The organism is Catenuloplanes niger (genome assembly GCF_031458255.1).
GTDB lineage: Bacteria > Actinomycetota > Actinomycetes > Mycobacteriales > Micromonosporaceae > Catenuloplanes > Catenuloplanes niger.
The window spans coordinates 3,043,503-3,099,361 of the sequence record NZ_JAVDYC010000001.1 but is presented as its reverse complement, the minus strand read 5'-3'; the positions used below and the strand labels follow the sequence as shown (position 1 = coordinate 3,099,361).

54 protein-coding genes, 1 tRNA gene and 1 pseudogene (2 of these 56 cut by a window edge) are annotated in these 55,859 nt (G+C 72.2%); 33 read left to right on the top strand and 23 right to left on the bottom strand.

Translation table 11 applies throughout. The features are described 5' to 3' along the window. Positions 1-96 carry the beginning of a hypothetical protein gene (locus J2S44_RS13395; RefSeq protein ID WP_310412837.1) on the bottom strand. The gene continues 153 nt to the left of window position 1, outside the view, so only the first 96 of its 249 coding nucleotides appear in the window; it begins with the start codon at positions 94-96; its stop codon lies off the left edge, out of view. Positions 97-230: 134 nt separating this feature from the next. On the opposite strand from J2S44_RS13395, the gene J2S44_RS13390 reads away from it, so the two are divergent. Continuing rightward, entirely contained in the window at positions 231-959 is a 729-nt protein-coding gene (locus J2S44_RS13390; protein ID WP_310412834.1) for an XRE family transcriptional regulator, read from the top strand. On the opposite strand, the gene J2S44_RS13385 is transcribed toward J2S44_RS13390, so the two are convergent. After that, positions 956-1,231, bottom strand: coding sequence for a hypothetical protein (locus J2S44_RS13385; RefSeq protein ID WP_310412831.1), 276 nt, complete (start codon positions 1,229-1,231; stop codon positions 956-958). The genes J2S44_RS13390 and J2S44_RS13385 overlap by 4 nt on opposite strands. A 99-nt stretch (positions 1,232-1,330) precedes the next feature. Between J2S44_RS13385 and J2S44_RS13380 the strand changes: the two genes are divergently transcribed. From J2S44_RS13380 to J2S44_RS13370, 3 genes are all read left to right on the top strand, one after another. Further along, positions 1,331-2,611, top strand: a complete 1,281-nt coding sequence (locus J2S44_RS13380; RefSeq protein WP_310407910.1) for an IS256 family transposase — start codon at positions 1,331-1,333, stop codon at positions 2,609-2,611. A 583-nt stretch (positions 2,612-3,194) separates the two neighbouring features. Further along, on the top strand, positions 3,195-4,808 hold the full coding sequence (locus J2S44_RS13375; protein WP_310412828.1) for an ATP-dependent nuclease: 1,614 nt from the start codon (positions 3,195-3,197) through the stop codon (positions 4,806-4,808). Positions 4,809-4,814: 6 nt separating this feature from the next. Then, the gene (locus tag J2S44_RS13370; protein WP_310412826.1) at positions 4,815-6,545 is read left to right on the top strand and encodes a UvrD-helicase domain-containing protein; all 1,731 of its coding nucleotides are present in this window, start codon (positions 4,815-4,817) and stop codon (positions 6,543-6,545) included. A gap of 304 nt (positions 6,546-6,849) precedes the next feature. Here the strand turns inward: J2S44_RS13370 and J2S44_RS13365 are convergent, their stop codons facing one another. Next, entirely contained in the window at positions 6,850-7,335 is a 486-nt protein-coding gene (locus J2S44_RS13365) for a MarR family winged helix-turn-helix transcriptional regulator (protein WP_310412823.1), read from the bottom strand. A gap of 77 nt (positions 7,336-7,412) precedes the next feature. Between J2S44_RS13365 and J2S44_RS13360 the strand changes: the two genes are divergently transcribed. Beyond that, on the top strand, positions 7,413-8,594 hold the full coding sequence (locus tag J2S44_RS13360; RefSeq protein WP_310412820.1) for an FAD-dependent monooxygenase: 1,182 nt from the start codon (positions 7,413-7,415) through the stop codon (positions 8,592-8,594). A 132-nt stretch (positions 8,595-8,726) separates the two neighbouring features. After that, on the top strand, positions 8,727-10,253 hold the full coding sequence (locus tag J2S44_RS13355; RefSeq protein ID WP_310412817.1) for an amidohydrolase family protein: 1,527 nt from the start codon (positions 8,727-8,729) through the stop codon (positions 10,251-10,253). Between the two features lie 186 nt (positions 10,254-10,439). Here the strand turns inward: J2S44_RS13355 and J2S44_RS13350 are convergent, their stop codons facing one another. From J2S44_RS13350 to J2S44_RS13340, 3 genes are all read right to left on the bottom strand, one after another. Further along, the gene (locus J2S44_RS13350) at positions 10,440-11,087 is read right to left on the bottom strand and encodes a hypothetical protein (RefSeq protein ID WP_310412814.1); all 648 of its coding nucleotides are present in this window, start codon (positions 11,085-11,087) and stop codon (positions 10,440-10,442) included. Between the two features lie 10 nt (positions 11,088-11,097). Then, complete coding sequence (locus J2S44_RS13345) at positions 11,098-11,478, bottom strand: hypothetical protein (protein ID WP_310412811.1); 381 nt, start codon at positions 11,476-11,478, stop codon at positions 11,098-11,100. Between the two features lie 346 nt (positions 11,479-11,824). Continuing rightward, positions 11,825-14,461, bottom strand: coding sequence for an ATP-binding protein (locus J2S44_RS13340; RefSeq protein WP_310412808.1), 2,637 nt, complete (start codon positions 14,459-14,461; stop codon positions 11,825-11,827). Between the two features lie 97 nt (positions 14,462-14,558). On the opposite strand from J2S44_RS13340, the gene J2S44_RS13335 reads away from it, so the two are divergent. Further along, positions 14,559-15,065: a GNAT family N-acetyltransferase gene (locus tag J2S44_RS13335; protein ID WP_310412804.1), complete on the top strand. Its 507-nt coding sequence runs from the start codon at positions 14,559-14,561 to the stop codon at positions 15,063-15,065. A 206-nt stretch (positions 15,066-15,271) separates the two neighbouring features. On the opposite strand, the gene J2S44_RS13330 is transcribed toward J2S44_RS13335, so the two are convergent. Together J2S44_RS13330 and J2S44_RS13325 are read right to left on the bottom strand one after the other, a co-directional pair. Further along, positions 15,272-15,889, bottom strand: a complete 618-nt coding sequence (locus tag J2S44_RS13330; RefSeq protein WP_310412802.1) for a class I SAM-dependent methyltransferase — start codon at positions 15,887-15,889, stop codon at positions 15,272-15,274. Positions 15,890-15,990: 101 nt separating this feature from the next. Beyond that, complete coding sequence (locus J2S44_RS13325; protein WP_310412798.1) at positions 15,991-16,590, bottom strand: class I SAM-dependent methyltransferase; 600 nt, start codon at positions 16,588-16,590, stop codon at positions 15,991-15,993. Between the two features lie 199 nt (positions 16,591-16,789). On the opposite strand from J2S44_RS13325, the gene J2S44_RS13320 reads away from it, so the two are divergent. Further along, a complete protein-coding gene (locus J2S44_RS13320; protein WP_310412796.1) occupies positions 16,790-17,488 on the top strand; it encodes a DUF6928 family protein in 699 nt (232 codons plus the stop codon). Between the two features lie 204 nt (positions 17,489-17,692). Then, entirely contained in the window at positions 17,693-18,139 is a 447-nt protein-coding gene (locus J2S44_RS13315; protein ID WP_310412793.1) for a hypothetical protein, read from the top strand. A 221-nt stretch (positions 18,140-18,360) separates the two neighbouring features. On the opposite strand, the gene J2S44_RS13310 is transcribed toward J2S44_RS13315, so the two are convergent. Beyond that, positions 18,361-19,215 (bottom strand): Rieske (2Fe-2S) protein, encoded by an 855-nt coding sequence (locus J2S44_RS13310; RefSeq protein WP_310412790.1) that lies wholly within the window; start codon positions 19,213-19,215, stop codon positions 18,361-18,363. A 47-nt stretch (positions 19,216-19,262) separates the two neighbouring features. Between J2S44_RS13310 and J2S44_RS13305 the strand changes: the two genes are divergently transcribed. Together J2S44_RS13305 and J2S44_RS13300 are read left to right on the top strand one after the other, a co-directional pair. Further along, on the top strand, positions 19,263-19,757 hold the full coding sequence (locus J2S44_RS13305) for a metallophosphoesterase family protein (protein WP_310412787.1): 495 nt from the start codon (positions 19,263-19,265) through the stop codon (positions 19,755-19,757). Positions 19,758-19,786: 29 nt separating this feature from the next. Continuing rightward, complete coding sequence (locus J2S44_RS13300; RefSeq protein WP_310412785.1) at positions 19,787-20,629, top strand: NAD(P)-binding domain-containing protein; 843 nt, start codon at positions 19,787-19,789, stop codon at positions 20,627-20,629. On the opposite strand, the gene J2S44_RS13295 is transcribed toward J2S44_RS13300, so the two are convergent. Then, on the bottom strand, positions 20,613-21,185 hold the full coding sequence (locus tag J2S44_RS13295) for a TetR/AcrR family transcriptional regulator (RefSeq protein ID WP_310412782.1): 573 nt from the start codon (positions 21,183-21,185) through the stop codon (positions 20,613-20,615). The genes J2S44_RS13300 and J2S44_RS13295 overlap by 17 nt on opposite strands. A gap of 66 nt (positions 21,186-21,251) precedes the next feature. Here J2S44_RS13295 and J2S44_RS13290 point away from each other — a divergent pair, with 66 nt between their 5' ends. Together J2S44_RS13290 and J2S44_RS13285 are read left to right on the top strand one after the other, a co-directional pair. Then, a complete protein-coding gene (locus J2S44_RS13290; RefSeq protein ID WP_310412779.1) occupies positions 21,252-22,205 on the top strand; it encodes an alpha/beta fold hydrolase in 954 nt (317 codons plus the stop codon). Between the two features lie 41 nt (positions 22,206-22,246). Then, a complete protein-coding gene (locus J2S44_RS13285; RefSeq protein WP_310412776.1) occupies positions 22,247-23,389 on the top strand; it encodes an FAD-dependent oxidoreductase in 1,143 nt (380 codons plus the stop codon). A gap of 33 nt (positions 23,390-23,422) precedes the next feature. Here J2S44_RS13285 and J2S44_RS13280 read toward each other — a convergent pair whose 3' ends face one another. Beyond that, complete coding sequence (locus J2S44_RS13280) at positions 23,423-23,968, bottom strand: CGNR zinc finger domain-containing protein (RefSeq protein ID WP_310412774.1); 546 nt, start codon at positions 23,966-23,968, stop codon at positions 23,423-23,425. A 49-nt stretch (positions 23,969-24,017) separates the two neighbouring features. On the opposite strand from J2S44_RS13280, the gene J2S44_RS13275 reads away from it, so the two are divergent. Further along, a complete protein-coding gene (locus J2S44_RS13275) occupies positions 24,018-24,557 on the top strand; it encodes a GNAT family N-acetyltransferase (RefSeq protein WP_310412771.1) in 540 nt (179 codons plus the stop codon). Positions 24,558-24,737: 180 nt separating this feature from the next. On the opposite strand, the gene J2S44_RS13270 is transcribed toward J2S44_RS13275, so the two are convergent. Next, positions 24,738-25,364: a TetR/AcrR family transcriptional regulator gene (locus J2S44_RS13270; protein WP_310412768.1), complete on the bottom strand. Its 627-nt coding sequence runs from the start codon at positions 25,362-25,364 to the stop codon at positions 24,738-24,740. Positions 25,365-25,449: 85 nt separating this feature from the next. Between J2S44_RS13270 and J2S44_RS13265 the strand changes: the two genes are divergently transcribed. Continuing rightward, positions 25,450-25,902: an ester cyclase gene (locus J2S44_RS13265; RefSeq protein WP_310412764.1), complete on the top strand. Its 453-nt coding sequence runs from the start codon at positions 25,450-25,452 to the stop codon at positions 25,900-25,902. Positions 25,903-25,996: 94 nt separating this feature from the next. Here J2S44_RS13265 and J2S44_RS13260 read toward each other — a convergent pair whose 3' ends face one another. Beyond that, positions 25,997-26,863: a helix-turn-helix transcriptional regulator gene (locus J2S44_RS13260; protein WP_310412761.1), complete on the bottom strand. Its 867-nt coding sequence runs from the start codon at positions 26,861-26,863 to the stop codon at positions 25,997-25,999. A gap of 44 nt (positions 26,864-26,907) precedes the next feature. Between J2S44_RS13260 and J2S44_RS13255 the strand changes: the two genes are divergently transcribed. The 4 genes from J2S44_RS13255 to J2S44_RS13240 all read left to right on the top strand — a co-directional run bounded on the left by J2S44_RS13255 (position 26,908) and on the right by J2S44_RS13240 (position 29,368). Beyond that, positions 26,908-27,600, top strand: a complete 693-nt coding sequence (locus J2S44_RS13255; protein ID WP_310412758.1) for an SDR family NAD(P)-dependent oxidoreductase — start codon at positions 26,908-26,910, stop codon at positions 27,598-27,600. 164 nt (positions 27,601-27,764) lie between these two features. Beyond that, the gene (locus tag J2S44_RS13250; protein ID WP_310412755.1) at positions 27,765-28,256 is read left to right on the top strand and encodes an NADPH-dependent FMN reductase; all 492 of its coding nucleotides are present in this window, start codon (positions 27,765-27,767) and stop codon (positions 28,254-28,256) included. Beyond that, positions 28,253-28,777: a flavin reductase family protein gene (locus J2S44_RS13245; protein WP_310412752.1), complete on the top strand. Its 525-nt coding sequence runs from the start codon at positions 28,253-28,255 to the stop codon at positions 28,775-28,777. The genes J2S44_RS13250 and J2S44_RS13245 overlap by 4 nt, the downstream gene beginning before the upstream one ends. A 126-nt stretch (positions 28,778-28,903) precedes the next feature. After that, positions 28,904-29,368, top strand: coding sequence for a hemerythrin domain-containing protein (locus tag J2S44_RS13240; protein WP_310412749.1), 465 nt, complete (start codon positions 28,904-28,906; stop codon positions 29,366-29,368). 2 nt (positions 29,369-29,370) lie between these two features. Here J2S44_RS13240 and J2S44_RS13235 read toward each other — a convergent pair whose 3' ends face one another. Then, positions 29,371-30,321, bottom strand: coding sequence for a hypothetical protein (locus J2S44_RS13235; RefSeq protein WP_310412746.1), 951 nt, complete (start codon positions 30,319-30,321; stop codon positions 29,371-29,373). A gap of 396 nt (positions 30,322-30,717) precedes the next feature. On the opposite strand from J2S44_RS13235, the gene J2S44_RS13230 reads away from it, so the two are divergent. The 6 genes from J2S44_RS13230 (at position 30,718) to J2S44_RS13205 (ending at position 34,574) form a co-directional block, all read left to right on the top strand. Then, the gene (locus tag J2S44_RS13230) at positions 30,718-31,272 is read left to right on the top strand and encodes a YqgE/AlgH family protein (RefSeq protein WP_310412743.1); all 555 of its coding nucleotides are present in this window, start codon (positions 30,718-30,720) and stop codon (positions 31,270-31,272) included. Between the two features lie 128 nt (positions 31,273-31,400). Beyond that, positions 31,401-31,473: transfer RNA gene (locus J2S44_RS13225), tRNA-Ala, on the top strand. 234 nt (positions 31,474-31,707) lie between these two features. Continuing rightward, entirely contained in the window at positions 31,708-32,604 is an 897-nt protein-coding gene (locus J2S44_RS13220) for a LysR family transcriptional regulator (RefSeq protein WP_310412740.1), read from the top strand. Between the two features lie 118 nt (positions 32,605-32,722). Further along, positions 32,723-33,385: a hemerythrin domain-containing protein gene (locus tag J2S44_RS13215; protein ID WP_310412738.1), complete on the top strand. Its 663-nt coding sequence runs from the start codon at positions 32,723-32,725 to the stop codon at positions 33,383-33,385. A gap of 49 nt (positions 33,386-33,434) precedes the next feature. Continuing rightward, positions 33,435-34,028, top strand: a complete 594-nt coding sequence (gene aroQ / locus J2S44_RS13210) for a gamma subclass chorismate mutase AroQ (RefSeq protein ID WP_310412735.1) — start codon at positions 33,435-33,437, stop codon at positions 34,026-34,028. Between the two features lie 27 nt (positions 34,029-34,055). Then, on the top strand, positions 34,056-34,574 hold the full coding sequence (locus J2S44_RS13205; protein ID WP_310412733.1) for an SDR family NAD(P)-dependent oxidoreductase: 519 nt from the start codon (positions 34,056-34,058) through the stop codon (positions 34,572-34,574). Positions 34,575-34,599: 25 nt separating this feature from the next. On the opposite strand, the gene J2S44_RS13200 is transcribed toward J2S44_RS13205, so the two are convergent. The 3 genes from J2S44_RS13200 to J2S44_RS13190 all read right to left on the bottom strand — a co-directional run bounded on the left by J2S44_RS13200 (position 34,600) and on the right by J2S44_RS13190 (position 37,433). After that, positions 34,600-35,235 carry a TetR/AcrR family transcriptional regulator gene (locus J2S44_RS13200; RefSeq protein ID WP_310412730.1) on the bottom strand — a complete coding sequence of 212 codons (636 nt, stop codon included), beginning with the start codon at positions 35,233-35,235 and terminating at the stop codon, positions 34,600-34,602. A gap of 69 nt (positions 35,236-35,304) precedes the next feature. Beyond that, on the bottom strand, positions 35,305-36,729 hold the full coding sequence (locus J2S44_RS13195; RefSeq protein ID WP_310412727.1) for a HAMP domain-containing sensor histidine kinase: 1,425 nt from the start codon (positions 36,727-36,729) through the stop codon (positions 35,305-35,307). After that, positions 36,726-37,433 carry a response regulator transcription factor gene (locus tag J2S44_RS13190; RefSeq protein ID WP_310412724.1) on the bottom strand — a complete coding sequence of 236 codons (708 nt, stop codon included), beginning with the start codon at positions 37,431-37,433 and terminating at the stop codon, positions 36,726-36,728. Before J2S44_RS13190 ends, J2S44_RS13195 begins: the two co-directional genes overlap by 4 nt. A gap of 196 nt (positions 37,434-37,629) precedes the next feature. On the opposite strand from J2S44_RS13190, the gene J2S44_RS13185 reads away from it, so the two are divergent. The 5 genes from J2S44_RS13185 (at position 37,630) to J2S44_RS13165 (ending at position 44,315) form a co-directional block, all read left to right on the top strand. Next, the gene (locus J2S44_RS13185) at positions 37,630-40,479 is read left to right on the top strand and encodes an MMPL family transporter (RefSeq protein WP_310412721.1); all 2,850 of its coding nucleotides are present in this window, start codon (positions 37,630-37,632) and stop codon (positions 40,477-40,479) included. Beyond that, a complete protein-coding gene (locus J2S44_RS13180; protein WP_310412718.1) occupies positions 40,476-42,623 on the top strand; it encodes a hypothetical protein in 2,148 nt (715 codons plus the stop codon). Before J2S44_RS13185 ends, J2S44_RS13180 begins: the two co-directional genes overlap by 4 nt. Positions 42,624-42,709: 86 nt before the next feature. Beyond that, positions 42,710-43,435, top strand: coding sequence for a tyrosine-protein phosphatase (locus J2S44_RS13175; protein WP_310412715.1), 726 nt, complete (start codon positions 42,710-42,712; stop codon positions 43,433-43,435). A 214-nt stretch (positions 43,436-43,649) separates the two neighbouring features. Further along, entirely contained in the window at positions 43,650-43,949 is a 300-nt protein-coding gene (locus J2S44_RS13170; protein ID WP_310412711.1) for a hypothetical protein, read from the top strand. A 12-nt stretch (positions 43,950-43,961) separates the two neighbouring features. Then, positions 43,962-44,315 carry a hypothetical protein gene (locus tag J2S44_RS13165; RefSeq protein ID WP_310412709.1) on the top strand — a complete coding sequence of 118 codons (354 nt, stop codon included), beginning with the start codon at positions 43,962-43,964 and terminating at the stop codon, positions 44,313-44,315. Positions 44,316-44,351: 36 nt separating this feature from the next. Here the strand turns inward: J2S44_RS13165 and J2S44_RS13160 are convergent, their stop codons facing one another. After that, positions 44,352-45,848: a ricin-type beta-trefoil lectin domain protein gene (locus tag J2S44_RS13160; protein ID WP_310412706.1), complete on the bottom strand. Its 1,497-nt coding sequence runs from the start codon at positions 45,846-45,848 to the stop codon at positions 44,352-44,354. A 233-nt stretch (positions 45,849-46,081) separates the two neighbouring features. Between J2S44_RS13160 and J2S44_RS13155 the strand changes: the two genes are divergently transcribed. From J2S44_RS13155 to J2S44_RS13145, 3 genes and pseudogenes are all read left to right on the top strand, one after another. Further along, positions 46,082-47,992, top strand: coding sequence for an ATP-binding cassette domain-containing protein (locus tag J2S44_RS13155; RefSeq protein WP_310412703.1), 1,911 nt, complete (start codon positions 46,082-46,084; stop codon positions 47,990-47,992). Further along, positions 47,989-48,531, top strand: a complete 543-nt coding sequence (locus J2S44_RS13150; RefSeq protein ID WP_310412700.1) for an ECF transporter S component — start codon at positions 47,989-47,991, stop codon at positions 48,529-48,531. The genes J2S44_RS13155 and J2S44_RS13150 overlap by 4 nt, the downstream gene beginning before the upstream one ends. A 46-nt stretch (positions 48,532-48,577) precedes the next feature. Beyond that, positions 48,578-49,389, top strand: a pseudogene (locus J2S44_RS13145) (siderophore-interacting protein). 51 nt (positions 49,390-49,440) lie between these two features. Here J2S44_RS13145 and J2S44_RS13140 read toward each other — a convergent pair. The 5 genes from J2S44_RS13140 to J2S44_RS13120 form a co-directional block, all read right to left on the bottom strand. Beyond that, positions 49,441-49,803, bottom strand: a complete 363-nt coding sequence (locus J2S44_RS13140) for an Hsp20/alpha crystallin family protein (RefSeq protein ID WP_310429638.1) — start codon at positions 49,801-49,803, stop codon at positions 49,441-49,443. Between the two features lie 245 nt (positions 49,804-50,048). Further along, entirely contained in the window at positions 50,049-51,617 is a 1,569-nt protein-coding gene (locus J2S44_RS13135; RefSeq protein WP_310412696.1) for a hypothetical protein, read from the bottom strand. Between the two features lie 123 nt (positions 51,618-51,740). Then, entirely contained in the window at positions 51,741-53,102 is a 1,362-nt protein-coding gene (locus J2S44_RS13130) for a GTPase domain-containing protein (protein ID WP_310412693.1), read from the bottom strand. Next, positions 53,099-54,886: a dynamin family protein gene (locus J2S44_RS13125; RefSeq protein ID WP_310412689.1), complete on the bottom strand. Its 1,788-nt coding sequence runs from the start codon at positions 54,884-54,886 to the stop codon at positions 53,099-53,101. Before J2S44_RS13125 ends, J2S44_RS13130 begins: the two co-directional genes overlap by 4 nt. A gap of 125 nt (positions 54,887-55,011) precedes the next feature. Then, on the bottom strand, positions 55,012-55,859 hold the 3' portion of the coding sequence (locus tag J2S44_RS13120) for an IniB N-terminal domain-containing protein (protein WP_310412687.1). 49 nt of this gene lie beyond the right edge of the window; the window shows 848 of its 897 coding nt (coding positions 50-897); the start codon falls outside the window, past its right edge; it ends in the stop codon at positions 55,012-55,014.

The following is a 55,859-nucleotide window of genomic DNA, read 5'->3' as shown; positions in this document are numbered from 1 at the left end:
GAAGCCTGCCTCTTCAAGTGAGGTGGCGAGCCGATCCGTCGCCTGCGCCGCCGCTTCCTTCGACGGATCCGCACTCCATTTGTACTGGTCACTCATCCCGTTCTCCCTGCCGTCGATCTCGTGTTAAGCCGAGCCTTCCGCCGGTGCCCCGAAAGCCGTACCTCAGCGTGAGGGACGTCTTGGGACTTCTTGGCCTAGGATTCAGGTCAGTCGACGTAAGGGGGCCTGGAATGAGGCATCCGCTCGCCCGCGCGCTCCACGGCATCGGCATGGACATGACCGATGTGGCCGCGCGCCTGGAGGTCGATCCCAAGACCGTCGCCCGCTGGATCGACGGCCGCGTGCCCTATCCCCGGCACCGCGCGGCCCTCGTCCGTCTGACCGGCTGGACCGAACGGGACCTGTGGCCCGCCGCCGCGCCACCGGAGCCCACGGACGTCGCTTCCGAGGTACGGGTTACCTACCCGCACCGCTCATCCGTTCCGGCTGACGTCTGGCACCGCTTCTTCACTCGCGCTGATGCAGAGATTGGGGTGCTTGCCTACAGTGCCCTCTTTCTCGCCGAAGACGCCGCCGTGCTCGCCCTCCTACGGAAGAAGGCCGAAGCCGGCACCCGCGTCCGCCTCCTCCTGGGCGACCCGGACGGCATATTCGTCGCCGCCCGCGGTGCGGAGGAAGGCGTCGGAGACCTGATGACGGCCCGCATCCACAACGCCCTCCTCCTCTTCCGCCACCGAACAACCTTCAACCCCGTCGACATCCGACTGCATGACACAACGCTCTACGCCTCGATTTTCCGCGCCGACGACGAGCTGATGATCAACCCGCACGTCTACGGCAAGCCGGCCTCCCACGCCGCCGTCCTCCACCTCCGACGACGCCCGAGCGGAGAGGGAATGGCGCAGACCTACCTCGAATCCTTCGAACGCATCTGGCGAGAGGCCCGCCGTCTTACCTAGCCGGCCTTCACCGACTCCGCCCGATCCGTTCTCCTCCTGCGCTGATCCAGCCCACCGTTGTCGCTGGCCTGATCCGCGTACCGACTCTGCAACTCCAGCAGCTCATCGAAGACCTCCGCCATCCTCCGCACCTGCTCCGGCATCAGCGCATACTGCGCCTCCTCCCCGTCCTGCCGCATCGTCAACACCAACAGCGGAAACCCATCGTCCTCGTCCGCCTGAACCCGCCGCACCTTCACCGCGACGAAGTCCTCCTCTTTGCTTGCGTACACGGAGGTCGACGGGACTGTGCCACGAGGGGTGTTTCCGGCCCGACACGCCGGGCTGAAGTCCTGGCGGGATGGGCACCGTGAGTGATGACATCGAACGTTGTGAGTCCACGGAAGAAGATCGAGGGTGACGGGCGGCAGCTGTCGCCGGAGCAGGCCGCTGCGGCGGCGATGGTGGCCGAGGCGAAGGCGCGCGGGCTGGAACTGACCGGTCCGAACGGCCTGTTGAAGCTGTTCACCAAGAATGTCCTCGAGACCGCGTTGAACGAGGAGATGACTGAACACCTCGGTCATGCGAAGAACCAGGCATCGCCGGAGCGTGAGTCGACAAATGTGCGCAACGGCAGCCGCGGCAAGACGGTGATCTCGGATGCGGCCGGTGAGGTGCGTATCGACGTGCCGCGAGATCGGGAAGGGACGTTCGAGCCGCAGATCGTGAAGAAACGGCAACGGCGCCTGACCGAGGTCGACGAGATCGTGTTGTCGTTGTATGCGAAGGGAATGACGACCGGGGAGATCTCCGCGCATTTTGCGGAGATCTACGGTGCGTCGGTGTCGAAAGAGACGATCTCGCGGATCACCGATAAAGTCGTGGCGGAGATGACGGAATGGTCGACCCGGCCACTCGATGCCGTTTACGTGGCCGTGTTCATCGACGCCATCGTCGTCAAGGTCCGTGACGGCCAGGTCGCCAACCGGCCGGTCTACGCGGCCATCGGGGTCACCGTGGACGGCCACAAAGACGTCCTGGGGTTGTGGTCCGGCTCCGGTGGCGAGGGCGCCAAGTTCTGGATGAGTGTCCTGGTGGATCTGAAGAACCGTGGCGTGCGGGATGTGTTCTTCGTCGTCTGCGACGGGCTGAAAGGGCTGCCGGACACCGTCGAGGCGGTGTGGCCGCAAGCGATCGTCCAGACCTGCATCATTCATCTGATCCGGAACACTTTTCGTCTGACCTCCCGGGCGGATGCCGACGCGATCAAACGCGACATCAAACCGATTTACACGGCGGTCAACGCCGACGCCGCGCTCGCCGCTCTGGACGACCTCGAGGAGAAATGGGGGAGTAAATACCGGGCGATGATCCGGTTGTGGCGTAACGCGTGGGATGAGTTCATCCCGTTCCTCGATTACGACGTCGAGATCAGGAAGGTGATCTGTTCGACGAACGCGATCGAATCATTGAACGCCCGCTACCGTCGTGCTGTTCGCGCACGCGGGCATTTCCCCAGCGAGCAGGCCGCGTTGAAATGCCTGTATCTTGTGACCCGCAGCCTGGACCCGACCGGGGCCGGCCGCGCACGATGGACGATCCGCTGGAAGCCCGTGCTGAACGCCTTCGCCATCACCTTCGGTGACCGCTGGCCGGCCGCCGAAACCTACTGACCGAAGAGCCGGAAACACCGATCTTGGTACGGACCCAGGTCGACTCATGCACCTCCTCGGAGGGCTCGGTCTGGGAACACCAAGAGGGATGTTGGCTGGTCACGACGATCCTCCTCGTCGGTTGATGGCTTTATCTGCCACAAGGGTTGTGAGGGCGATAGCCTGTGTGGCTTACGTAGGCGACCGTTGGTCCACCCACCTTCAGGAGCCTTGCGACGTACTAAGCCTGGCGCCGACATTTCCGCAGGGGATCCACGCGGGCCGAGACGTCTCGTGACGTGCTCGCGTCCTAGTGAGGTCGGCGAGAAGGGCCACACCGCCTTGGCATCGGGGCGAAGCCAGCGACAGACGGAGGAAGAGAATCTCATTTTTGCGGTGGTGTGCACCGATCTTCACAGAAGGTGCATATTTTAGCTGTTTCCCTATCGCAAGCTTCGGGCCTCCACTAGCTTTGACCGGATTTAGCGACTCTCAGACGAACGTCCTCTTAGGATCGCCGAGGATAGTGGTCGTTAGTACGATTGGGTGATGACGTGAAGATCTGGATTGGATATTGTCTCCGCGTGGGGGGTGGATGATCCCAATGCGTTTGCGGCATGTGCATATTGAGAACTACTCGCGCTTACCTGCGATCGATCTGGAAATCCGGCGCCATGCTGTCATTGTTGGAAGGAATGATGCCGGCAAGACTTCAATCCTGCGGTGTTTAAACTATCTTCTTGGTTCCACGATGAGCCAGCTATACGGCGGCATGAAAATCTCCGATCTCGCGGACCCTATTCGTGCGTTCGTTGTCAGGGCCAGATTGTGTGATTTTGCGGATGAAGAACGTGCCCTCTTTCCTGATGAGATTTCTATTGACATGGCCGGCGAGGCGTCGCTTCTAATAGAGTTGCGCGCCGAAATCCTCGCCGGCGAGGACGTACTTTCTATTCGGCGATATTTTCCGGAGTCCGGTCACGCTAGGCAGCCTACGCGCGATCAGTTGAACGCGATCGGGTGGCGTTATCTGCCCGCGGCTAGGAATGGCGGCAAGGATATCCTCGATGGTCGAGATGGTGCGCTTAAAACGCTCTTGGGTGGTGTAGACCTTACTGATGAGCTCGATCATCTTAGTGAAGCAATCTTCGAATTCGATAGCGTCTTATCTTCTTCGCCTGCCTTGGAGCAATTGAGGAGGCTTCTGGCACAACAATTGAATGAGGCCCTCCCAGACGGCCTTGTAGATTCCGACCTGGAGATTCGGTCCGTCGTTTCGGCTGGCGATCTATTGCGAGCGGTCGCGTTCTATGTCAAAGATGGCGTGCATTCCCGTTTGATCACCGAGCAATCTGACGGTTTGAATGCCCTTATCGCGATGGCTTGCTTTGATTTAGCTATGGCGGGCGCGAACGTTGTGGCGATTGATGAGCCGGAGACTCACCTCCATCCGGCAAGTCAGCGCGCTCTAGCTTCGCTACTGGCGAAGGGCGGCAATCAAAAAGTTATCGCCACGCACTCGCCCGCGATCGTGCAGCGATTCGATCCGGACGACGTTATTGCCTTTTCTCCGGGTAAGGAATGTCGGCAACTTGCATTAGGCATGGTTTCGGCCTATGACAAAACGATGGCGCATTGGTGGACTAGTTCGCGTCTGGAGCCTCTAACTGCAAAGACGCTCGTCCTTGTGGAGGGTGTAGCTGATCGGGTAATTTTGGAAGCTGCTTTTGAGGCAGTGCATTTCAATGCTGACGGTGCCGGGGTGTCAATTGTTGAACTCGGCGGGGCCGAGAGTTTCAGCGCAGTTTATCGCCTTTTTGGCCCTCAAGGTTTTGGAATCGGTATCACGGGTCTAGTTGACGAAGATCATGAGGAGAACTGGGCGTCGGTGATGGGGGTCGACGTCTCATTGCTTCCAGATCTAGGGATTATGGTTGCCCGTGCGGATCTCGAACATGAATATGTGGATGCTCTTGGTCCGTCGATTGTTGTGCAGAAGCTGATTGATGCTGGAGTGCTGTTGCCTGACAAGCTGATGAGAGATGTGGGTGCGATGGACGTCGCTTCCGTCAGTTCGCAGGGCATTCGAGGTTTTTGCGGGAAAAGTAAGAGGAAAGTGTATTCCGCACTTGCGGTGGCGCCGTTAATCGAAGAAAGACACGTTTCGATAATGCGGGGAGTTCGTGACTTGATTGGCTTCCTGATGAAGGGGCGGTAGCTTCGCATGCCTGCGTATCCTCCCGAGAAAGAAGCGCTTCTTGAAATCGGTAAAAGAAATGTAGTAATAGTTGCACCTCCGGGTTGTGGAAAAACAGAGGCTCTAGCGCTTCGCGCTAAAGGGCTGATTCAATCTGGCGAGGTTAGGGCGCCGCAGCGAATTCTGGCGTTGACTTTCTCAAATCGGGCGCGCGACAACCTTAATGCAAGACTCCGCATCACTCTAGGTGATGCGCTCTATCTCCGTTGCATGACGGTTTCGAACTTTCACGGGTTTGCTGCCCGAGTTTATAGAGCGCATGCTGCAACTATCGGACTTTCTCCGGAGTCCGTAATGCCGGAAAAGGGTTGGCTTGGTTCGGCACTGCAATCCCTTGGGGCGAATTCTAAGATGGCTCGCCAGGCCGAATCGATCATCCGGGAAGTCAAGCTGAAGCCCTTTTCTGATGAACAGGTGCTTGAAAGTCTGGCGTCTATGGGCGCCGACTATGCCCTTCAGGTAGAGCGTCTTCGTATATCTGAAGATCGGTTGGACTTTCCGGACTTGTTGCGTCACTGTCAGCGCATCTTAGCGGTCGAAGCGGTGTCTGCTCTGTATAGAGGGCATTTCGGGGGAGTTCTCGTTGATGAGTTCCAGGACCTAACTGAGCAGCAGCTCGATATAGTGATGGCTCTAGGTGGAGATAATATGACGCTTGCGGGCGACCCGGCGCAAGCTATCTACTCCTTCGCGGGCGCTGACGTTGAGGCCGTATCGCGGCGCATTGCAGAGTTGTCAGACGTGAAAAGAGTCGAATTTACTCAATCATATCGTTCATCGCCTCACGTTTTGAAGGTCGTTAATGCCATTGGTGGGCCATTGGGAGTGCCTTCACTCTCTTCGGTGGAGCCGGAAAAATGGTTCAACGGTGGCGTCGTGTCATGCAGAAAATTTGTAGGTGAGGCGGAGGAGGCGGATTATGTATTCGACCTTTGTTCGGCTCTTATGGTGAAGGACCCGAAATTAAGTATTGGAGTCATCTCCAGGGTTAACTACCGCAGAGGTACTGTAGATAACCGCTTCCGATCAACGGATCTGTTCCCGGTTCGATTGTGGGAAAATCCGGCTTACAGCCCGGAGGTTATCAAGATTTTGCGAAGAGAAGTGCAGAAGATATCGTTGGCTGGCGGGCTGGACGAGGCGTCGAAGTGGGACTTGCTGGAGTCGGGCTGTTTGGCGGCTGTTGAGCCAACTGACGTAGATCTATTGGCGGATATGCAGCAGGCTCTCGAGTTCCTATCCGGCGAGATCGCGGGCGGCATCACGTTGGAGGCATCCGTCTTGGGGTTGCGTGTGTCCGAAAACGAACTGGCACCCATCGGCCCTGGGGCTCATCTGTTGAATGCGCATGTAGGAAAAGGGCAGCAGTTCGATTGGGTTTGCGTTGTCGGTGTCGAGGAAGGATTAATTCCGGACTTTAGGGCGAAAGATGCTAAGAGTATTGCGGAGGAGCGTCGTACCCTTTTAGTTATGGCATCCCGCGCCAAGTATGGAATTCTCGCCACTTCGGTTTCACATGTGAATGGCTTGTATGGTCCTCGGATGGTAACCGTATCTCGATGGTGGGAAATTCTGGAAGGTGCTTCGACTTCTCAGTATGCGAATCCCCGCGATTTAGCCAACGTTATGACTCCGAATAAAGAAGCGGATGCAGTGGAATCGCCTGCCGATGTGGCAGTTAACCCCACCTCGGGCTGACGTCTGGACGAACCGTCACTCGTGAGGGCCCTGTGACACCGAGTGCGCCTTCGGGTTGGAGTAGGCGGACAGCACCTCCACGGCCTACGGCCCCCCTGTTCGCGGAAAGCGCGAACCGGGGGGCCGTTTCGTATTCCGCTCCGGGGGCCGAGCCCCCGGACGCCCCGCGGTGCGGTGGTTGCGCTTGGTGGGTGCGTGCGGTTGGGCGCGGTGTGGTTGGGCGCGGTGTGGTGGTTGCGCTTGGTGGGTGCGGTTGGGTGGGTGCGTGCGGTAGTGGGGCTGGGTGGCAGTGTGGCTGGGCTTGTTACTCGTCGTTGAGGGTGTGTAGGCGGGTGGTGAGGTCGGTGGCGAAGCGTTCGAGGAGGCGGCCGAAGGTGCGGCGGTCCTCGGGGGACCAGTCGGCGAGGACGTCGCCGAGCAGGCCCAGCACGGTGCGCATGTAGCGGTCGACGGCGGCGGTGCCGGCCGGGGTCAGCTCGACCAGGCGGGCACGCTGGTCGAGGGGGTCGACGATGCGCCGGGCCAGGCCGCGCCGCTCCAGCTCGTGCACCTGGCGGGTGATGTGCGGGCCGACCACCTGCATCCGCTTGGCGATCTCGCCGACGCGCAGTGGGCCGCCTCCCATGTGCAGCGTGACCAGCACCGATATCGCAGGGCGGTCCAGGTCGGGGCCGGCGCTCTCGGTGGCGCGCTCGATGAGGCGGCTCCGGGTCATCACCGTGCCGAGCTGGCTCAGGCGGGGCAGCACGGCCAGCAGATCGAACTCGCCGGTGTCGGTCGTCTCGCTCATCACCCTCGTTTCGATACCTAAGTTAGGTATATGGTTCTGGAATTAGATACCTGAGGTAGCTAACTGGGAGGCAGGTCATGAGCAGAGTACTCATCTCCGGCGCGAGTATCGCCGGTCCCGCGCTGGCGTACTGGCTGCGGCGATACGGCTTCGACGTGATGGTGGTGGAGAAGGCGGGCGCGGTCCGCGGCGGCGGCTATCCGATCGACATCCGGGGAACCGCGCTCGAGGTCGTGCACCGGATGGGCATCCTGCCGGAGCTGCGGAAGGCCCACGTCGACACGCGGCGGCTCACGTTCCTGAACCCGGACGGCAGCGTGATCAACTCCGTCCGGCCGGATGCCGTCGTCCGCGGCGTCGAAGGCCGGGACATCGAGGTGCGGCGCGGTGACCTCACCGAGATCCTGTACGCCGCGGTCCGCGACGACGTGGAGTTCCGGTTCGGCGACGGCATCGCGTCGTTGGACCAACGCCCCGACGGCGTCGACGTGACCTTCCGCAGCGGGCTGCAGCGCACGTTCGAGCTCGTCATCGGCGCGGACGGCCTCCACTCGAACACCCGGCGCCTGGCCTTCGGGCCGGAGGCGCGGTTCCACCGGTACCTCGGCCACTGCTTCGCCGGTTTCACCATGCCCAACGAGCACGGCCTCTCGCACGAGGGCATCGCCTGGAGCCGCCCGGGACGCGGCGCGGCCCTCTACGCGGCCGGCGCCGGCGAGCACGTGCACGGCTTCCTCACCTTCGACCGGGCGGAACCGCCGCTGGACGCCTTCCGCGACCCCGACGCGCAACGCGACCTCGTCGCCTCGGTCTTCGCCGGCGACGGGTGGGAGATCCCCCGGATGGTGGCCGCGATGCGCGCGGCCGACGATCTGTTCTTCGACGTGATCAGTCAGATCCGCATGCCCCGATGGTCGGCCGGCCGGGTCGCGCTGGTCGGCGACGCCGCGTACGCCCCGTCGTTCCTGACCGGCCAGGGGACCAGCCTGGGTCTGGTCGGCGCGTACATGCTGGCCGGTGCCCTGGCCGCCGAGGCGGACCACGAGAGCGCGTTCGCGGCCTTCGAGAACGGCACCCGGCCGTTCGTCGAGCTGAACCAGAACCTCGTCGGCGAGGGCGACTCGACCCTCTTCCCGCCCACCGAGGAGGCCCTGGCGAAGCGCAACGAGATGCTGCGCGGCCTCGACGCCGTGCCGCCCACCGAGGGGCGGCCCGAGCACTCGGCGCTCACGCTCCCGGCGTTCGAGCGACGACGGTAGGCGGTCCGGACGTCGCCACGACCGGCCGGTGACGCCGGTCGCATGCGGACGCTGACGCCGGGACTTGCCCCTGACGTCAGCGTCAGCTTCTAGGGTCGTCCGTGTTCGCCTGTCCACGGATGGAGATGTGTGATGGCAAAGGGCTTTTCGCGACGGCGCGTGCTCGGCGCGGGCATGGGGATCGGGGCGGGAATCACGCTCGGTGGTCTGCCGGCGGCGCACGCGTCGGGCGGCACCGGGCCGTCGGTGGCGATCGTCGGGGCCACGGTGATCGACGGGACCGGGGCACGCCCGCGGCGTGACATGACGGTGGTGGTGCGGGGTGGACGCATCGCCGACGTCGGGGCCGCGCGGGACGTGCGGGTGCCGGGGGACGCGGAGGTGGTGGACGGGCGCGGGAAGTTCGTGGTGCCCGGGTTCATCGACTCGCACGTGCACGGGAGCGGACAGGAACAGATCGACCTGCCGTTGTTCCTCGCCAACGGCGTGACCACGGTCCGCGACATGAACGGGCAGGCGCCGCTGTACGACTGGCGGGACCGGATCGCGGCGGGCACGCTGTCCGGGCCGCGGTTCCGGGTGGCCAGCAGCATCATCGACGGGAACCCGTCGCTGCTCGCCGGGCTCGGAGCGCCGTACGTCGAGGTGGCGGACGCGGCCGAGGCCAGGGCGGCGGTGCGGGCGGCGGTGGCCGGGGGAGCCGACTTCATCAAGGTGTACGTGCGGCTGACCCCGGCCGCCTACCACGCGATCGCGGACGAGTGCCGCCGGCTGGGCGTCACGTTCGTCGGGCACACGCCGGACGCGGTTCCGCTGACCGAGGCGAGTGCGGCCGGGCAGCGCAGCTTCGAGCACGTCTACACGAACTGGTTCGCCACGTCGAGCCGGGAGGCGGAGATCCGCCACCGGCTCGCGCGGATCACGGTCGGCGCGGGCGAGTTCAACAGCTGGTTCAACCAGACGCATCCGCTGGAGGTGCTGGCGGCGCGCAGCTTCGACCCGGCGCGGGCCCGGACGGTCTTCGCCCGGCTCGCGGCCGACGGCGCGCACCAGGTACCCACGCTGACCCACCATCGGGTGTTCGACCTGCCGGAGTCCGTGGCGCTGCACGAGGACCGGCTGCGGTACCTGCCGGCCGCCACCCGGGCGGGCTGGCAGGCGCAGCTGGAGCAGGTCTTCCTGGCCGGCCGGACGCCGCAGGACGTGGTGGAGCACCGGGAGCTGTTCGGGGCCCGGGTGCGCTGGATCGACGCCGCGCACCGGGCCGGCGTGCCGGTGCTCGCCGGCACCGACACCGGGACCGCCTACGTCTACCCGGGATTCAGCCTGCACGACGAGCTGGCGAACCTCGTCGAGGCCAGCTTCAGCCCGATGCGGGCCCTGCAGGCGGCGACGAGCGCACCCGCCCGGTTCCTCGGGCTGCACGACGTGGGCGTCGTGCGGCGCGCCGCGGTCGCGGACCTCGCCGTGCTCGACGCCGACCCGCTCGCCGACATCCGTAACACCCGGCGCGTGCACGCCGTGGTGGTGCGCGGCGAGCTGATCAGCGCGGAGCGGCGGGAACGCATGCTCCGCGACGTCGAGGCGGCCGCGGCGTCCGGGGTGCTGCCCGCGCGCCTGGCCGGCTGCGCGTGTACCCCGGTGCTGCCGGCGGCCTGACCGGGCCCGCGGAACAGCGGCCCGGTCAGGCCGCGATCGACGGGGCGGCCCGGCCGACATACCCGGCCCGCCGCACTTCGCGGCGGGCCGGTCCCGCACCGCGGTGCCGGGCGGTCCCGCACCGCGGTGCCGGGCGGTCCCGCACCGCGGTGCCGGGCGGTCCCGCACCGCGGCGCCGTGTGGTGGTCAGATGCGCGGCATGACGGTGGTGGCGATGGTTTTCGCGTCGGCCAGGTTCGCACCGTCCGAGCCGCCGCGGGAGTAGACGTCGATCTGGACGGTGCCGTAGAGGACGAACAGGTGGCCGGAGAGCCAGAAGGCGTCCTCGCCGACGCCGTCGACCGGTTCGGCGCCGTCGATCGCGAGCTGGAAGTCGGCGGCGGTGGTCCGGCTGAGGAAGATCGCGAGCTGGCCGCTGTTCTGCTGCCACTGGCAGTAGCGGGTGGTGTCGCCGGCCGGCACGCCGTCCTCGTCGATCTGGGTGATGTCGCGGCCGGTGAGCGCGGTGACCTCGGCCTCGGAGAGCAGCGTGCACGGGTCCGGGATGGCGCCGGCGTCCTTCACCGAGCCGAGCCCGCTGTCGGCACCGGCCGCCCGGGAATCCGCCGCCGGCGAGGAACCCGCCTGCGCGGAACCGGCCGGGTTCGCGGAGCCAGCGCCCCCGGCGACCGGGCCTGCACCGGCCGGATCCGGCGCCGTGGCGGCGGGCGCACCGCCGCCACCACCACCACCACCGGCACCGGCCCCGGACGACGGGATGACGCCGCAGCCGGTGACGACGGTGGACAGTGCGGCGAGGACGAGCACGGCGGGCAGAACGAGTCGTGACTGCACGGGATTCTCCCTACGAGTTGCTGCCGAGGCCCTTGTCGAGCACCGTGGCGGAGGCGGTCACGGTCGCGGAGTCCATCGGCCCGCCGCCGACCGTGTAGAGCGCGTACGTGTGCGTCTCCGTGCTGCCGACCTCGCCGGAGCAGGAGAAGAGGAATTCCAGGGAACCTTCGGTACCGACCGGGCCGTACGTGCCGGGCGTGTGCGTCGGGTCGTCGACGGACAGCGCGCCGCCGGCCGCACCGCTGATCTTCCATTCGATGACGAGCGGGACCGGCTCCGCGCGGAACACGGCGGTCCCCTCCGCACACCTGGGCTGCCGGGCGATCCGCAGGAACTCGACCCGCGCCCCCGCCACGGACGACGACGCCCCCGCACCCGCCGGCCCGGGCACCGGCGGCACTGCAGCCGGCGGCACTGCAGCCGGCGGTTGGGGAACCGGCGGCACGGCGACCGGCGGCACCGAGACGGACGACGGCACGGACCCGGCACCGGACGTGGACCCGGGCGGACCGGAGGAGGAAACGGTCGGGGGAGCGACCGACACCGCGGTGGGAGCCGCCGCGCCGCCCGGGGAGACCGTGCACCCCGGCAACGCCACCACACCTACCACCAGAAGCACAGCTGACCTGGCAGATCGCATCACACCAGCAAGGGTCGGCGACCCCGCCAAAGAATCACCAAACACGCCGGTACGCCGACCGCCGCACCGCGCGAGCCGCCGCACCGCGCGAGCCGCCTCAGCGCGCGAGCAGCCCCGCCACCGCCGCCGCGAGCGTGGTCGCGGTCGCCTCCCGGTAGACGCGAGCCACCGCCGCCGCGCCGAGCCGGGCCCGCGCCTGCTCCTCCGCCCGCGTACGGTCGGCGATCTCGTCGGGTGTGAAGCTCGGCGCGCCGAGCGCGGAGCGTTCCCGTTCGGCGAGCGCGAGCAGCCGCAGCCCGTCGGCCGGGTCGCCGTCGAGCACGTCGAGCTGCGCCAGGCCCTCGATCGCGTCCAGCTGACCCTCGACGATGCCGAGTTCGGTGTAGACGGCCAGCGAGTCGCGCATGGCGGTGCGTGCGGCGGCGTGCCGGCCGCGCCGCCGCGCGGTGGTGGACAGGTTGGACAGCGCGGCGGCCTCACCCCGGCGGTCGTGCAGGTCACGGAAGCCGGTGAGAGCGCGCGTGAACAGCTCCTCCGCCTCGTCCAGCCGGCCCAGGCAGCGCAGCGTGCCCGCGGTGTTGTTGGACGCGGCCGCGACCATCCGCGCGTCGGACCGCTCCTCCGCGATGCGCAGCGCCTCGTAGCCGAACTCCAGCGACGCCGGGTAGTCCTCCTGCGCCTGCGCGGTGATCAGCAGGTTGTTCAACGCCGCGACCAGGCCCGGCCGGCCCGCGTCGCCGAGTGACCGGAGGACGGCCAGACAGTCCTCACCCAGCCGCCGGGCCGCCGTGAGGTCACCGGAGTTGCGGGCGAGCGACGCGGCGGCCCGCAGCGCCGCCGCCCGGGCCGCCGACGGCTCCGGCGGGCTCGCCTCGAGGGCGCGTCCGAGCCGGGCGCGTCCCTCGGCCATCCGTCCGGCGACCCACCAGTACCACCACATCCCGGCCGCGATCCGCAGCCCTTGTGCGGCGTCGCCGTCGCGCAGCGCCCAGTCGATCGCGCCGGTGATCGTGTCGTGATCGGCGGCGATCCCGGCCAGCCACGCGGTGTGCGCGGGCCCGTCGACCGGCGGCGGGGTGGCGAGCCGGTTCTCGCAGAGACCGGCCAGCCGGCGGTACGCGTCCGCGCGCTCGGCCGGGTCGAGGCGCTCCCTGGCGTACTCACGGATGGTTTCGATCAGCCGGTAGCGCCCGTCCCGCCGTTCGACCATGGACCGGTCGACGAGCTGGGTGAGCGGGTCGAGCGCGTCGGTGCCGGCCACCGCGCCGGCGGCGGTCAGGTCGAACCCGCCGCCGAAGACGCCCAGCCGCCGCAGCAGCTCCTGTTGCGGCCGGTCGAGCAGGTCGTACCCCCAGTCGATGGCGGCGCGCATGGTCCGGTGCCGGGCGGCCGGGGCGACGCCGGTGAGCAGGTCGAGCCGCCGGTCGAGACGCGACATGATCTCGGCGAGCGGCAGCGCGCGCAGCCGGGCCGCGGCCAGCTCGATGGCGAGCGGCAGGCCGTCGAGGCGTCGGCAGAGCTCGCCGGCGACCTCGTGTTCCGCCGGGGTCAGCGCGACCCCGCCGCGCGCCGCCGCGACCCGGTCGGCGAGCAGCCGCACGGCGTCCGGCGTGGCGAGCCCGTCCAGCGCGAACACCACCTCACCGTCCAGGCCGAGCCGCTCCCGGCTGGTCGCGACGAGCCGCAGCCCGGGCGCGGCGGCCAGCAGCGCGCCGGCGAGCCCGGCGGTGGCCGGCCGCACGTGCTCGCAGTTGTCCAGGATCAGCAGCGTGCGCCCGGTCAGCCGGCGGGTGATCGTGTCCAGCAACGGGACGCCCGGCTCCTCGGGCGCGCCGATCGCGGCGGCCAGCCGGGCGTCGAGCGGGCCGTCGCGGTGCTCGGCCAGCTCGACGACGTGCACCGCGTCGTGGTCGGCCGCGACGGAACGGGCCAGCTCCAGGCTGAGCCGGGTCTTGCCGGCGCCGCCCGGACCCGCGACGGTGAGCAGCCGGGCGGTGCCGAGCAGCCCGATCGCCCGGTCGAGTTCGGCGCGGCGGCCGATGAACCGGTTCGGTCGTGCGGGCACGCCCGGGACCGGGGCGTCGAGCGTGGGGTCCTGCCGGCGTACCGCCTCGGCGAGCGCGTCCAGCGCCGGGCTCGGCGTGGTCTCCAGCGCGGCGAGCGCGGCGGCCGTCCGCCGGTGGGCGCGCAGCGCGTCCCCGGCCCGCCCGCAGCGGTACAGCGCGAGGATCAGCTGCCGGACCAGCGGCTCGGTGGTGGGTTCCGCGGCGACCCAGCCGGCCAGCTCGGTCGCGGCCTCGGCGTGCCGGCCGTCCGCGAGCGCGTGCTCCGCCCACCGCCGCCGGGCGTCGAGGCGCAGCTCCGCGAGCCGGGCCGCGTCGGCGGCGACGGCCGGTCCGGCGGGCACGTCGTCGTACGCCTCGCCGTGCCACAGCGCCAGCGCGCCGGTCCGCTCGAACTCGGCCGCGTCCAGCACCGCGCCGGTCAGGTCGAGGCGGTACCCGGCGGACACGGTGCGCAGCCGGTCACCGACGGCCTTGCGCAGCGCGGAGACGTGCATCTGCAGCGTGGCGGTCGCGGTCGGCGGCGCCCCGTCCGGCCACAGCTCGGCCACCAGCCGGTCGACCGTGACCGGTCGGCCGCGCACGGCCAGCAGCACGGCCAGCAGCGCCCGGGGTTTCGGCGCCAGGACGGTCTCGCCGGCCCGGACCGGCCCCAGCACCTGGAATCGCACCGCTCCGAGCGTAGGCGTCCGGTGCACGCCGGGTGAGGTCTCGGCGCGGCGGTGTGAACGACCGGAACGGAATTGACCCGCGGAGGAGAATTCCGGCATGACCGACTGGACGACCCGGCCCGAGACGCCCACCGACATCGCGGCGGTCCGGGCCGTCACGGCCGCCGCGTTCGACACGCCCGCCGAGGCCGACCTGGTCGACGCGCTGCGCCGGGACCCGGCGTGGATCGACGGTCTGTCGATCGTGGCCACGCTGCCGGACGGCACGGTGGCCGGGCATGCGCTGCTGACCCGCTGCCACATCGGCGACGTGCCGGCGCTGTGCCTGGCGCCCTGCTCCGTCGCGCCCGCCCACCAGCGCACCGGCGCCGGGTCCGCCGCGATCCGGGCGGCGCTGGACGCGGCGCGCGCGACGGGCGAGGCGTTCGTGGTCGTGCTCGGCCACCACACCTACTACCCGCGGTTCGGCTTCCGCCGGGCGTCGGAGGCCGGCATCCGCCTGCCGATCGAGGTCCCCGACGAGGCCGCGATGGCGCTCACGCTCGACCCGGCACGGCCGCTGCCGGCGGGAACGGTCCGCTACGCCGCGCCCTTCGGGATCTGACGCCTCCGCACCGCACCGGCGGAGATCCGGGATCCGGTCGATCAGGACCTGACGGTCCCGGTTCGCCGGTGGGCGCGTGCCGCCGCTCCCGCCGGAGACCGGTCGGCCGTGGCCGGCCTCCCTGCCACGTCCGTCGTCGGTCGCGCAGAACCGTGCCGGGGCACGTGGCGGACGTACCCTCGGCGGCGGTTCGGTGGTGTGGTGGGTCAGCTGTGCGGTGCGGCGCCGCGCTGCCGGGGGCGGTGGGCCTCGTAGACGAAGGCCGGCGGGGGGTTGCGCCAGAACGTGCGGCTCTGGGTGACCTCCTCGAACGTGGCGCCGAGCGCGTCCCGGAACCGGCGGGCGCCCGGCATGCGGCTGCCCATGCTGAGCGTGATCGTGGTGAACGCGCCGTGCGGGGCCATCGAGGCGGCGACCGCGGTGAGGATGCCGCGCGCCTGCTCGTCGGAGAAGAGCGTCCACGGCAGCGCGCTGACGACCACGTCGGCCTGGCCGAGACCGCGCTCGGCCAGCAGCGCGGGGAGCCGGCCCGCGTCGGACTCGGCCACGTCGACCGTCGGGTACCGGTCACGGAGCAGGCCGGCGAAGACCGGGTCTATCTCGATCGCGAGGTGGTGGCCCCGGCCGCCGAGCCGGTGCTGGATCCATTCGGTGACGGCGCCGGTCCCGGCACCGAGCTCGACCACCAGCGGGTCGCCGTGCTCGGGTATCGGTGCGGCCATCTGGCGGCTGACCGCGGCGGACGTGGCCGCCGGTGTGCCGACCCGGGCCGGGTTGCGGAGGAAGCGTTGGACAAAGGCCCCGGGGGCGGTGCTCGACTGCATCCCGCAACGCTGCCTCAGAGTCCGCTCAAAGGCCAGTCGAAAGAGTGAATAAATACGCGACGCCGGTGCCGGATGTGCTACAACACCGGCGTCGCGCCTGGTCAGGCCTGGGGGCGCGGACGCCGGGCCTCGTAGACGAACGCCGGCGGCACGTTCGCCCAGATCGCCCGGCTCGGCGCGACCGACTCGAACGTGTCGTTCAGCGCGGCCAGCACTCGGCGCCACGGCGGCATCATCCGCGCGGTCGTGTACGTGATCGTGGTGAACACGCCGTCCGGGCTCATCGACGCGGCGAGCGCGCGGAGTATCCGCCGGGTCTGCTCGTCCGAGAACGTGGTCCACGGCAGCGCGGAGACCACCGCGTCGACCGTGCCGAGGCCGCGGTCGGCCAGCAGCTTCGCCAGGTCGCCGGCGTCCGCGACGGCCACGTCCAGCGTCGGGTAGTTCCGCTGGAGCATCTCCGCGAAGACCGGGTCGATCTCGATCGCCATCAGGTGCCCGCGGCCGTCGAGCCGCCGGAGGATCCACTCGGTGACCGCGCCGTTGCCCGGCCCGAGCTCGACCACGAGCGGGTCACCGGTCGCCGGGATCGGCTCGGCCAGCCGGCGGCTCACCGCCGGCGACGTCGCGGCGATCGCACCCACCTGGGCAGGGTTCTTGAGGAAGCGCCGGATGAAGGCCGCACCGGAGTTCGACTGCATCCCGCCACGCTGACTCGGATCACTGCTCACTCGCCACTCACTAACTGTCGAATCTGCGTGCGTTTCCGTGGTTCCGAAGCAGTCTGAGCGACGCGCCACCGGACTACAAGGGTGCACTGACAGATCGCCGACAGGCCGGACCGGCTTTCCCAGTGCATCATGATCCGGCACCAGAACGGCGCTGAGCAGGGAGAACATGATGGGCGTAAAGACGGCGCTGCTGACTGTCGGGGACGCGGATCTGCGCACGGCACTGCGTGGCGCACCCCGTCCGGTGGACGACGCCGAGGAGACGGTCCGCGGCCTGCTGCCCGAGCGCCACGTGACCCGCGTCGGCGACGGCACCCTGGCCGACCGGCTCTGCCCGCCGGACGACGTCACGTTCGCGACCGCGCTGCGCGGCGCGATCCTGCTCTGCGACCGCCGGTTCGCGCTCGACCGGCCGTCCCGGCTCCCCGCCAACGTGCTCCGCGCCGGCGCGGACCGCCGGATCACGCTGCACACCATGGACGCCGCGGCCGGCCGGTTCGCGTACGGCGTGTGGGAGCACGGCGCGCTGGTGCGGTCGCTGAGCCTGTCCGGCACCCGGGTGCTGGAGGACATCGGCGACCCGTACAGCTTCGAGCTCGGCCCGGCCGCCGACCCGGCCGCCCTCGGCGAGGCGGCGCTGCGCGCCTTCTTCGGCTTCGTGCTGACCGGCCCGGCCCGGCCCGGTGACGTCGACCCGACCGCGGTCCGCGTCCACGGCTTCCAGGTCGAGGACCCGCTCTTCCGCGAGCAGGCCGCCCGCCAGGCCATGCTGGCCCGGGTCAGCGCCGGCGCCTACCGCCGCCCGCTCGCCACCACGACCATCGCCGACACCCTTCGTCCCGCCTCCCTCGCCGACCTGCCCGGCTGACCACCTTCCACGGCCGTCGGCCGACACCCGGGCCAGGGCGCCGCGGCGGACGTCGTGCACGTGTTCGTGGTCGAGGACGCCGCCGGGCGGCGCCGGATGCCGCGGCGGGCAGCGGCACGAGTCGCCGCCCGCCCGGCCGGGTGATCCTGCGGCGTAGGCCGGGCGGGCGGCCGCCGGAATCGTTGGCAGGGCATGCTCATGCGGGTGACGGTGACGCGTTGGTGGCCGGGGACGGTGCTGCTGCTTCTGCTGGCGGCGGGGTGTGCGGACGAGGGTGGGGCGGCACGGGTGCCGGCGAGCGGGGGCGGGTCCTCCGCGGCGGCGCCGCGGTGGGCGGAGCCGGAGAGCTACCGGTTCGTGCTGACCACCGGGTGCACGCGGGGTTTCGTCGACGCGCGCTACGCGGTGCGGGTCGAGGGCGGGCGCGTGGTGTCCGCGTCCGGGCTGAACGACGTGGCGACCGCGCACGCGGACGTTCCCGTGCCGACGCTGGGCGAGCTGGACGTGTGGATGCGCCAGGCGAGCGGGGACGAGCGACGCGAGTGGGACCCGGCGGACGGGCACCCGGTCGCGTTCGGGTTCGAGCCGGACGCGATGGCGATCGACGCGGGCCGCTGCTACGCGGTCTCCGACTACCGGCCCGGGCCGTAACGCCCGGCGACGTGCCGCCCGGTTGGCCGCGGGTCGACACGCGACGTGCCGCCTGGTTTGTCGCAGGCCGCCACGCGACGTGCCGGGCGGAGCCCCGGTGACGGGCCGCGTGGTTTGTCGCAAGCCACCACGCGACGTGCAGGGAGGAGCCCCGGCGACGACCGGTGCCCGCGGGAGCACGCCCGACGCGACCACGCCGGAAGCGGGAAAATGGTGGTCCGTTACGGCAGCGCCGCCTGGACGCGGCCCTCGACCACCCGGCTGCGCAGCAGCGGCTGATCGTTGGCGGACGGGCCGCGGACCACGGCGCCGTCGGCGAGGCGGAACGTGCTGCCGTGCCACGGGCAGACCACGCACGCGGCGCCGCCGATCTCGGTGATCTCGCCGTCGCCGAGCGGGCCGGTCTGGTGGGCGCAGCGCTCCATCATCACGGTGACCTGGTCGCCGACCTTGGTGACCAGCACCGGAACCTCACCGATCCGGGCGACCTCGGGCCGGTTCTCGACGAGTTCGTCCCACCCGTAGACGTCGTGCCAGCCGTCGTCGATCTGCCGCAGGTACGGCTCGGCCTGGTTGACCGCGGCGCCCTGCCGGAAGCTGAGGTGCCCGCCGACGTACGCGCCGAGCCCGGCCGCGGCCAGCCCGGTGTAGGCGAGCGTGCGGCCGAACCGGTGGTTGCCGGCCAGCCGGGCGGCGAGCGAGCTCGCGTAGAGGCCGAGCGCGATCGAGTTCGCGGCCGCGTGCACCAGGCCGACGCGGCGCTGCTCGCGGGACTGCGCGGACCAGTCGGTGGCGCCGGACGCGACGGCCGGCAGCGCGGCGGCCGTGCCCACGCCGACCAGGATCGTCGCGGCGCGTTCGGTGCCGGGCAACGCGTCCAGCACGGCCGTGCTCATCCAGGCACCGACCGGCAGTTGCACGACGACCGGGTGCAGCGGGTGCCCGAGCCCGACGCCGTGCAGCAGGTCCTTGAGCCGTCGCGGCAGCGTCGCCTGGACGCCGCGCTGCAGCGGGTCACTCGCCCGGTCCAGTTCCCCGGCCTTCTCGACGCGTTCCAGCAGTCTCTGCAGCACCATGTGGCAGGGATGCCCGGTGGAACGGGCCGCAAACTAGTCTGGCCGGTATGCGTCTGGTGCTGTTGGCGGACACGCACGTGCCGAAGCGGGCCAAGGATCTGCCGGGTGAGGTGTGGGACGCGGTCGGCGCCGCGGACGTGGTCGTGCACGCGGGGGACTGGGTGGACGTGCCGCTGCTGGACGCGGTGGAGCGGCGGTCGCGGCGGCTGATCGCCTGCTACGGCAACAACGACGGCCCGGCGCTGCGGGCCCGGCTGCCCGAGGTCGCGCGGGCGGAGCTGGACGGCGTGCGGCTCGCGGTGGTGCACGAGACCGGGGACGCCAAGGGGCGCGAGGCGCGCTGCGCGGCCGCGTATCCGGACACCGACGTGCTGGTCTTCGGGCACTCGCACATCCCGTGGGACACGACCGCGCCGGGTGGGCTGCGGCTGCTCAACCCGGGCAGCCCGACGGACCGGCGCCGGCAGCCGTTCCGTACGTACCTGACCGCGGTGATCGACGCCGGTGCGCTGCGCGACGTGGAACTGCACCCCTTGACCTGAAGCCGGGTTGATGTCGGAGGCTGACCGGCATGGTGGTCTCGGTGATCGGTACGGGCGCGATCGGCGCCGCGGCGGCCCGGGCGCTGCTCGGCGCCGGACAGGACGTGGTGGTCTGGAACCGCACGCCGGATCGCGCGTCCCCGCTGGTGGCGGCCGGTGCCCGGCGGGCGGGCACGCTGCGCGCGGCGGGCGGGGACCCGGTCCTGCTCGCGCTCACCGGCTATCCGGCGGTGCGGGAGTGCCTGGACGGGCTGGGCGAGAGCCTGTCCGGGCGGACCGTCGTGGCGCTCTGCACCGGCACACCGGCGGAGGCGCGGGCCGCCGCCGCGCGGGCCGCCGACCTCGGCGCGGCGTATCTCGACGCGGGCGTGCAGGCCGCACCGGGCGCGATCGGCACGCCGGCCGCCACGTTCCTCTACGCCGGGTCCCGGGCCGTCTTCGACGCGCACGCGGCGACGCTCGGTCTGCTCGGCACCGCGCGGTTCGTGGGGGAGGCGCCGGACGCGGCCGCGGTCTGGGATCTCGCGCTGTTCGGCCTCTGGTACGACGCCCAGCTGGGCCTGCTCAGAGCGCTCGACACGGTACGGGCGGCGGGTGGCGACCTCGGCGAGTTCGTCGCGGCGGCCGGTGTGCAGCTCGGTCACGTGGCCGGTGGCGTGCCGGCGACGGTTGGGGAGATGCGCGACGGCACGTATCCGCCCGGCCCGGCGACTCTGGCGGAACATCTGGCCGTGCTGCGCCGGCTCGCCGGGACGCGGGCCGGCGGGCGGCTCGGGGACGGTGGTCTCGCGGCGGTGCTGGCGCGGGTCGAGGCGCTCGTCGCGGCCGGCCGGGCCGGCGAGGGCCTGACCGCACTCACCGCAACATCGTGATCAGCTGCTCCGCCGCGCGCGCCGTGTCGAACGCCGGGTCGGCGAGGCCGGCCGAGACGATCGCGTCGACGGCGCCGTTGACGATCACGGCGGTGGTCCGCACGTCGGTGCCGGCCGGGTAGTCGCCCGCGGCCACGGCGGCGGTGACCAGCCCGGCCACGGTCTCGTGCCGGCCCGGGCCGCCGGGTGGGTCCACCTCCGCGACCAGCGACTCGATGATCATGCGGGTGTGGTCCGGGTGCAGGCGCGTGTAGCCGACCAGCGCGCGGATGTAGGCCTCGACCGCGGCCGCGCCGGTGTGCGGCTCGACCGCGGCGCCGACGTGCGCGACCAGCGACTCCAGCACCGAGGCGTAGGCGGCCCGGAGCACCGCGTCCTTGGACGGGAAGTGGTAGAGGACCGCGGCCTTGGAGATGCCGGCCGCCTCGGCGATCCGGGCGAGCGACGTCCCGCCGTAGCCGTGCGCGGCCACCGTCTCGATGGCGACACCGATCAGCTGTGCGCGTCGTGCCTGCTCGGTGAGGGTGAGCGGCTTGCTGGCATTCGTGGATGGCACGCGCTCACCGTACCCGATCTGACTCAGCGGTTGAATTTTCTACCATGCGGTCAGTAATCTGACCTCATGGTTAAGAAGGTGCTCGTCGCCACGGCCGTCGGGGTCACGGTGATCGCGGCCGTGGTCGCCTACGCGCTGCGGGACCCGTCCCCGGTCGGCTACTTCACCTCCGCCGCGGCGGCCGACCGGTTCACCGGCGCCTATCGCGCGGCGATGGCCCGCATGCCGGCCCCGGACCGGACCGTCGACGTCCGCACCGGGTACGGCGTGGTCCGCGTCTACCACTTCGCCGGCGGCGCCGACCCGGCCGCGGCGCCGCTGCTGCTCCTGCCCGGCCGCGCGTCCGCCTCGCCGGTCTGGGCCGACAACCTGCCGTCGCTTCTCCGGCAGCGCGGTGTCTACACCCTCGACCTGCTCGGCGAGCCGGGCATGAGCGTGCAGCAGCGCCCGGTCGCCACCCCGGCCGACCACGCCCGGTGGCTGCACGAGGTGCTGCTCGCGCTGCCCGAACCGCGGATTCACCTGTTCGGGCTGTCGTTCGGCGGCTGGACCGCGATGAACCTCGCCGTCCACCACCCGGAGAAGATCGCCGGCGTCGTCCTGCTCGACCCGATCCTGGTCTTCGGCGACCTGTCGTTCGACGTGGTGCTGCGCTCGATCCCGGTCGCGTTCCGCTGGGCACCGCGCTCCTGGCGCGACAGCTTCGCCGGCTGGACCGCGAACGACGCGCCGGTCGAGGACGAGCCGGTCGCCCGCATGATCGAGGCGGGGCTGCAGACCTACACGGTCAAGCTGTCCGCCCCGGTCCGCCCGTCCGACGACGCGCTGCGCGGCGTCACCGCGCCGGTGCTGCTGCTGATGGCCGGCGCGTCCCGCATGCACGACTCGGCCGCGGCCGCGGACACCGCCCGACGGCTGCTCCCGGCCGCCACGGTCAAGGTCTATCCGGCGGCGTCCCACGCGATCAACGGCGAGTACCCCGACGAGATCGCGGCCGACGTCGCGGCGTTCCTCGGCTGAGCGCCCCCCGATCTTGCCCGGGCACGCCGCATCCTGAGGGGATGAGACAACGAGTGGGCATCGTCGGCGCCGGGATCGGCGGCCTGACGCTGGCACACGCGCTGACGCGCCGCGGCATCGACTGCGTCGTGTTCGACCGCGACGCCGGACCGTCCGACACCGACGGATACCGGCTGCACCTGACCGAGGAGGCGTTCGCCGCGCTCGCCGCGACGCTCCCGGCCACGTCCCTGCACGCGTTGCGCGCCTGCGGTGCGGGTGCCTCCTCGTTCCGCCGGTTCACCGTGCTCGACCACCGCGGCCGCGCCCGGCTGCGCATCCCGATCACGCACGACGGCGAGATCCTGCTGATCGGCCGCCGCCCGCTGCGGACCGTCCTGGCCCGCGGCCTGGAAACGAGGATCCGCTGGGGTACGCCGGTGACCGGCTACACCGTCTCCGGCTCCTCCGTCACCCTGTCCACCGGCGACGAGGTCGGCCTGCTGGTCGCCGCGGACGGCGCCGGCTCGCGGATCGCCCGCCAGTGGGTGGGCCGCTCCACCGCGGTCCGCTCCGGCGTCATCGGCATCGCCGGCCGCTCGCCGCTGCCGCAGCGCATCCCGCCCGACCTCCGGCACGGGCTCGCCTTCATGATCGGCCCGGGTGGCGTGGGTGCGTTCCTCGCCCTGCACGACCGGCCCGGCGACGACCCGGCCGCGGAGGACCCGTACGTGGTCTGGTCCGTGGCCGCGCCGCTGGCCGCCACCGGTTCCGACCTCACCGCGCTGGCGCACCGGCTGACCGCCCGCTGGACCCCCCACTTCCACGCGCTGGTCGACGGCGCCGAGCCGGGCAGTGTCGCCGCGTTCCCGTTCCACTTCCCCGCCGCGCTGCAACCCTGGCCGCCGGGCCCGGTCACGCTGCTCGGCGACGCCGTGCACCCGATGCCCCCGACCGCCGGCGCCGGTGCCAGCACCGCCATCCTCGACGCCACCCACCTCGCCCGCGACCTGGCCACCGGCGATCCGGGCGCCTACCAGCCGCGCCTGCTCACCTACGCCCCCGCGGCCGTCGACGAGGCGCGCCCCGCCCTCCACTGGCAACGCCGCCTGAGCAACCCGGTGCTCTTCCGCGCCGCGATCCACCTCGGACTGCCCATCGCCGACACCGTCCTCCGCCGGCGCACCCGTCACCGGCCCGCCTGAGGCGTGGCGCCGGCCCGCCGGAGAACGCCGTGGTCAGTGCCGATCCGCCGCGCGTCTACGGTAGTACCGCTGCTGGCGGTCGCGGTGGCCGCAGGACTCGTGGCAGTAGCGCCGGCGCGGATGGTGCCGCACGAAGAACAGGCCGCAGTCCGGGCCCGCGCAGCGGCACAGCGAACCGGCCTGATCGCCGGTGAGCAGTTCGACGCAGGCGGTGGCCAGGCCGCCGAGCAGCGCGGCATCACCGGTGGCGCCGCCCCGCCGGCCGCCCGCGCCGAGCGCCCCGGTGGAGAGCCGGACCAGCCGCGGGGACGTCGGCGCCCCGGCGGCGACCTCGTTGACGTGCGTGATCGCGGTCGCGGATGGCGTCGCGCCGGTGACCGTCGCCGTGAACAGCGTGTGGACGCTGTCGCGCAGCGCCCTGGCCGCCGCGGTGTCCCGTGCCGGTGGCGCCCCGGCCGCGGTGAACCACAGCCCGGCCAGTTCGGCCGTGCCGAGGAGGTCCCGGTCGCCGTACCGCGTGTTGGCGAACTCCACGACCAGCGGTTCGGTGCCCAGCAGCGGCAGCTCCACGTCATCCACGCGATAAAGCCTATGCTGACGGTACGAGGACGGTGTTACCGTCAGCCACATGATGACCTGGCGGCACGTCACCCCGGACGACTTCCCGCTGCTGGCGCGCTGGCTGGCGGAGCCGCACGTGGCCCGCTGGTGGCATCACGAGACGTCCGCGGCGGCCGTCGAGCGCGACTTCGGGCCGTCCGCGCGCGGCGCGGAACCGAACGAGGACCTGCTGGCGTTCGTCGACGGCACCCCGATCGGGTTGCTGCAACGCTCGTTCCTGCACGACTACCCCGAGTACCTCGACGAGCTGACGCCGCTCACCGCGGTGCCGCCCCGGGCGATGACGATCGACTACCTGATCGGCGACGCGGCACACGTCGGGCGAGGGCTCGGCACCCGCATGATCCGCTCGGCGCTCGCCCACCTGTGGGCCGACCACCGGGACGCCGAGTGCGTGATCGTGGCGGTGCACGCCGACAACGCCCCGTCGTGGCGGGCACTGGAGAGGGCGGGCCTGACCCGCGTCGCCCACGGCGAGATCGACCCGGACAACCCGGCCGACGACCGGCGCCATTACGTCTACCGCACGGACCGCCCCACGGACTGACCGGCCACAGTGCACGATCCATCCGGCCGGGCGCGAGGCCCTCCGGCGCGAGAGGCGATTGCCGGACGAGGTGGCCGCCGGACATCCACGTCGATCGGGTGCCGACCGTCGCGGCGCCGGGCTCCGGGATCGCGCTGTGCGTGACGACCGGCACCGCGTGGCGGTGGCCGGCGTCGGTGGTCATTCCGGTGCGGGCGGGCGGTCGCCGGGCTCTTCCGTCCGCCGGCCGTTGAGCACGCGGAACGCGTCGAGTGCGACCGCGGTGAGGACGCCGCGGCCGACGCCGGCGCGGCCGAGCAACTCCATCCCGCGGGTGACGGCGACGAAGTAGACCGCCAGCGACTGCACGTTCGCGTCGTCGGGGAGATCCCCGTTCGCCCGCGCGTGTTCCAGGCACTGGGCGTAGACCCCGGCGAGCTGCTCGATGCCGGCCTTCGTGGCCGTCGACAGTGGATCCTCCTCGCCGGTCGATTCGACCAGCGCGCGGGTGGTGAGCGAGACCCGGCGATCGCTGCCGCTGAACTCGATCGCCATCGAGAGCAGGTGACCGCGAATGCGTTCCAGGGGCGACGCGTCGTCGTGCCCGAGTGCTTCCGAGACGGCGCGCGCCGCCTCCTCCCGGTCCTCGGACAGCGCCCGCAGAAACAATTCCCGCTTCCCGCCGAACGCGTTGTACAGGCTCTGCTTCCCCAGGCCGGTCGCCCGCACCAGGTCGTCCAGTGTCGCGGCGGCAAGACCGTGCACCGCGAACACCTCACTGGCGCTGCTGACGACATCACTCTCGACGAACTTGCGGGGCCGGGCCATGTGAGCAAGCCTACGTTATTGACCGTTTCGTCAAAAACTTGTTAGCGTGGTGCCGGAGCGACACCGAGCACCGAGGAGAGCAGAAGTGAGAAGCAGCGAAGAGGTCGTTCGTGAGGCGTACCGGCTGGCGGAGGGGGACGTCCTCGACGGAGACGGGTTCCGCGCCCTGTTCGCCGAGGACGGGACGTTCAACGACGTGCCGAATGCGCAGACCTTCCGCGGCGAGCAGATTCCCCAGGCGCTGGCGGGCCTGGCGAGCGTTTTCCCCGACATTCATCGTGAGCTGCTCGACGTGCACGTGCTCGGTGATGTCGTGGCCGTCGAACTTCGCATTCAGGGAACGCATCTCGGCGCATTCCCGACCCCGATCGGCGACATCCGCCCGACCGGTAACCGGATCGACGTACCGGCCGCGGATCTCTGGTATCTCCGCGCCGGGAAAGTCGTGAAGTTCAACTGCTACAACGCGGCGAACGTGCTGCTCGCCCAGATCGGGGCCGCCCCGGACTTCAGGGCGGCGATCGAGGCCGCGCGCTGACACCCACGACGCGCCGACACGCTCGGCACCGACCGCCCGGACGAGGTGTCCCGGCCCGACCGGGCCGGCTTCGGCCACCTGCTGCGCCCGGACGTCATCGACGCGGTGCGGCACAGGACGCGCTGAGCCGCCGCAGCGCCCGGTGCGAGGTGCTGCCCGGTACCGCGGTGTAGAGGATGAGCCGCTGGTCACGGTCGGTGAGATCGAGGGTCTGGCAGTCGAGGTCGAGGTCGCCGACGACCGGGTGCGGGATCCGCTTGGTGGACGTGACGCGCGGCGGGTCGACCGGGTAGCCGTCCCACCGCCGCACGAACCCGTCGCCGGTGCCGCGCAGCCGGGCGATCAGGCCGGTCACCGCGGGGCTGTCCGGGTACCGGGCGGCGGCCCGTCGCAGGTCGGCGAGGCACTGACGGGCGTGCGCGTCGACCTGCGGGTCGTCGTGGTCGGTGACCGGGTTGCCGAACAGCTGCCAGATCAGGTTCCGGTCGTCGGGCGGCCAGATCAGTGGGTCGCACAGCAGCGCGACCGCCATCCGGTTCCAGGCCAGCAGGGTGTGCACGGCGTCGATCACGAACGCGGGCGTGTCGTCGAGACGGTCGATCAACTGCACTATCCCGGTGGGTACGTCCTGGGGCGGCCCGTCCGGCGTGTCTGCCGCCAGGTCGACCAGTGCGAACAGGTGCACGCGCTCGCTGCGGGTCAGCCGTAGCGCGCGGGCGAGCGCGGTCAGCACCTGCCGGGACGGCCGTGGCCCGCGCGCCTGTTCCAGCCGCGTGTAGTAGTCGGCGGACATGCCGGCGCGCTGGGCGACCTCCTCCCGGCGCAGGCCGGGTGTCCGCCGGCGCGGCCCGGGGTGGTCCGGCCGGACGGCCGCGCGCCGGGCGCGCAGGAAGTCGGCGAGGGTGCGACGGTCCATGTCGTTCATCGTGCCGGTCGTGGTCGCGGCGAACCAGGGACTCACCGGTCCTCTTATCCCACGGCCGTGGACGTTCCAGGCTGCTCGGCATGGATGACGTGCGGATCGCCCTGGTGACCGGGGCGAACAAGGGAATCGGGTTCGAGACGGCGCGCGGCCTGGCCGCCGCCGGACTGACGGTGCTGCTCGGCGCGCGGGACGAGGCCCGCGGCGCGGCGGCGTCCGGGGAGATCGGGGCGGTGCCGGTGCGGCTGGACGTCACCGACGCCGCGTCGGTGGCCGCGGCCGTGACACGGGTCACCGACGAGTTCGGCCGCCTGGACGTATTGGTCAACAATGCGGGCGTGCTGACCGGCTGGGGCCGTCCGGCGGACCTGACGGCCGCGGATCTGCGGACCTCGTACGAGGTGAACGTGTTCGGCGTGGTCACGGTGACGCGCGCGTTCCTGCCGCTGCTGCGCCGATCCGCGGGCGGCCGCATCGTGAACGTCTCCAGTGGTCTCGGCTCGCTGACGCTGCTGGCCGCGCCGGACGCCGGGATCCCGGTGATGTCCTACAGTTCTGCCAAGGCCGCGCTGAACGGCGTGACCCTCGCCTACGCCGCCGATCTGCGCGACACCCCGGTCACGGTCGTCTCCGTCGACCCGGGCCTCTGCGCCACCGACCTCAACCACCGGACCGGCACCCGCACCGCCGCGGACGGCGCCGCGATCGTGGTCCGCGCCGCCCTGGGCGACTCCACCGGCCGGTTCATCGGCGAGTCCGGTGAGGTGCCCTGGTAGCTCACCGTCGATACGTGCGGTCCGCGGCCGCCGGGGTGTGATGCGGTACTCCCCGCCGTCGCGGGATATACCGGAGGTGAGGTGGGGCACTTCCCGTGAGTGCCGGTGATCGGGCAGAATAGCCCGTAATCCCTACCGGGTAACAATGGAATGCGGGGTCGCTGGTGAGCATCGCTGTCGTCGCGGGGAATCCGAAGCCGAAGTCCCGCACCCTCGCCGCCGGGGTCCTCCTCGCCGAGACACTCACCGGCGGCGCGCCCGACCTGGTGATCGACGTGATCGACCTCGGCCCCGGCCTGCTCGGCTGGGGTGACCCGGGCGTCGCCGACGCGGTCGCCGCCGTGGCCAAGTCCGATGTGGTGATCTTCGCGAGCCCGACGTTCAAGGCCACGTACAGCGGGCTGCTCAAGCTCTTCCTCGACCAGATCCCGGCGGACGGGCTGGCCGGCGTGCACGCGCTGCCGCTGATGCTCGGCGCCGGGCCCGGCCACGCGCTCGCGCCGGAACTGCTGCTCAAGCCGGTCCTGGCCGAGCTCGGCGCGATCACCGCGGCCCGCGGGCTCTACCTCGTCGACCGGACCTTCGCCGAGGACCCGCTGCTGCCCGCGTACGCGGACCGGGTCCGTCCACTGCTGCCGATATCCCAGGGGGCGTGATCACCGTGGTCGAGCTTCGTCCCGTCGGCGACGACCCGGCCGTGCTCCGTGCGGCCTACGGCTGCTTCCCCAGCGGTGTCACCGCGGTCTGCGCGCTGGTCGACGGCGTCCCGGCCGGGCTCGCCGCCAGCTCGTTCACGTCCGTGTCGATGAGCCCGCCGCTCGTCTCCGTCTGCGTGCAGCACACGTCCACCACCTGGCCGCGGCTACGCGACCTCGGCCGGCTCGGCGTGAGCGTGCTCGGCGAGGGCCACGACGCGCTGGCCCGGCAGATCGCCTCCCGCACCGGCGACCGGTTCGCGGGCGTGGCCTGGGAGTCCGGCCCGGGCGGCGCGGTCTTCCTCGGCGGCGCCGCCGCGTGGCTGGACTGCACGGTCGAGCGCCAGGTGCCGGCCGGTGACCACGACATCGTGCTGCTGCGCGTGCACACGCTCCGCGCGGACCCGGACGTGGCGCCGCTCGTCTTCCACGGCAGCCGCTTCCGGCAGCTCGCCGCGCCCCCGCTCCGCGACGCGGCCTGACCGCCCGGAAGCGCCGGCCCGGCCGGGACCACTGGGGCCACCGGGGCCGGTGGGACGCCTGTGACCACCCAGGATGGTGATCCTGGACAGGCGTTCCCGGGTCCCGCACCATCGAGTCATGGGCTGATGCGTGACCGACCAGGGGGTGCGGCGATGGTGACCGGGTTCGGCGAAGAGACGGCGACGGGCTGGCACCCGCTGCTGAACGGTACGCACGAGCTGGCGCGGGCGATCGCCGATCCCGCGCACGACGGCCCCGCCTGGCGCGAGCACGTCGCGTCCCAACTGCGCGGCCTGCGCGGCGCGTTCGACGAGCACATGCAGGCCACCGAGGGTCCGGCCGGCCACTACGCCGCGCTCGTCGACAACTCCCCGCGGCTCGCCTCCGGCGTCGACGGCCTGGTCCGCGAGCACGCGGCCGTGCTGGACCGGATCCGCGCGCTGCAGGAGCACGTCGACGCGGACCGGCCCGGCACCGACGAGATCCGCGCCTGGGCCCGGCTGCTCGTCCACGAGCTCTTCGCCCACCGTCAGCGCGGCGCCGACCTGGTGCTGGAGGCGTACCAGACCGACATCGGCGGCTCCGACTGACGTCAGGGCCTCAGCAGCAGCACCTGGCCGGTCAGCGCGTCGAGGATCGGGCGGTCCCCGGCCGGTGCCGCGAGCGTGACCGTGGCCGGATGGATGACGAGCTGCTCGGTGCACATCTCGGCGGTGGACACCGCGGTGCCACCGACCACGATCACGGTTTCGGTCTCGTGGACCAGCGGCGTGATCTGCTCGTCGCACGCGCCGACGCCGAGCCGCAGGTCGATCGCGGTGCCGGCGACACGCGCGACGCTCTGCGTGGCCTTCAACGTGTCGGCGCCGGTGCTCGGCGGGGCCAGCGACGGCGACGGGACCGGCGCGGTCGACGCCACCGCGACCCGCGCGATCGGGGACGGAACCCCACGAACCGCGAACAACCACGCCGGTACGGTCGCGTCGCCGCGACTGGTGCGCAACGGCACCGTGCCCAGCGTGGCTCCGGTCACCGGCAGCCTGGTGCAGGCGGCGTCGTCCGCGCTGACCGGCGAGTCGGGACCGGGCTGGCCCGCCGCCGGCGCGGACGGCGCGCCGCCCGGTCGTTTCCCGGTGCCGGGCTCGCAGGGCGGCGGGTCACCGCGGTCGATCAGCGCGAACGCGTCGGCTGCGCTCAGCAGCGGTGCCTGCTCCGCACCCGCGGCGTAGGCGACCTCGCCGGACCCGGCGGCCGTCGGCAGCGAGCCCTCCAGCGTGAACCAGCCGGCGTCGAACGCCTGCCGCTGCTCGTCACTGAGCCCCGCCGGGGCGATCAGCGGATCCTGCAGCGGTACGAAACCGGTCCGCCACGCCGGCGTCGCGGCCGCCACGGCCGGCCAGACCGCGGCCACCGCCTCGGCCCGGGTCGTGAACGTCTCCGACGGACTGCCGGAGGGCGCCCCGGCGGACGGTGCCGCACCCGGCGCGGCACACGCGGCGAGCGGCAGAACGACAAGAATCCCCAGGTACGGCAAACGGCGCATACCGGTATGACGAGCCGCCCGCCGCCGCGGTTCCTGCCTTCCCGGGTGACGGGCTTCCGTCCCCGCCCTCTCGGACCCGCGGTCGGCCGGTGCCCGGCGGAGCGCGCGGACGGTGCGGCGTACGGCAGCGGGCAGATAAGCTTTTTTATGGCTTTTTATGACGGCAGCGTGACGGCCGCGCTACGCCGTGATCGCGCACGTCGATCTTCCCCGGCTCTGTCGGGTAATCGTTGTGCTCACTCACGTGCAGACCTTATCGGCGGGCTGCGACGCAAGCTATCGTGCGAGTCATGGCGTTGACTGCGCGCAAGGTCGGCCTCGGGCCCCTTGCCGTGCCTGGACCTGTGGAACGGGGGTCGCGTGCATCCTGAAGGTCAGCGCATCGGAGGCCGGTCGATGGAGTCGATGACCGGCCGGCTCCTGGTCGCGACGCCATCGCTCAAGGACCCGAACTTCGACCGTACGGTCGTGCTGCTCGTCGCGCACGAGACCGGCGGCGCGCTCGGCGTCGTGCTCAACCGCGCCACCGAGGTCCCGGTCGCCGAGGTCCTCGGCAAGTGGGGCAGCCTCGCCGGCGACCCCGCCGTGCTCTTCGAGGGCGGCCCGGTCGCCCCCGAGTCCGCCATCTGCCTGGCCCGCACCCGCCCGTCGGTGAAGCGCCCCGCCGGCTTCCACCCGGTCTCCGGCGGCGTCGGCACCGTCGACCTCTCCGCCGACCCGGAGTCGCTCGGCGACAACCTGTCCGGCCTGCGCGTCTTCGCCGGCTACTCGGGTTGGTCCCCCGGCCAGCTGGAGGAGGAGATCTCCTCGGGTTCCTGGTTCGTCTTCGACGCGCTCCCCGGCGACGCCTTCGTCTCCCGCCCCGACGACCTGTGGGGCATGGTCCTGAAGCGCCAGGGCGGCATCATGGCCGCCGTCGCCCACTTCCCCGCCGACCCCACCCTCAACTGACCCCCTCCGCCAAGGTGGTCCCGGAGGTGTGTAATATTGCTGCCGTGCCCGGGTGAACCGGACACGATCAAGCAAGTGAGCAGGTCAGCAAGGCAGCAGGTCAGCAAGGCAGAGTTTCAGTACGGCAAGGGGCTGTGGCGCAGCTGGTAGCGCACCACACTGGCAGTGTGGGGGTCAGGGGTTCGAGTCCCCTCAGCTCCACCCTTGAGCAGTAGACACCGAGTCCCACCGTCCGATCAGGACGGTGGGACTTCTGTCTGTGCGGGGCCGGAACGCCGAATGCCGATTCGGGAGCCGCCTTCTCCGGTGATCTTCAGGCGAACCTCAGCTCCGGCGACGCCGAACGGGAAGCTTCGTGCGTTTGGCTGAGGCCGTGACCACGTCGTTCCGCCACCCCGGGCAGTGCCGGCCGCCGGCCTCGACCGCGGGGCAGTCATGGACCTGACGGCGTTGCGCTACGCCGTCACCCTGGCCGAGGAGCTGCACTTCCGCCGGGCCGCCCAGCGGCACTTCATCTCCGCGCAGCCGTTCGGGCAGCGCGTCAAGCAGCTGGAACATCAGCTCGGGTACGCCATCTTCGCGCGCACGTCGCGACGGGTGTCGGTGACGCCGCGAGGCGAGCTGTTCCTGGTCCGGGCGCGCGACGCCCTCGATCGCCTGAACTGGCTCGCCCAGGAAGCGCCGGACCCCGGCGAGCACACGCTGGTGCTGGGCGTCTTCGGGTGCGGGCTGGCCGAGCTGTGGGCGCCGGTGCGCGCGGCGCTCCGCGCGCAGTGTCCCGGCATCCGGCTGGTCCACCGCGATCTCGACTTCCTCAACCAGTACCCGATGGTGCAGTCCGGCGAGGTGGACGCGGCGATCGTGTTCTACGCCGGACCGGCCGACGGCCTCGTCGTGGACATCGTGAAGGAGGCACCTCGCAAGGTTCTGGTGCCGGCCTGGTCGGAGCTGGCCGAGGCCGCTTTCCTCACCACGTCCGACCTCGAGGGGCGGGAGTGGGTGCCGATGGTCGCGCACAGTGACGCGCTCGTCGACTGGCTCGGTCCCGCGGCGGCGGGGCATCCCCGATCGGCGTGGGCGGTCCGCCCGGAGTCCATTCCGGCGACGGTGGCGACGACCGGCGCGCTCGCCGTGCTCTGTGCCACCGCGGAGCGCTTCTTCCCCCGTCCCGACGTGCGGTACGTGTCGGCCGAGGGTGCCGCGTGCCACGTGGGGATCGCGACCCGGGCGGGGGACACCCGGCCGGCGGTGCGGGCGTTCCGGCGGGTGGTCGCCGCCACGGCCGGCCTGGTGCAGGAATTGACCCTCACGGATCGTAACGAAACAGCCTGATGATCATCGCCCTGGCCGGTGCTTGACTCGCTGATACGTGACGGTTCGCGCGGCATGTCCGTTCGGGGCGGACGTCCGGGGGCGCGTCCGCCCGAAGCTGAGTGTGAAAGGAAAGCCGATGAGCTGCGAGGTCCACGACATGGTGCTGGTCCACCGGGTCTTTCGTCGTGAGCTGGGCGCGGTGCCGAGCTACGTCCGGCGGGTGGCCGAGGGCGACGTGCGCCGCGCCGCCGTGGTGGCGGATCACCTGGCGATGATGCTCGACGTCCTGCACCACCACCACGAGACCGAGGACGAGCTGCTCTGGCCGAGGCTGCGCGCGCGGGTGCCGGCTGCCGACGTCGAGCTGGTCGACGCGATGAACGCCGAGCACGACACGCTCGCCCGCCAGATCGACGCGATCGGTGCGGCGCTGCCGCGGTGGCGGACGTCGGCGGCCGTGCCGGACGGGCTGCGGCTGATCGAGGCGATGGACGGCTTCCTGATCACCATGGGCGGCCACCTCGACCACGAGGAGAAGCGGGCGTTGCCGCTGTGCGCCGCACTCATCGAGCAGCCCGAGTGGAACGAGCTCGGTGTCGCCGCGATGCGGGCCATGGGCGTCGACGTGTGGTTGCTCTTCGTCAACGCCATGCGGGAGGACGCCTCCGACGAGGAGTGGAGCGAGTTTCTCGCGGCGCTGCCACCGGATGCCGTCGAGTCCGTGAACGGGCCCGGCCGCGACGCGTATCTGGCCTACCTCGGCCGGCTGCGGGACGGCGGGACGGCGGCCACCGCCTGACCGCCGGACACGACCACCTCAGATCACGAAGAAAGGTACGAATCTGTCCATGGGCACAATGTGGGGTATCGGTGCCGCGCTTCTCACCGGTGTACTGGCCGCCGGTTCGGCGAGCCCGGCGCACCACCCGGTGGTGGGCCGGGAGCTGACCGGCCTGGTCGGCCTGGTCGCCGAGCGCATCCTGATCGGGGACAAGGTGGCGGCGGCCAAGTTCGGCACCACCGCGCCGATCGAGGACCCGGTGCGCGAGCAGGCGGTGCTGGACCAGGCGGCGGCGCTCGCGGTCGAGAACGGCATCGACGCGCGCGAGACCGTCGCCTTCTTCCGGGCGCAGATCGAGGCCAGCAAGGTCGTCCAGCGGGGGCTGTTCGACCGCTGGACCGCGCACCCGGAACAGGCACCCACCGAGCGCCCCGACCTGGCCACCGAGGTCCGGCCGCAGCTGGACCGGATCACGATCGAGTTCATCGGCCAGTTGGCGGCCACCGAGGACGTGCGCGGGCCGGGTGCCCGATGCGCCGTCTCGCTGGCCTTCGCCGCGATCTCCGCGGACCACCGGTATCACCTCGACGCGCTGCACGAGAGCGCGCTGCGCGAGGCGGTCCGGCCGGTCTGCGCACCCGCGGCGAGCGGCAACTCCTGACGAATCGGCGACCGATCGGAGGACGTCATGAACGACCGTGGCGGCCGGGTGGCCGTGACGTCGGCGACCTCGAGGCCGGCGGAGGTCTACCGCGCGATGATGAGCGTCGACGTGGACGGTGTCTTCTTCGCCTCCCGGGCCGCGCTGCCACACCTGCGGGCGGCCCGCGGCTGCATCGTCAACATCGGGTCCGTCGGTGCCGTGCGTGGCGACTGGACACAGGCCGCCTACAACGCCACCAAGGGCGCGGTGACGAAGCTGACCAACGCGATGGCGCTCGACCACGGCCGGGACATCCGCGTCAACGCGGTCCACCCGGGCAGCACCACCAGCCACGAGTACGCCCGCCGGCTGCTCGCCGACGGGACGCCGCTGCGCATCAGGTACGACGACCGGGTGCCGATGGGCCGGCCCGGCGACCCGGCCGAGGTGGCCGCCGTCGTCGCGTTCCTCGCCGGGCCCGGCGCGTCGTACGTCAACGGCGCGCACATCGCCGTCGACGGTGGCGTGAACGCGTCGAACGGCCAGGCGGACCTCTATCGCTGATCGCCGGCCGGCGGCCTCGCGACCGTCAGGTGGTCACGGGCGGGAGCGGAAGGGCGACCAGCCGTTCCGCTTCCGCCTCCTCGACGCGGAACATGCGCAGGACGTTGAGCGCGGCCTCGTCGATGATCCGGTCGACGGGCATCTCCGGGTCGAGGCCGCACAGCTGCATGGCGGCGATCAGGCAGCCGGCCGTGCAGGCCAGCGCGACGGCGGGGTCACCGATCCGGAACACGCCCGCCTCGACCGCCGCGGAGATGTCCTGGAGTGCGCGCGGAGCGTGGCCGCGCTCGGCGAGCAGCAACCAGGCCGAGTTGGTACGCGTCATGATGCGGGCCGTCAGCGGATGGGTGCGCACCGTCCGCCCGGTGATGCGCAGCGAGGTGGTGAACACCGCGGCCGGGTCGTCGATGTCGGCGAGCAGCGTCGACAGCCGTGCCGCGTGGGCGTCGACCGCCTCCGCGACCGCGGCGTCGAAGAGGTCGGCCTTGGACGTGAAGTGGTTGTAGAACGACCCGAAGCCGACGTCGGCCGCTTCCGTTATCTGCTGGATGCTGACGTCGGTGGTGCCGCGTTCGGCGTAGATACGCTGGGCGGCCGCGATGAGCGCCGCGCGCGTCTCCTGCTTGCGCCGCGCGAGGCGCGAGGGAACGGGCTCAGGCACGTAAATCAGCCTAGCGAAGGTGATCGGCCGGTCACGGAGTGCCCTGAGGTGCCCCGGCCTACGGGATCGTCACGCCCCGGCCGGCGGCAGGACCAGCACCGCGGCGAGCCCACCGGTGGATGACTCCGCCAGCCGCAGGTCACCTCCGGCCGCCCGCGCGATGGACCGGCTGATCGGCAGGCCGAGCCCGGTGCCGCCGGGACGCCCGCGCGACCGGTCGTCCCGCCAGAACCGGTCGAAGGCCACCTCCCGCTGCGCGGCGGACAGGCCGGGACCGTCGTCCTCGACCCGGATCTCGACGTGCGTCCCGGCGTGCTCCGCCGAGACGGTGACGGTGCAGCCGGCGGGGGTGTGCCGGCCCGCGTTCACCAGCAGGTTCGACAGGGCGCGGCGGAGCGCGGCCGGGTCACCCTGCACGGTCAGTCCCGGCGGTCCCGGGCGGAGCGCGTACGTGTGGTCCTGGTGCAGCAGCCGCGCCGTCGCGGTGGTCTCCGCCAGCAGGGACGCCACCGGCACCGCGGCGGCCGGTGCGGTGATCTCGGCGTCGAGCCGCGCCAGCGTCAGCATGTCCTCCACCAGCTGTTCCATCCGGTTGGCCTCCTGCCAGATGGTGTCGATCGCGGTGACGACGTCGGGCCGGCTCCGCAGCGCGCCCTGGCGGTACAGGTCGGTCCAGCCGCGTACCGCGGCCAGTGGTGTGCGCAGCTCGTGGGACGCGTCGGCGACGAAGTCACGCATGCGGTCCTCGTCGCGCCGCCGGGCGTCGAACGCGTGGTTGAGCGCCTCGACCAGGTGACGCAGCTCCGGGTCGTCCGCGCCGGCGGCGATCCGTTCGGTCCGGCTGCCGTCGGCGATCGCCTCGGCCGAGCGGGAGATCTCCCGGAGCGGCCGCAGCCCGGCCCGGATGAAGCTGCTGGACAGGACCGTCCACGCGCCGAGAACGAGCAGCGCGTAGCTCAGCTCGAGGACGACCAGGCGCCGGCCGGTGCGCTGATGCGCGGTCAGCGGATAGCCGATGGCGACCCTGTCGACGGCCTTGGCCGCCCCGCCGTCGCGCCGGGTGACGAGCGTGCCGGGCGGCGCGGGCACCATGATCATGCGGTAGTCGGTTCCGCCGGGGGCGGTGACGGTGACGGCCTCGTCGGGCCGGCTCGGGACCACGGTGCGCAGTCCGTCCGGGGACGGCCGGTCGGTGGCCGAGATCGGGCCGCTGTCCGCGAGCACCTCCCCGTCGCCGCCGATCAGCGCGACGTGGAGGTCGGTGAAGGTCAGGGCGCTCAGCAGCCGGGTGTCGACCGGTGGGAGGCCGGCGGGCAGGGCCGCGACCCGCGCCGCCGCGTGGGTGAGCGTCTGCTCGACCTCGTCGGCCTGGATCAGCCGGAGGCCGAGGTACGCGAGGACGTCGACGGTGAGCAGTCCGCCGATGAGCAGCAGCATCATCTGGGCGCGCAACCTGCCGAACAGCCCGGGCCGGAGCAGCCGTCGCAGTCTCACCGCGGGACGGCGCCGGGCTCGCCGGTGCGTACGGTGTAGCCGAAACCGCGCACGGTACGGATGAAGCTGTCCCCGGTGGCGTCCAGCTTGCGGCGGAGCTGACTGATGAACTTCTCGACGACGCCGCTGTCGCCGGCGAAGTCGTACTGCCAGACCTGCGCGACGATCTGGTCCTTGGAGACCACGACGTCGGCGTTGCTCATCAGGTACCGCAACAGCTTGAACTCGGTCGGCGACAGCTCGAGCGGGCGGCCCGCGCGGGTCACCGCATAGGTGGACTCGTCGAGGGTGACGTCGCCGACGGTCATCGTGCCGGACGCGGCCTGCGCGTCCTCCCGGACCCGGCCCTCGGTGCCGGCCAGGACCCGGCGGTGCAGCGCGGTGACCCGCGCGATCAGCTCCGCCACGCTGAACGGCTTGGTGAGGTAGTCGTCGGCGCCGAACGCGAATCCGGTCAGCCGGTCCTCGAGGCTGTCGCGTGCGGTCAGGAAGAGGACGCCGATGGCGGAGCGCTCGGCCCGCAGCCGCTGCGCGAGGTCGAGGCCGGAGCCGTCGGGCAGCATCACGTCGAGGACCGCCACCGCCACCGCGGTGTCCGCCACGGCATCGATCGCGGCCTGCACCGTCGAGACGCTGAGCACCGGCAGGCCGGCGAAGCCGAGGGTGCGGGAGACCAGCTCGCGCAGGGCCGGCTCGTCCTCCACGACCAGAACGGGGCACGGGCCACGCCCGCCCGTGCTTGTTTCATCAGATCTGATCACATCATCATTATGCCTGAGGAACGCACGATGACCAGGTGACGGCCGCTCAGCCGATCATCAAGCGGTCGTCAGGGCGGTGGCAGGCCCACGGCAGGTCGATTCGGGACGCTGGCCTTTGACTGCCGATGAAAGGTCCGTTATGTCCCATGCGTTGTATCTGATCGGCCGCGCCTGCTACCGGGCCCGGCGCCGCGTCCTGGCCGCCTGGCTGCTGTTGCTGATCGCCGTCGGAACCGGGCTGGCGACCGTCGGCACCGCGCTCGACGAGGGATTCAGCATCCCCGGCACGCCGGCCCAGGACGCGCTCGACGACCTCAGCCGCACCTTTCCCCAGACCGCAACCGGTGCCGGCGTGCTCGTCGTGCACGCCGAACAGGGCACCGTCACCGACCCGGCCACCGAAGAGGTCGTACGCCGGGCGCTGACCGAGGTCGCGGGTCTGGACGGCGTCTCGGCGGTCACCGACCCGTACACCGGTGCACTCGTCGCGGTGCCCGGGACGGCGGCGGTGACCCCACCGCCACCCCCGGAGGTGGTGCGGTCCGAGCGGGTGTCCGACGACGGCTCGACGGTGTACGCCCAGGTCCAGTTCGACGACGACGCGCAGTACATCCCGGACGAGGTGCTGGACGACGTGCGGCAGGCGATGGATCCGGTGCGGGAACGGCCGTCCGTGGCGGTCTCGTTCGGCGGCGAGGCGTTCCGGGAGACCGGCGCGCACCTCAGCGTCGTCGAGGTCATCGGCGTCCTGGTCGCGCTGGTCGTGCTCGCCGTGACCTTCCGGTCCCTGCTGGCCGCGTTCCTGCCCATCGGCACGGCGATCGTCGGCGTGGGCATCGCCACCGGCGGGCTGTTGCTGCTGTCGAACGTCATCGAGGTGTCGAGTTCGGCACCCACGCTGGGAATGATGATCGGCCTGGCCGTCGGCATCGACTACGCACTGTTCATCGTCTCGCGGCACCGGGAACTGCTCGGCGAGGGACACGGCGTGGAGGAGGCGGTGGCGCGGGCCAACGCCACGGCCGGCAGCGCCGTCGTGTTCGCCGGCGCGACGGTCATCATCGCGCTGGCCGGCCTGTCCATCGCGCAGATCCCGTTCCTCACGGTCATGGGCCTGGGCGCCGCGTTCTCGGTGACGGTCGCCGTCACCATCGCGCTCACCCTGCTTCCGGCGCTGCTCGGTTTCGCCGGCGACCGGCTGCGCCTCGGCAAACGCCACGCCGCGTCGGCGGGCGTGCTGGCCGGGCGCTGGTCCGGCCTGGTCCGCAGGTTCCGGCACCCGGTGACCGCCGGCGCGGTCCTGCTGCTGGTCGCCTGCGCGGTTCCGGCCACCGACCTGCGGCTGGCGCTGCCCGACAACGGCGACGAGGCGGCCGGATCGACCCAGCGCCTGGCCTACGACACGATCGCCGCGGAGTTCGGGCCCGGCTACAACGGCCCGCTGACCGTCTCGGCGAACATCCTCGGCTCGACCAACCCGCTGGCGGCCATCGACCAGATCGCGAACACCCTCGCCGGGACGCCCGGCGTCGCGGCCGTGACGAACGCGGTGCCGAACGAGACCGCGGACACCGCCGTCTTCTCCGTCGTCCCGGCCGAGGCGCCGGACGCGCCCGCGACCAAGGATCTGGTCGGTGATCTGCGCGACCTCGCCGAGGAGCCGGGCATGGCCGGCTACGACCTTGCCGTGACCGGGCCGACCGCGGTCAGCCTCGACGTCAGCGAGCGGCTGGCCGGCGCGCTGGTGCCGTTCGGCGCCGTCGTGGTGGGGCTGTCACTCCTGCTGCTCATGCTGGTCTTCCGGTCCGTGCTGGTGCCGCTCACCGCCTCGCTGGGCTACCTGCTCTCCACGGCCGCCTCGTTCGGCGCGGTGGCGATGGTCTTCGAGTACGGATGGGGCGCCGGCCTGATCGGCGTCGACCGGACCGGCCCGGTGATCAGCTTCCTGCCGATCATGCTGATGGGTGTCCTCTTCGGCCTCGCCATGGACTACCAGGTCTTCCTGGTGTCACGCATGCGTGAGCACTACACCCACCACCGGGCCCGCGGCGGCACCGCGGAGGAGGCGGTCGACGCCGGCATCCGCCAGTCGAGCAAGGTCGTGGTCGCCGCTGCCGTGATCATGATCGCGGTGTTCGCCGCGTTCGTGCCGACCGGCGACGCGGTCCTCAAGCCGATCGCGTTCGCGCTCGCGGCCGGCGTGCTGCTCGACGCGTTCGTGGTGCGGCTGACCCTGATCCCGGCGCTGATGACGGTGATGGGCAGGTGGGCCTGGTGGCTGCCGGCCCGCATCGACCGGCGGCTGCCGGAGCTGGACGTGGAAGGCGCGACGCTCGACGACCGGCTGGCCGACACCGACGGCCCGGCCGTGCGGGCCGGCGCGCTGGTCCGGGCCGACGGCGTGGTGGTCGACGCGGCAGGCACCGCGCACGAGGTCGACGACTTCGCACTGGCCCCCGGTGGGCTCGTCGCGCTCGAGGGTGCCCCGGCCGCGATCAGCGAACTGCTGTGGGCGGTGACCGGCCGGGCGCGCCCCGCACGCGGCCGCCTCACCGTGGCCGGCCGGCCCGCGCGGCGGGCGTCGCGCCGGCCGGTGGTCGGCATCGGTGGTGTCGCGGGCCAGCCGGCGCGCGGCCGGAAACGCACCGAGCTCGCGGCGGCGGAGCCACGCTTCGCGGCGGTGGCCGAGCGGCTGCGGTCCCGGTCGGCCGAGTTCGCCGATGCGACCGGCCAGGATGCCGACGTGTCCGCCGGACCGCCGGCCGAGGTCGTCGACAACCTCGCGTGGGCGCTCAGTTCCCGGCCCGCGGTCATCGCCGTGGAGTTGCCGGTCCTCGCCACCGGCCACGCCGAGACGGTGTGGGATCTGCTGCACCACATCGCGGACGAGGGCACCGCCGTCCTCGTCGCCACACCCGCCGCCGACCCGACGGACCGGGTGCGGGTCCGCCCGGTCCACGACATCGCTCCCGTGCGGGCGGCCCGATGAACACGCTTCGCCGCGCGGCAGCCGCCGCGCTCGCGTACGCCCTGCTGGCCGCCGTTCCCGCGGTCGCGGTCGGCGCCGTCGTCAGCCACACGCCCCTGACCGGCACCGACGAACCCGTCGCGACGGCCGCGCTCGTGCTGCGGGACGAGCCGGTGGAGGTGACCACGGGCGAGGCGACCGCGACCGTCGCCGCCGGTCGAGCGCTTGCCGCGGCCCTCCAGGACAGCAGCGTGATCGTCGACTGGCGGATCACCCAGCCGGAGGACGCGGCCGCGGGCGTGCTCGACGGCACCTATGCCGCGGTCGTCACCGTGCCCGGCGAGTTCTCCGCGGACGTAGCCGCCGCGGGTACGGCGGAACCACGCAAGGCGCGCGTGTACGTCGACTGGGCCGACCCGGTCAATCGTTTCGTCCAGCGGGCCGTGACGCAGGGGCTGCACGAGGCGTCCGCGAACGTCTCCGACCTCGTCGCGGCGCAGCATCTCGAAGGTCTCTACACCGGACTGGACCGGGTGGACACGCAGCTGGGCGAGGCCGCGGACGGTGCCGGGGAGGTCGCCGCGGGATCGAGGGACCTGGCCGACGGCGCGCGGTCGGCCGGCAGCGGATCCAGTGACCTGAGCGCCGGCCTGGCCGACCTGGCCGACGCCACGTCCCGGTTGGCGGCCGGCGCCGGCGATCTGCGGGGCGGGGCCGACGGCCTGAGCGAGGCGACCGAGGCGATCGCCGGTGGCACCGCCGGCCTGGCCACCGGCGCGGCGAGCACGGCGGCCGCGAGCGCGACCCTCGCCGACGGCCTGGCGACCCTGGACACGAGCAGCGGGCAACTCGCCGACGCGGCCGGACGGACCAGCGATGGAGCGGCCCGCGTGCAGGAGTCCGCCGCGCTGCTCTCCACCTCGGCCGCCGGGCTGCGCACCGGCAGCCGGGATCTCGCCTCGTCGGCCGGGCAGCTGGCGGCGGCACAGGCGGCGGCCGTCGCCAGCTGCCCGGCGTCCGGGGCGTCCCCGGCGTACTGCGCGCAACTCGCCGAACTCTCCGCCGGTGCCGGCCGGCTCGCCGGGTCCGCCGACCGGCTGGCTGCCGGAACCGCGGCACTCACCGGCGGCGCCGAGCAGCTCTCGGCCGCGACGAAGGACCTGAGCGACGGCGCGCGGCAGCTGAGCACCGGCGCGACGACGCTCGATCAGGGCGTGTCGGCTTCGGCCGGCGGCGCGCGGGAGCTGGCCGCGGGCAGCCGTGAGCTCGCGGCCGGTGCGGCCGGCACCGCCGACGGCGCCGCCCGGACCGCGGACGGCGCACGGGAGCTGGCCGTCGCCATGACGACGATGACAACCGGCGCCGGCGAGGTGGCCGCCGGCACCGGCTCCGCGCGGGACGGCGCCATCGAACTCGACGCGGGAATCGGCGATCTGGCCGCGGGCGCGGGCGACCTCGCCGACGGCAGTACGGCACTGGCCGACCGGCTCGGGGACGGTGCCGAGAGCGCCGAACCCTACCCGGAGGAGCGGCGCGCGGAACTCGCGGACGCGGCCGCGCGGCCGATCGCCGAGACCGCGGACGGGGCCCTGGACCGGGACGGTCTCGCGTCGTCCCTGACCGGCTCGCTCGTCCCGCTGATCGCCGCCTGCGCGGCGGTACTGGTCAGCCTGCTGGTGGCTCGCCGCCGGCGGACCCGGATACGCACGGCGACGCTGTCCACCCGGCCGTCCCCGCGGCTGACCGCCCGGCTGCTCGCGCCGTCGACGGCCCTCGGCGCGGCGCAGGGTCTGGCGGTGCTGCTGGTGTCGGTGGCGCTCGGCGGGCACCCGAGCCGGCCCGGGACGGTGGCCGCCGTGCTGCTCGCCGGGGCACTCGCCGGACTGGTCGTGCAGGCGGCGGTCGCCTGGTCACCGGCCGTCGCCTCGGCGGGCGCGGTGCTGCTGATGACGATCGGCCTCATGACGGCGACCTCCGTCGTGCCGGACGGCGCCCTGCCGTCCTGGACGGTCGGTCTCGGCCTGCTCTGGCCGGGCACCTGGCTGGCGCGCGCGGCGGACGGCAGCGCGACCGCCGTGCCGTGGGCGCTGGTCGCGGTGGTGAGCGTGCTGGCCGTGCTGGCCGGTCATCGCTGGATCGAGGCCCGCCGCTCACGTCCCGCGTAACCACGTCCCGCGTAAGCACGTCCCGCGTACGTCCGAGGAGGTCGCCGGAGACCGATTCGCGTCGGGTGGACGGTAGGGTCGGCCGGGTGCGGGATCTGGACTGGGACGGCGGCCTCAACGTGCGTGATCTCGGTGGGTTGCCGGTCGAGGGCGGCGGTGTCACCCGGTGGGGCGCGGTCGTCCGGGCGGGGAACCTGGACCTGCTGACCGGGGCCGGCTGGGCCGCGCTGCACGCGTACGGCGTCCGTACCGTGGTGGCTCTGCGGGAGGCCGGCGAGCGAGCCGCCGGGGTGTCGCGGCCGGCCGGGGTCGACGTGGTGCACGTGCCGCTGGACGACACCGCGGACACCGAGTTCTGGTACCGGTGCATCGACGAGGAGATCGACGGGACGCCGCTCTACTACCGGCCGTTCCTCGCGCGCAACGCGGAGCGCTGTGCCGCCGCGGTCGCGGCCGTCGCCCGGGCCCGGCCCGGTGGCGTGGTCGTGCACTGCGGCATCGGCCGGGACCGGACCGGGCTGGTGTCGCTGCTGCTGCTCGCGCTGGCCGGCGTGACCCCGGACGCGATCGCGTCCGACTACGCGCTCAGCGCCGAGCGTCTGCGCCCGTACTTCGCCGAGGCGTACGCCGCGCACGGCGACGTGATCGCCGCGCGGATGGCCCGGCACGGCGTCACCGTCCCCGACGCGATCCGGGCGGTGCTCGCCGACCAGCGCCCGGCGGACTGGATCGCCGCCGGCGACGTGCACGCGGTGCGCGAGCGGTTGGGCCGCACGACGTCGTCCGGATCGGACGGCGATGGCCAGGCCTAGGAATCCCTCCGACGCGGGAGACGGCGGCGACCCGCCGGGCGGCGGCGACCGCCCGCGCGACGGGGCCGGTGGGCCCGGCCGGCCCCGGAGCGTCTCGCAGGGACAGGATCAGGCGGCGCGTGCGGCGGAGCTCGGCCGTCCGCGTGGCGGTGGATCGGGTGACGGTGGGGCGCCGGGCAGTACGCCGGACTGGACCGGGCCGCCGCTGAGTGGTGTGGGGGACCGGCAGTTCGGCAAGAAGTGGGGCAAGCACGCCAAGGACTACGGGTTGGATCCGAGCGATCCGGAGGCGCGCCGGTGGTTCGAGGAGCGCATCCACACGGTGCACGCCACGCCGGACGAGGTGCGGGTCGGCCCGTGGAACCCGCAGCGCGGTGGCGGGACCGACTATCAGTTCTATCGGCAGGGCAACGATCTGCTCATCACCAAGGGTGACGGATCGTTCGTGACCATGTTCCCGCTCGGGCCGGCGGGGAACGGCTGGTACAACGGTGCGACCGTGGTGCGGAACTGAGGAGGAGCGACGGTGGACGAGCTGGCCGGGGCGGTGGCCGAGTCGGTGGTCGAGGTGCGCGACGAGGACGGCGATCTCGCCGCCCTGCAGATCGTGTTCGACGACGGCTCGGCGCTGCTGTGCACGGTGTGGACGGACTGGTCGCTGCGGACCGACCGGCGGCCGGACGCGACCCTGCCGGACTACCTGTGGCCGCCGGAGTCGTACACCCGGCGGCCGGTCACCGGTGGGGGGCGGCGCGTCGTGGCGTTGCGGCCGGAGACCGACGAGGCCGGCGAGCAGTCCGGGCTGGAGGTCGAGTTCGAGGGTGGGCGCCGCCTCACCGCCCGGTCCGTCGGCGGTGAGCTCGCGGTGGTGACGGACTGAGGGCGCCGGGTCGGCACCGGCGCCCTCGCCCGAGGGTCAGCCGCGGCGCCACTTCTGGTTGGCGCCGCCGTGGCAGTCGAAGAGGATGAGGCGGGCGCCGTCGGCGGTGTTCCAGTCGACGACGTCGACGCACTTGTTGGCCTGCGGGTTGACCAGGTCGCCGGCGCCGCTGAGCACCCACTGCTGGGCCGGGTTGCCGCTGCACGTGGCGAGCTGGATGACCGCGCCGTTCGCGGTCGAGCCCCAGGCCACGTCCATGCACAGGCCGAGCGCGCGGACCGTGCCGTCGCCGGGCCAGGTCCAGTTCTGCGCGCCCGTGCCGTTGCAGGTCCACAGCTGCAGGTACTGGCCGTCGACCGCGTTGGAGTTCGGCACGTCGATGCACTTGTCCGCCAGCCCGATCAGCCGGTTGCCGGAGCCGCCGGTGGTGGTCAGCGACAGCCCGTAGCGGGACAGGATCTCGTTGACCGGCTGGTAGACGGTGGTGCCGCCGGAGGCACAGGTGCCGCCCGCGCCGGAGGTGACGCCCTGTGCCTGGTTGCCGGACAGGAACGCGCCGCCGGAGTCGCCGGGCTGGGCGCACGCGCTGCTGGAGACCAGGCCGTAGACGAGCTGACCGGAGTAGTTGACGGTGACGTTCTTGCCGGTGATGGTGCCGCAGCGCCAGCCGGTGGTCCGCCCGGAACGGCAGACGGACGCGCCGACCGCGGCCTCGGTGGAGCCGGCGACCGTGGCCACGCCGCCGTTGTAGTTGTTCACCCACGGCTGGGACACCCAGTTCGAGTTCGTCTGCACCCAGGCGAGGTCGTCGCCGGGGAACGACGAGCCGCGGAACGTGCCCTGCGCGGCGCCGCTGCCGGTGGTGGTCGCGCCGACGCCGCCGCAGTGCCCGGCGGTGACGAAGCCGCCGGCGACCGCGAAGCCGACGGAGCAGAGCACGCTGTTGTTGATGGTGTACTGGTCGCCGCCGCGGATGTCGTAGACGGGGGTGAACGCGTCCGCGCGCACGGCGGTGACCGCGTCGAGCGGCAGGCCGGCGGTGCGGGCGAACGCGGTGGCCGCCGCGCCGGAGGCGGCCTTGATCGTCACCGTGTTGGTGACCGGGTCGACGTACCAGGAGTGGACGCCGGTCCCGGCGGCGGACGCGTGCCGGTCCAGCGTCGCGGCCAGCGACTCCAGCGTCGCGAGGCTGCGGGCGACCACCGCCGGTGTGGCCCCGGCCGCGCGGACCGTCGCGGCCCGTGCCGGGTCGGTGATGCCGGCCATCACGGTCCGGCCGTCCGCCGCGATCCACGTGCCCGCGTAGTCGCCGCCCAGCGTGCTCTGCAGGCGGCGTTCGATCGGTGGCGCCGCGGCCTCGGTGACCAGGCGCGCGGCCAGTTGCGCGCCGTCGATGCGCAGGTCCCGCCGCATCGCGTCGGCCTGGCCGGGCGAGAGGCCGAGCGCGGCGGTGGCCGACGCGGGCGCGGGCAGCGCGGCGAACAGGCCACTGCCGAGGACCAGGCTCAGGAGCGCACTCAGCTTCCGTTTCATCTCCATACCTCCGGATCGCGGGGTGATGAGAGCGCTCTCTGTTAAGAGAGTTTACGGATAATCCGAAGGCCGTCAATATCCGCGAACGTCTATTCGGGCTGGCGGTGACGAGGGGTTCGGACCGTCGATGCGCCGGGCGGCGGGAAACATGTCCCGAAAGCAATCGGCCCGACGGACGGAATCGATGATCTAGACGGGTGGCTCGCCCGAAGTTAGGTGTGCATCCTAAGGCCATGTCCGAGGCCGAGGAGCTGGTGCGACTCTCCACCGTGTCCGTGCGCCATGAGATCTATGGCGACGACGACACGGTCAGCCTCGGCCCGGCCCGCCCACGGGACGTCTCGGCGCGGATCACGGCCGGCGAGGTCGTGCTCCTGCTCGGACCGTCCGGGTGCGGCAAGTCGACGCTCACGCTGACCGTCGACGGGCTGATCCCGCACGTCGTCGGCGCGCGGCTGGACGGGACGGTGCAGGTCCGCGGCGCCGACACCCGGCAGAGCACGGTGCCGCGCCTGGCGGCGCACGTGGCGATGGTCTTCCAGGACCCGGACGCGCAGGTCGTGACCGGGACGGTGCTGGACGAGGTCTGCTTCGGCCCGGAGAACCTGCTGGTCCCGCCCGCCGAGGTGCTGGCCCGGGCGGAGGACGCGCTGCGCCGGGTCGGGCTGTGGGAACGGCGCGGCGACGATCCGGCGCGGCTGTCCGGCGGTGGGCGGCAGCGGCTGGCGATCGCCTGCGCGCTCGCGCTGCGTACCCCCGTGCTGGTCCTGGACGAGCCGACGGCGAACCTCGACCCGGCCGGTGCGGAGGAGGTCCTCGACGCGCTGCGAGCGGTCGTCGCGGACCGGGACCGCACGATCCTGCTGGTCGAACACGATCTGGACGCGGCGATCACCCTCTGCGACCGCGTCATCGTGCTCGACCGGGACGGCCGCGTGGTGCGCGACGGGCCGGCCCGCGAGACGATCACCGCGCACGTCGACGAGCTGCTCCGGCTCGGCGTCACTGCTCGACCTGCTCGCCGGCCTGCACCGGGACGGCACCACGATCGTCGTGGTCAGTCACGACATGCACCTGGTCGCCGAGCACGCCACCCGCGTGCTGGTCCTCGACGCCGGCGAGATCATCGCGGACGCGCCGCCCGCGGCGGTCTTCGCGGACACCGGGTTGCTGCACCGTGCCGGCCTGCGCCCGCCGCTCGCGCTGGCCGCCCGCGCGCTGACCCGCCACCCGCACTGGCACGGCATCACCCGCCTCATCGACCTGCCGCCCGCGGCGCCGCCCGGACCATCGGCGCCGCCCGGCCTCGCGGCATCGGCCGGCCTCGCGGCACCGGCCGCGGTCGTGCACCGGACCGGGACCGTCGCGTGACCGCCGCCGGGGGCCCGGTGGGCGTGCTGGACCTGCGCACCTACAACCCCGTCGTCAAGGTGCTGGCGCCGGTCCCGGCCATGGTGGTCACGATCGGGTCGCGGGACCTGTGGACGCCGCTGATCGTCGGTGCGGTCGCGCTGCTCCTGCTGCTGCTCGGCGCGCGCCTTCCCGGCCGTACCGTCGCGAGGGTTTTGATCGGGGCGCCGGCGCTGGTCGCGGTCATGACCGTGTCGTTCGGCGTCTGGACCGATCCGGCGCTGGTCGACGACACCGTGCCGCTGCTGACGGCCGGGCCGTGGACGCTCTGGTCCGGCGCGTTGCTGACCGGCGCGTCGACCGGGCTGCGGGTCACCGCGGTGATGCTGCTCGCGCTGGTCGCCGGCCTGACCACGCACGCGCCCGACCTGGTCCGCTCCATGATCAGCCACCTGCGGGTGCCGTACCGGATCGGCTACGCCGGGCTCGCCGCGATGCGCTTCGTGCCCCGGTTCCGTACCGACCTGGAGATCATCCGTCTGGCGCACCGGGTGCGTGGCGTGACCGGCGGCCGGGGACCGCTCGCGGCCGCGCGCCGGTACGGCGGCTACGCCGTCCCGCTGCTGGCCGGCGGCATCCGGCACGGCGACCGGGTGTCGCTGGCGATGGAGACGCGCGGCTTCGGCGCGCACCGCACCCGCACCGAACGGCACCGCGTCCCGCTGCGCCCCCGCGATGCCGCGCTCACCGCCGTGTTCCTCACCCTCGCGATCCTTCCTGGAGTGCTCCGATGAGACTGACCACCCGGTTCCTGATGGCCTGTGCCGCGATCGGCGCGGCCACCGGCATCCTGTTGCTGCCGGCCAACTTCGCGGCCGCGGCGATCTCCGCGGCGCTGCCGATGGTCTACGCCGCGATGGTCGGCCTGTGGCTGGTCGGCCCGGTCGTCGCGCTCGCGGTGCTGCGCCGGCCGGGCGCGGGCGTGCTGACCATGCTGATCGCCGGGATCATCAACATCCCGACGCCGGCCGGCCCGACCGCGATCGTCACGAACCTGATGGTCGGCGTCGCACTGGAACTGGGCTTCCTGGTCACGCTGTACCGGATCTGGCGGCCGTGGCTGTTCTACGTCACCGCGCTGGCGTTCGAGACCTGGTACGCGATCTCCGCCTACGCGTTCTTCGACATCGACGACATGGCCGTGCCGGTGCAGGCCGTGTTCTTCGCGCTGATGGCCGCGAGCGCGGTCGTCTTCACCTGGCTGGGCCTGGTCGTCGCCCGCCGCCTGGCCGCGACCGGCGTCGCCCGTGGGATCGCGGTGGCCGGCCGGTGAGTGGGGCCGACGGCACGACGCCACCGCGGCGAGAAGGGGGCTCCGCATGAGCGCGGCGCGGTTCAAGGTCCGTAAGCCGGTCGACCCGCACGTGCTCATGCTCGACGTGCTCGGCCGGGAACAGGTCTCGCCGAACATGATGCGGGTCTCGTTCGGCGGTGACGGGCTCAACCGGTTCACCTATCAGGGCTTCGACCAGTGGTTCCGGTTGTTCCTGCCGCGGCCCGGGCAGGAGACGCTGAAGCTGCCGACCCGCACGTCCGCGCTCTGGTACGCGCAGTACCTGGCCACGCCGCGGGCGAAACGCCCCTATGTGCGCTGCTACACGGTCCGCAACGCCGACCCGTACCGGCTGGACGTGGATTTCGTGATGCACACCGAGCCGGACGGCAGCTGTGGCCCGGCCGCGGACTTCGCCCGGAACGCGGTGCCGGGGCAGCGCGTCGGCCTGCTGGACCAGGGTGTCGGCTACCACCCGCGGCACGAGCACGACTGGACGCTGCTGGTCGCGGACGAGACCGGCCTGCCCGCGGTCGCCGGCATCTGCCGGTCGCTGCCGGCCGGCGCCCGTGGCCTCGCGCTGGTGGAGATCCCGTCGGCCGCGGACGCGCAGGACTTCCCGGTGCCGGACGGCGTCACGCTGCGCTGGATCGCCCGCGACGGCCACGGCGTGCCCGCCGCCTGGCGTTGGACGTGCTGCGCGAGCAGGTGCTGCCGGACGGTCCCGGCTACGCCTACCTGGTCGGCGAGTCCACACTGGCCACCGGCGGGCGCCGGCACCTGGTCGAGGACCGCGGTCTGCCCAAGGCCCACGTCGACTTCGTCGGCTACTGGCGGCAGGGGCACGCCGCCCGGTGAGGACTGCGCGAAGGCCCGCGCACCGCGGGCCTTCGTCGATGTGTGGTGTGGTCAGGAACGGGTGATCGCCGCGGTCTTCTTCGACGAACCCTCGATCACCTGGCCGCCGGTGTTGATCTCGATGCGGCGCGGCTTGGCCGTCTCCGCGACCGGGATGGTCAGCGTCAGCACGCCGTCCTGCCAGGTGGCGGCGATGCGGTCCAGGTCGAGGCCGTCACCGAGCGAGAGGCGACGCTCGAACGTGCCGGTGGCGCGCTCGCGCCGGAGCCACTGGACGTCGGCATCCGTGCGCGGGGACCGCTCGGCGCGGATCGTGAGCACGCGCCCGTCCACGTCCACCTGCACGGAGCCGGGGTCGATGCCGGCCAGGTCGCAGTGCAGGACGAAGTGGTCACCGGAGCGGTACAGGTCCATCGGCATCGCCATCGCGGTGCCACCGCCGAACATCTGACCGGCCATGCGGTCGAACTCGCGGAAAGGATCGAAAGTCAGCACCACGGTACCCACCTCCTCGAGGTCGCCCGCCGGGCCTTCCGGCGAGGCGTGTGGCGCTCGGCTAACAACCAATTCTGCCGAGGAGCTCACTGCCCTGGGCAGCGGCTACGTATATTTTTCTAGCACTCCTCCCCGGCGAGTGCCAAGCGGTTCGGCGGAAAAAATCAGCGCCGGCGCCGCGCGGGACGGCGCCGGACCGACACCGCGTGCGGCCGCCCCGCGAGCCGCCGGCCGCCGTAGGCCTCGGCCAGCGCGCGGTGCTCCGGATCGTCCGTGCGGGCGGCGAGCGCGCGCAGCTCCGCCCGGGCCGCCTCCGGGCGGTGGTCGCGCCAGCGGGTCAGCAGCGCGGCGGTGATCGACGGCGTGTCCGCGGCCAGCGCCACCACCACCTCGGCCGTCTCGTCCAGCAGGTCGTCGATGGTGGGCACCTCGATGTTCATGCCGCGCAGGTGCGCCTGGAACAGCGCGGTACCCAGCGCGGTCAGCGACGTGCGGGACGCGTCGTGGCGGACGGCGCCGAGCAGGTCCAGCTGGGTCAGCAGACGCTCGACGTCCTCGTCGTGCACCCGCACGCCGGCGCCGAGGCCCGCGGACCCGTGGTCGTCCGGGTCGAAGCCGAGGAACTCCTCGACGAGCCCGCCGACGATCTCGGCCAGCTCCTCGCGCGCGATCGGGCGCTGCGCCAGGTACATCGCCATCAGCAGCGCGAACGTGAAGTCGTCCGCGCGGAACGGCACGATCGAGTTGAAGTACGCCGGTGGGCACACCGCGCGGCCGATGCCGAAGAACGCCTCGAACGCGCGCTCCGCGGCCGCCACCGGGTCCCGGAGTGCCTTCGCCGCCGACTTGACCGGCAGCAGGCGGCCCTTGACCACGCGGACGAAACGCGCCTCCTTCGCCCACGCGAACAGCAGGTTCGTCTCGTACAGCTCCTCGGTGCTCATGGTCCGGAAGGTGCGCTCGCCGACCACCGGGTGGAGCTCGTCGGCCAGGCCCAGCAACGCGATCAGCTCGGCCGCGTCCGCGAGCTTGAGGTTGCCCTTCGGGGTGAGCGCGCGGCCGTCACCGACCCATCCGGTGAAGCGGATCAGACGGGTCAGCGTGACCGACGCGGCGGCCGCGGCCGCGACCGTCTCCCGGGCCGGCGGGTCGACCGGCGGCAGCGCGGGCGGCACCTCGTCGTCCTCGGTCAGCTGGTTCTGCACCACCTTCGCGAGCACGGCCTCGTCGTAGGGGACCTTGCCGGCCTGCACGTCCGCGATGAACGCGTGCATCGCCTCGTGGTCGTCGATGTTGATGCCCGCGTCGAGCATGCGCATCGACCAGAACTTGGCCGGGCCGAACCGGGTCTCGTCGGCCATCGCGGCGTCGTACTCCCCGGCGAGCCGGTCCAGCGCGGTGTGCAGCACGGTCGCGTCCGCGCACTTCGCGTCCGCCAGGTCCGCCTCGAACAGGAAGTCCACGAACGCGTGCAGCGTGGGGATCGTCGCCGACCACTCGCGGGTGGTGACGCCGCGCGGAAAGTACTCGAGCAGCGCGAACCGCAGGTCGGCCGGCTGCCACCGCCCCAGCCGGCCGTCGCCGACGCTCCACCGCTGCTCGACGAGCACCTCGGCCATGAACGGATCGACGTCGCGGCGCGCACGGCGCGCCCATCGCTCGAACGCGTCCACCAGCCGGTCGCGGGCCGGGAAGAACTCGTCCTCGGGTGCGTCGGTGAAGACCATGCGCATGGTGCAGAACCGTACCGCCCGCCGCGGCGGAACGCGCGAACCGATTCTTTGTTTCCGGCCATGTTCCCGCTTCCGGCGTGGCCCCGGCCGCGGGGGCGGAGCGGCCGCGGAGACGCGCGGCGGTCAGACGCCGAGTCGGTCCAGGATCGCGGCGCAGCTCTCCACCACGACGGCGGCGGCGCGGCGCTGGTGGCGGTCCGCGGTGCCGCCCTCGGCGAGCACCTGCCAGCGCAGCAGCGCCTCGTCGCAGTACCGGCGCATGGTGGGCGCGTCGGCCGGCTCGTCCAGACCCAGGCGGGACGGGATGTCGGTGCCGTCGCCGCCGGCCAGCCGGTGCGCCTCCGCCTCCAGGTCGGTGGCGAACCGCACCGGCAGTTCCGGCAGCGCGGCGACCAGGCGCATCTCCCGGAACTCGGTCGCCTCGGCCAGGATCCGGCCGAGCCGCACGCGCAGCGCGTCGGTGCGCGGCGTCCACTGGCCGTCCAGCACGGACTCGATCGCCAGCAGCGTGGCCCGCGCCTTCAACGCCTCGGTGCGCGCGATCAGCCCACGGGTGATGGTGTCCCGCAGCTCCGTGACGCCGCTGCGCCGGGCCAGCTCACCGGCGAGCGTGAGCCGGGTGTCGTGGCCGGTCCGGGCCAGCACGGTGGCCAGCCGGACGCCGGGCAGCCCGAGCCGGTGCAGCAGGTCCGGCGGCAGACCGGCGCGCAGGTACCGATCCGTGCTCAGCAGCGCGCCGTCGGTGTCCGCCCGGGGCAGCGCGGCCAGGTGCGCGACGGTCTCGAACTCCGCGTCGGTCAGCGTCCGCGCGGTCGCGGCGGCCAGCCCGCCGAGCGCGTGCACGCGCAGGCAGACGTCGCGCACGGCCGGGTCGCGCCCGTGCCGCCGGGCGATCTGCCGCGCGGTGACGAACGCGTCGGTACGGCCGCCGTTGACCTCGTCCGCCCGGGACAGCACCAGCACGGTCGCGATCGGTGTGGCCCGGGCGACCGCGCTGTGCTGGTGCGCGCGCAGCGGCTCCAGGTCCGCGGGCCGGGCGGCCGGCGTCAGGTGCAGCACCGCGTCCGCGTCGTCCAGCGTCGCGCCGTCCGCGGGCGTGTCGAGCAGCGTCATCTGCCGCAGCGCCCGGCTCGGCCAGTGGATCACCAGGTCGCCGTCGGCCTGACCGGTGCGCGGCCCGTCCGGCGTCATCGTCAGCGGCAGTTCGAAAGGATCACCATCCCGGGGGTACGCGGTGGCGCGCGGCCCGGCCCCGTCCTGGTACCAGACCGTGGTGTCGTCGCCGGGCGCGGTCACCGGCGCGACCCGGTCCCCGATCAGCGCGTTGACCAGCGTGGACTTGCCGGTCCCGGCGCGGCCCGCGACCGCGACCCGCAGCGGCTCGGTCCACCGGTGCCGCTGGTGCCGCAGCGTCACGACCTGCGGATAGGCGGCGAGCGTGTCGTCGAGGAGAGCCTGGACCGTACCGGCGAGGCTGGTGGTCATGCGGTCTGCGGTGCCGGCTGCAACTGCTGGGCCTGGCGGTAGAGGCCGGCCAGCTCACGCAGGCTGAGCTCGATCTCGCGCTGGCGGCGCTCGGTCTGGGCCACGTCCGCGTCGGCGGCGAGTTTCGCGGTGCGCACGGAGTGCACGATCGCGTCCTGCAACCGGTCCGTCAAGTCCAGGAAGTGGTCGCGCAGCAGCCGGTGCGCCTGCCGGACCGTGTCCTTGCCCTCCTTGCTGACCAGCAGGAAGAAGTCGTCGACGTGCCGCTGGGTGCGGGTGCGGGCCGCGGCCTGCCGGCGCTTCAGCAGCGTCTTGCTCTCGTCGTGCACGGTCTTGCCGCCCAGGATCGCGCCGGCGCCGACCGACACCGGGTTGATCAGCGGCATCCCGGCGAGGCTGGTCGCCAGGCCCACCATCAGGATCCCGCCGTACGAGCCGCGCAGCCCGGTCAGCGCCTTCTGGGTGATGGTGAACTTCTCCACGCCGGGCTGCTCCAGGTGCGGCACCATCCGGTCCAGGTCGTCCGGCACGTGCATGCGCCAGGTCGGCAGCGCGTCCTGGCCGTACTCGCCGAAGTGCGCCGCGACCCGGTGCGATATCCACTCGCACTGCGCGATCAGCCAGCTGAAGTTCGCCTCCGCGGCCGCCTTCAGCTCCCGGTCCAGCCAGGACGCGAACTCGTCCCACGCGGTCATCGGGTCCGCGGTCTCGAACGCCGCGTCGACCTTGCGCAGGATCTGCCGGGTCCGGTCGCGCAGGTCGAACTCCACGTTGGACACCAGATCGGCGACGTCGTCGTTGAGCGTGTTCTGCCAGCGGACCTGCCGGCGCCGCACGTCGTCCAGCGCGCGCTGCGCCTCGTTCAGCCGGGCCATCGCCTGGGACGGCGCGGACGCGGACGTGAGCCGGGCCCGCAGCGGCGTCGCGACCTGCTCCAGCGCGCCGCGGGCGGCCTGCGCGGCCGCGGCCCGGGCCAGCGCGTGCGGCTTGCCGGCCACGTCCCGGTTCAGCCGGCCGATCAGCTCCGGGAAGCCGGACTCCGCGTTCAGTTCCGCGTCGCCGGTGCGGGCGGCCCGCAGGCGCAGCGTCGCGGACACCGGGATCACCGCGGCGGACAGGCCGGCCGCGGCCAGCCGCTGCCGGTTGCGGTCCGCGACCGCGCGCCAGTCCGCGGCGAGGTCGGTCTTGGTCAGTGCGACGATCACGTTGGGTACGGCCGCGGCGGCGTCCCGCAGCAGGTCCAGCTCCGCGACGGTGAGTTCCGCGGTCGCGGCGGACGCGAGCACCACGGTGTCGGCCGGCGGATGCTCCCCGAGGCCGCCGAGCAGCTCCGGCCAGCCGGTCACGGGCGTGGCCGCGGGCGTGTCGACCAGCGTCATGCCGCCGGCCAGCAGCGCGCGCGGCACACCGATCTCCGCGCGCAGCGCCTCCCGGCCGCGGATGTGCGGCGCCGCCTCGGCGACCGTGAGCGCGGTGCGGGCGGCCCGGTGCACCAGCAGCGCGCCCGGCTGCTCCGCGTGCCGGACCACGGTCGGCGTGCCGGTCGTGCCGGCGTCGCCGACCGGGCAGACCGGCGCGTTGATCAGCGCGTTGATCAGCTGGCTCTTGCCCTGGCCGGGTTCGCCGAGCACGACCACCCACAGTGCCGGGTCGAGCAGCTGGGCCCGCCGGGCACGCAGCCGCGCGGCGAGATCCGTGCGGCCGTGCACCAGGCAGGCCTGGACCGACGCGTCGAGGACGTCCACCCACATCGGCGCCACTACCGAGCCGATCGTCACGGTCACCTCCGGCAGTTTCTGTGCTCCCACGCCTGCCGCGCGGCACCCGAGGATCCGGGGCCGCGCGGCAGAGGCGTGGTGTAGAGCCTCATCAACCTGGCAGGCATCCTAGCCGGGTTGAAAAAAGCTCATTAGAACAGAATGTCGGTCACGCCCGACAGGTCCGGTCCGTGCTGCTCGCCGGTCACCCCGGAGAGCGTGCCGGTGACCGTGCCGGTGACGTCGTGCAGGCCGGTGGTGCCGGTCAGGCCGTCGACGCTCGAGGTGACGCCGGTCAGCGTGTGGTCCAGGCCGGTGCCGGAGGTCAGGCCGTCCGTGATGCCGGTGACGCCGGTGGTCACGCCGCCGACCACGCCGGTCACGTCGTGCAGCGTCGTGCCCACGGTGTCCAGGCCGAGCCCGGCCGTGCCGAACACGGTGCCGCCGAGACCCGCGACCGTGCCGTCGAGCTCGCCGACCGTGCTGCCGACGCCGGTCACGGTGCCGCCGAGACCCGCACCGTCCGCCACGTCGTAGACCGTGCCGGTGAGATCGTTCACCGGCGAGGTCACCGCGCCGGTGACGTCCGCGTCCAGCGTCGCGGACAGATCGCCGTCCGCGTCGAGCGGCACCTCCACCAGCGCTTCCGCGCCGGTGCCCAGGCCGAGGCCGGAGAGCGCGCCGACACCCACCGCGACGCCGCTGTGGTCGATCGCCAGACCCGCGGCGGCGGACGTGTTGCCCAGGTCGCCCGAGGTGTGCGTGCCGGCCGACAGGTGCGCGGTCACCGACTGCAGCTGCGCCACCGCGGTCGCGGAGACGGTGGCGCCGGCCTCCGCCTCCACCGCGGCGGTCGGCAGCGCCAGGCCGGCCAGGCCCGGCACGGCCGCGTAGTCGACCACCAGCGGCACCACGTCCTGCACGTCGGCCGGCGTGATGTCGCCCAGACCGGCCGCGCACAGCGCCGCCTCCGGGTCCAGCTCGAAGATCGACCGCGCCT

Coding starts and splice junctions, on each gene's coding strand:
- J2S44_RS13390 (WP_310412834.1), top strand. CDS start 231: ATGAGGCATCCGCTCGCCCGCGCGCTCCACGGCATCGGCATGGACATG.
- J2S44_RS13375 (WP_310412828.1), top strand. CDS start 3,195: ATGCGTTTGCGGCATGTGCATATTGAGAACTACTCGCGCTTACCTGCG.
- J2S44_RS13370 (WP_310412826.1), top strand. CDS start 4,815: ATGCCTGCGTATCCTCCCGAGAAAGAAGCGCTTCTTGAAATCGGTAAA.
- J2S44_RS13365 (WP_310412823.1), bottom strand. CDS start 7,335: ATGAGCGAGACGACCGACACCGGCGAGTTCGATCTGCTGGCCGTGCTG.
- J2S44_RS13360 (WP_310412820.1), top strand. CDS start 7,413: ATGAGCAGAGTACTCATCTCCGGCGCGAGTATCGCCGGTCCCGCGCTG.
- J2S44_RS13355 (WP_310412817.1), top strand. CDS start 8,727: ATGGCAAAGGGCTTTTCGCGACGGCGCGTGCTCGGCGCGGGCATGGGG.
- J2S44_RS13335 (WP_310412804.1), top strand. CDS start 14,559: ATGACCGACTGGACGACCCGGCCCGAGACGCCCACCGACATCGCGGCG.
- J2S44_RS13330 (WP_310412802.1), bottom strand. CDS start 15,889: ATGCAGTCGAGCACCGCCCCCGGGGCCTTTGTCCAACGCTTCCTCCGC.
- J2S44_RS13325 (WP_310412798.1), bottom strand. CDS start 16,590: ATGCAGTCGAACTCCGGTGCGGCCTTCATCCGGCGCTTCCTCAAGAAC.
- J2S44_RS13320 (WP_310412796.1), top strand. CDS start 16,790: ATGGGCGTAAAGACGGCGCTGCTGACTGTCGGGGACGCGGATCTGCGC.
- J2S44_RS13310 (WP_310412790.1), bottom strand. CDS start 19,215: ATGGTGCTGCAGAGACTGCTGGAACGCGTCGAGAAGGCCGGGGAACTG.
- J2S44_RS13305 (WP_310412787.1), top strand. CDS start 19,263: ATGCGTCTGGTGCTGTTGGCGGACACGCACGTGCCGAAGCGGGCCAAG.
- J2S44_RS13300 (WP_310412785.1), top strand. CDS start 19,787: ATGGTGGTCTCGGTGATCGGTACGGGCGCGATCGGCGCCGCGGCGGCC.
- J2S44_RS13290 (WP_310412779.1), top strand. CDS start 21,252: ATGGTTAAGAAGGTGCTCGTCGCCACGGCCGTCGGGGTCACGGTGATC.
- J2S44_RS13285 (WP_310412776.1), top strand. CDS start 22,247: ATGAGACAACGAGTGGGCATCGTCGGCGCCGGGATCGGCGGCCTGACG.
- J2S44_RS13275 (WP_310412771.1), top strand. CDS start 24,018: ATGATGACCTGGCGGCACGTCACCCCGGACGACTTCCCGCTGCTGGCG.
- J2S44_RS13270 (WP_310412768.1), bottom strand. CDS start 25,364: ATGGCCCGGCCCCGCAAGTTCGTCGAGAGTGATGTCGTCAGCAGCGCC.
- J2S44_RS13255 (WP_310412758.1), top strand. CDS start 26,908: ATGGATGACGTGCGGATCGCCCTGGTGACCGGGGCGAACAAGGGAATC.
- J2S44_RS13240 (WP_310412749.1), top strand. CDS start 28,904: ATGCGTGACCGACCAGGGGGTGCGGCGATGGTGACCGGGTTCGGCGAA.
- J2S44_RS13235 (WP_310412746.1), bottom strand. CDS start 30,321: ATGCGCCGTTTGCCGTACCTGGGGATTCTTGTCGTTCTGCCGCTCGCC.
- J2S44_RS13230 (WP_310412743.1), top strand. CDS start 30,718: ATGGAGTCGATGACCGGCCGGCTCCTGGTCGCGACGCCATCGCTCAAG.
- J2S44_RS13220 (WP_310412740.1), top strand. CDS start 31,708: ATGGACCTGACGGCGTTGCGCTACGCCGTCACCCTGGCCGAGGAGCTG.
- J2S44_RS13215 (WP_310412738.1), top strand. CDS start 32,723: ATGAGCTGCGAGGTCCACGACATGGTGCTGGTCCACCGGGTCTTTCGT.
- aroQ (WP_310412735.1), top strand. CDS start 33,435: ATGGGCACAATGTGGGGTATCGGTGCCGCGCTTCTCACCGGTGTACTG.
- J2S44_RS13205 (WP_310412733.1), top strand. CDS start 34,056: ATGAACGACCGTGGCGGCCGGGTGGCCGTGACGTCGGCGACCTCGAGG.
- J2S44_RS13185 (WP_310412721.1), top strand. CDS start 37,630: ATGTCCCATGCGTTGTATCTGATCGGCCGCGCCTGCTACCGGGCCCGG.
- J2S44_RS13180 (WP_310412718.1), top strand. CDS start 40,476: ATGAACACGCTTCGCCGCGCGGCAGCCGCCGCGCTCGCGTACGCCCTG.
- J2S44_RS13160 (WP_310412706.1), bottom strand. CDS start 45,848: ATGAAACGGAAGCTGAGTGCGCTCCTGAGCCTGGTCCTCGGCAGTGGC.
- J2S44_RS13155 (WP_310412703.1), top strand. CDS start 46,082: ATGTCCGAGGCCGAGGAGCTGGTGCGACTCTCCACCGTGTCCGTGCGC.
- J2S44_RS13150 (WP_310412700.1), top strand. CDS start 47,989: ATGAGACTGACCACCCGGTTCCTGATGGCCTGTGCCGCGATCGGCGCG.
- J2S44_RS13140 (WP_310429638.1), bottom strand. CDS start 49,803: ATGGACCTGTACCGCTCCGGTGACCACTTCGTCCTGCACTGCGACCTG.
- J2S44_RS13135 (WP_310412696.1), bottom strand. CDS start 51,617: ATGCGCATGGTCTTCACCGACGCACCCGAGGACGAGTTCTTCCCGGCC.
- J2S44_RS13130 (WP_310412693.1), bottom strand. CDS start 53,102: ATGACCACCAGCCTCGCCGGTACGGTCCAGGCTCTCCTCGACGACACG.